Origin of the sequence: Bacillus cereus group sp. N8 (assembly GCF_016483685.1) — a bacterium.
Lineage (GTDB): Bacteria > Bacillota > Bacilli > Bacillales > Bacillaceae_G > Bacillus_A > Bacillus_A proteolyticus.
This window is the reverse complement of record NZ_JAEHBK010000004.1, coordinates 57,672-115,342: the sequence shown is the minus strand read 5'-3', so window position 1 is coordinate 115,342 and position 57,671 is coordinate 57,672. Positions and strand designations below refer to the sequence as shown.

The window sequence follows — 57,671 nt, the reverse complement described above, 5'->3', positions numbered from 1 at the left end:
GTAAACCATTAGCTATCCTAATAACTCTTAAAGGGATAATGACAGGGTTCTTGCTATGAACCGCAAAGTAAACACTTCAAATCATATAAAATAAGTGAATTTGTTACCAAAAACCATCATTTTTGTAACGAACATTAGCTATTTTGATAGTGATTGATTTCAATGGAAGGAAGTATTACCAAATACTTTTACCAAAAGATGCCCCTGTACATTAACAGGCAGTAAGAACCCTACTTCAAAATTGATTATCTAGATCAATTGGTGTTGGTAAACTCATGATAATAGATGGTTCTTAATTCTACTGTGTGTTTTAACCTTACTTTGCGTTCTATGAAAACTAAGCTGTCACTAGCTCATTTAAGAACATTTAATAGAATATTGAATAAAATGTATTACTAGTTATTTATAAATTGGCAGTTAATAAAATTTAAAAGAGGTTATAAATAATGATATATGGTGAATTAATAACCTGGAGAGAATATCGTGAGGGGATAATATTTGAAATTCTTTGTGGAAATAGTATGGTAGAAATTTTTAGTAATAAATATTCAATTGTTAATTTTGAACACATAAATGGGGGGAGATATGTATTATTTGATACATCAACAAAAAAAGTTTTCATTATTTAAATATAAAATAGTTTAGGAGGAAATAAATAATGAAATTAATAGATATTCAACAAAATTATGATGCTATTTTTAGTTTAGGTAATCAATGCTTTGTAGCTGGAAAATTAAATCATTATAATTTAAGACCATATGCAGGTGTAATAGATTGGATGATATCATTTTCTTTAACGGGTGTAATTCATTTATTACAAAATAAATTTGAAGGTTTTATGGAAAAGGAAACAATGAAATTTGATGGTTATCATGCTTATGGAACTAAATTATTATTAACAGATATAAGATATAATATAAAATCTGCACATGATTTCTCAGTAGAAGAAAATACTCCAGAGAACTGGGTTACGTATCCAGAATTCAAAATAAAAATCAATCGAAGAATAGAAAGATTTTTAAATAAATTACAAACATCTAATATAATTTTATTTGTTCGAATTGGCGGTACTTATGAAGAAGCGGAATTATTAGAAAAAACTTTATCTAGTATGATACCAGGTGAATTTCGAATTTTAATTTTAAATCCGATATCTGAACATAAAGTAATTGAATATAATTGGAATTTACAATATACATGTAGCATAGGGATTCCTATGGATGGAAATCAAAATCATGAAATATGGGATCAAATATTGACGGGAGTGACACATAAGGAAGAAGGATAAAATGAGGCGACAAATTCACTACTCACAAACCTTCTGGTGGTTGTCAAACTGCCCACCATCCCTCAAATAATGAGGAAGGGGGCAGTTTCTTTATGAATAAATTTACTTTGGAAGACAAAATGAATGCAGCAATACACTATCAAGATGGAATTGAGAGTATAAAAGATATTGAGAAATCATTGGGAGCGAATTGCGATGGAAAGACGTTTTCCATTGGAGGAAAGACGAAATCAAGTTAAAGAAAAATACTACTACCTGTATCAACAGTAGTAGCAAAGCTAAAGAAACACAGAGCAGTTGTATTGAAGGAGAAGCTGAGCCAAGGTGAGGAATACCACGACAATGACTTGGTGATGTGTACTCCTTCTGGAACACCAATTAATCCTGCTAATGTTAGAAGAGGTTTAAACGTTCTGAGTCAGAAAGCAGCTGTGCCAAAGATTCGATTTCATGATTTACGTCATACACATGCACAATTGTAAAAGAATAATGAATATGCAATGCCTTTAAGCATATACAACAAATGGCATAAAGGTAAAGCGTTTGAAGAAACAGTTCATGAATTATCTGTTCCAATCGTTGAGCAAGATGCTGAATTGAGATTCCTCCAATAGATCACACTGGATGGTTGTGTCTCGTGAGGTAACAATTCCAAAGCTACCTCTTTAGTTTTACCTAAAAAGATAAGGCTAGGGGTAGGGAGTTTTCGGATTTTTAAGAGTATAAAAAATATTATTCTGTAAAATTAATTTTCTATCGTAAAATATCCTATATAAATATTTAAAAGCGGAATGGCTATGGGGGATATAAAAGTTACTCCTGAACAGTTGCGAAAAGTGGCATGGACGATTAGATCAACTATCACGAATGCAACTGCAACACAGGAGCGACTAAAACGAGATATTGATATGATTTCTAGTAATTGGTTGGGCTCAACATATATGAAATTTAATACGGATTTCCGTGATTCATCATTTAAAATGGCACAATTTATAACCATATTAGAGCCGCTTGAGAAGTTTCTACTTGATTCTGCTAACAAGTTTGAACAGGTAGATAATATGGATGTTGCCATTGCGATGGCTTCTGGTATTCTTAATAAAAATAATGATAAAGTCGAATATCTTACAGGTAAGGCAGAAGGCGCTGAAGGAGATCGACTTGGAGGGAAATTAGAAGGTGCAGTAGTAAATGGTGAGTTTGAATTAAGTAAGGATAGTAAAATAAATACAAAGTTCGGTTCTGGTTCTGCAGAGCTAAATATTCCGTATAGTAAAGAAACACTCCGCGAAGATGCTTCTAGTGGTAACTTGATTGGTGGAAAAGTGGAGGCACGCGCTCAAGAAACATCTTATGTAAGAACGGATATTCCTTATATGGAAGATATAACTGTAACTCAAAAAATGCACGATTTTAGTAGTATTGTAGGTTATGATGAGTATACAGCGAAGGTAGGTGCGGAATATAGTTCGCTCAAGTATGAATTGCTTTTAGAGAAAATTGATGTTCCGGATATTATTCCGTATTTCAGTGATCACGATATAACAATCCGCTTAGAATTGGGAGTAGGGACTTATGGGTATAAGCTTCACATGGGTCAAGAGAAAGGTTTTTATGCATCATACGAAGGTTTTGGAGGAGGTTTTTTCTTGAAACCTGAAAAAAAGGAGTAATCACACATGTTTAAACAAGGACGTATTTTGATGTATATTTTTACCGCGGTTTTATTTTTTTCTTCATTCTTTTTTCCGCAGCCAATGGAAAAAAGGTTTTTAACAGCTATTGCAGCATTGATTATTGGTGGAATAGGTATTGGAATTTCCTATCTATTAGAAATTTTGAGTAACAAGTCGAAGAATATATCTAAAAAGAACGGAGAATGACGATGGAGCTTTTCCCGATTGGTTCAGTTGTAAAGCTAAAAGATCTAAACCAACCTGTTATGATCATTGGAAGAATGGTTATATCAGCAGATAAACGTGATTTTGATTATGTGGGCGTCCCTTACCCAGTGGGCTATTTAGGTGATGAAAAAGTACTGTGTTTTAATCATGATAAGATTGTAGAGGAAATGCATAGAGGGTATATGACTGAGAGTGAATTAGTTCTACGTGAGAAATTAGTCGAATTGTAGATTAGTTTAAAAATACATATAGATTTTAAAAACACGATAGGGGAAACAAAATGGGAAAGATAATGAGAACTCTTGTAATCATAGGTATACTTATCCCTCCGGTACTACTGTGGAGTGCGCCTGATATTCCTCTAAATGATAAACTGCTGTTTACAGGTTTACAACTAACTGTAGGATTCACCACAGTAGTAGTGCTAGAGGTTATATTTAGAAATCGAAAAAAGAAGAGGGCAAAATAGATATAAATTGTATAGAATGGCAGATAAGAATATTGGTGATTAATCTTCTCAATAAAAGAAACTAACAGAAGCAGGGAGAAATCCTTGCTTTATTTTTTGTATAGAATTACTAAGTAGAGCATCATTAAATTAGGATATCCGAGGGGAATTACTGTAGGTAAAACTGGGGATCTGTGCTAAATAAACAGTAGTCCCAAGAGTTATCTCACTGGTTTCAACGAGTGTACAAACTATAATTTCAATTACTGTAAGGGTAAACCAGAGGAGGGAATCTCTTTACAGTTAGACCACTCACAGAGTGTTAGGGACTCTATGGGATTCATCTATTTGTGGATTAATTAGTTATATCTCAAAAACACAATACCGAAAGACGCATTCTGAGGCGATTAACTTTGATTAGGTGGGTCCCCCTTTTTATCGAGTAATTACTCAGGAGATGTGCTCTTGGTATTTTTTTGTTATTACTTATTGAGTTTTATGACCCCGGAGAGGCTCGAACTCACGACCTCCACCCTGTCAAGGTGGCGCTCTCCCTGCTGAGCTACGGGATCTTTAAAAATACTTATATAGTAGCATCTTTAATCATTATGCTAAAGCAATTATATATAATTAACTGAAATTTTACAATATTTTTATAGTAAGTTTTTAAAGAGGGAACATGTGCAAGTATATTAGTAGTGAATAAAGGGAGAATTAATAAGGAAAGAACTGAATAGAAAGTAGGTTTTGAATGTAGCGGTTATATTATTTTCGATATTTATCTAAAGGATTTTCGTCACTTAGATCAACAAGTAAAGGACATAAGAATAGCAAAGGTAAAGCGGCGTTAGCGTGATGAAAGGTATCATTAGACATATATTGCCGTCCGAAACAATACGGACAATCTTTTTCAAATGTTATGAGAAGTGACCATACATCTTTTACTTTCCACTTCGTTTTACAATACGTGCAACGCGCCATGGAGTTCCTCCTCATTTTAAGTTTTTTCTAGTATATTCTATTTTATTGTACTAAAGTCATTTGTATTTGAAGTGATAAAATGTAAGTTGTTTTGTTTTTTATATGGATGTATTATGCAATTTATGACCAAATGAATGTAGTTTGAGAATTATATAATAATAGATTTTCATTTTCAGTATGCAATTTGGCCAATATATCCTTTTTACAATTTTCAAGAAATCATGTATAAATGAAGTACAAGATATTTATAAATATTCAGGAGTAGAGGGAGAATTATTGTAATGGTAAGAAAAACGTTCAAGATGCGTGTGTCTAGAAATAGAACGATTTCGATTAATGGATCGATCCTTGATGTGGATGTGACGCATGATGAGTTTTTGCAAGAGTTCGTTGAGTGGGTCGATTCTAAAGGTTGGTCGTTTATGGGTATGACGGATGAGATTACAGCCGAGGAAGCTGGTCAAAAGTTAATAGATTCGTTGATTGATGAGAAGGATAAGAAAGAGTAATTCCTTCTTATTTTTTGTTGTATATTTATGGTCCTCATCGTAAAAATGTGATATAGTAAAAAACAGTGAATATTCTTCCAATTTAATACAAATTACATATAGATTGGTAGAGCTATGTTATAAAATGTGAAAGTAAAGGAAAAAGGGAGAGTCATATGGTAAATTTTAAGAAAATTTCGGTTTTTGTTACGGTTATTTGTTTATTTTTTTTGACACCTATGACGTTATATGCTGAGACGAATATTGGAGTAAATCCGGAGCAAGTGGCACCGCCGCCTGCGGAAGGACCGAATGTTTTTAGTCAGTTTGCGACTACAATTGATGCAAAAACAGGAGATGTGTTGTACGACAAAAATGCACATCATCGTGCGTTCCCTGCTAGTATGACGAAAGTGTTAACGGCGATTTTACTGATGGAGCATACGAAGCCAGAGGATCAATTTACGTTTTCACAATTAGCATTAGATCAAGAGAAGAGTAATTATCAGATTGAGTTTCAACCTGGTGAGACTATTAATAGAAATACTGCACTTATGATTTTAATGGTGCTGAGTGCGAATGATGTGTCGTATGTGATTGCGGAGCGTATTGGAGGAAGTGTTGAAAATTTCGCGAATATGATGAATGAAAAGGCGAAACAATTAGGGGCGAAAGATAGCCATTTTGTAACGCCGAATGGGTTGCATGATCCAAATCATTATACGACGCCATATGATATGGCCATGATTACAAGAGGGGTGCAGAAATATCCTGAGATTTTACAAGCGATGAATACGAAAAGGACGACGGTTACGACGTCTAGCCAGACGGTGTCTATTTTTAATAAGTCTACTTATTTTGAAAATCCATATAGCATGGGTGGTAAAACAGGATTTACAAATGAAGCGCGCAATACGCTCGTTTTATTAAATGAGAAGGATGGTAATCGTATTATAAATGTAGTAATGGCTTCTCAAAGACCTGAAATTTATGAAGATTTGAAGCAGATGGCGGAATATTCTTTTGGGCAATTTACGAAGCAAACTGTACTAGATAAGCATAGTTGGCATCAAAAGACAACGTATTTAAATAAAGATATTGATAGTGAACTTGAAAAAAGTGTAGAACTTATGCTTAAGAAAGATGAAGGGAAAAATGTGAGAACGACTTTCCGGGCCGCTTCATTAGATAAAGATTCGTTGTATCAGAAAGGAATCCACCGTGGTGAGGTAGTTGGTGCAGTTGATATTACGAAAAATAATCAAACAATTGCGACGATAAATGTTCTTTCAAAAGAAGATGTTACTTTTGCGATACCTAAAAAAGATACAGTTGAACCTGAAGTAAAGGGATCAAATGTGAAAGTGATAAGTGTTGGTGTAGGAGCGATTGTATTATTTGGAGCGATTTTATATGTAGTGCTGCGCCGAAATAACCAAGGGGTGAAATCAGAAGAGAAGTAAATAGCTAATATGGAGACTGTGATGAGATTTTGTCACGGTCTTTTTGCGTTAATATACCTCTTATAAATAACTAATAATTGTAAATTTTCTTATTGCATTCCTCTATCGTTCGTTATATTATTTAGTTGTGTTCTTGTTAAAGAACTAATATGGATATTGCATACTTCAAATAATATAAAACAACGGAGAGGGAGAGAGATGATGAAATTAATTTGGAAGGTAATTAGCAACGTTATCTCATTTGTTTTATTTGCGGTAATGGTTTGTTTAGCTTTTGTAGTTATTTCTTCAAAAGCGAGTGGTGGTGATCCAACAGTGATGGGATATCAATTTAAGAGCGTTCTGTCAGGATCGATGGAGCCAACATTTTTGACAGGGTCAATCATTGCGATAGAGCCAACGAAAGATGGTTCTAAATATCAAAAAGGTGATGTTATTACGTTTAAAGAGAAAGATAACAAAATTGTCACCCACCGTATTATCGGTGTGAAAGATATAAATGGAAAAGTAATGTATGAAACAAAAGGGGATAACAACAACGGACCAGATTTAGCACCAGTACTTGCAGAGAATGTAATCGGAAAATATGCAGATATTACAGTTCCATACCTTGGTTATGGATTGAATTATGCGAGTTCAAAAGCGGGAGCAGCATTACTTCTTATTATTCCAGGAGTCCTTTTGCTTTGCTATTCCGCGATTTCTATTTTTGGCGCTATTCGTAGCATCGACGGAGAAAAGAAAGATAAAAAAGTAGAACAATCCGTCTAGTTATCCTAGTTATAATTTCCTACTAGGAAATTAACAAATATATATATATTATGGGGGATTTGGACATGACTTTAAAGAAAAAATTAGGGATGGGCATCGCATCAGCAGTACTAGGAGCAGCATTAGTTGGTGGAGGAACATTTGCATTCTTTAGCGATAAAGAAGTGTCAAATAATACATTTGCGTCTGGGACATTGGATTTAGCGCTGAACCCATCAACAATTGTGAAAGTGGATAATTTAAAACCAGGTGATACAATTGAAAAAGAGTTTACATTAGAGAATAAAGGTACATTAGATATTAAAAAAGTATTATTAAATACAGAGTATGATGTAGAAGATGTGAAGAAGGATAATAAGAGAGACTTTGGTGAAGACATTGAAGTAGTTTTCTTAAAAAATATTGATAAACAAGAGGACGTAATTAAGAGAATGACATTAAAAGAGTTGAAGAGTAAAACATTGACTGCTGCAGAAAATGATTTAGTAAGTTGGCTGTCGCCTGAGAAAGGTATTGAAGCAGGAACTAGTGATTCATTTAAAGTGAAATTCCACTTCATAAATAAAAATGAAGCTCAAAATGAATTCCAAGGTGATAAACTTCAATTAAAATGGACATTTGAGGCACAACAAGGCGATGGTGTGGAGAAGAAATAATCATACTGAAAAGAGACTATCAAAAGTAGTCTCTTTTTGTGCTGAACGGGAAATGTAAAAAGAAACATAATTTATATTTCATTTTGTAATTCACTTTATTATAATAAAGATATAGTTCTTGATAAAGAACAAGTTGTTCGATAGGAGAGATTAAAATGCTGAAGACACCTCGCAAATTCAAAAAGATGCTTATATTGCCATGTTTGTGCTCTTTTACTTTTTATTTAGGTTCTCAAATGATAACTTATACCGAAGCAGCTTTCACTCATGAGACGAAAGTGCAGGCTACTATTTCTACAGCAAGTATTTTTCCAAAAACAGTTGATCAGTTAACAAATCAAGCTAATCAGCATAAGGAAGTTATTTTGCATGAGTATGAAGAGATGAAATCAAAATTAACTTTCACTTCCACTCAAGAGCTAGAACAGACACTTGCTACGTGGAAACAAGGACGTGAGAAAATTGTTGCGGAGAGAGAACTGTTACAAAAAGTATATGTATCAATAGAAAATCCGTATAACCAAGTGAAAGAAGAGTTAAAGGAAAATAAAAATGAATCCACTAAGCAAGTATTCTCTTATGTGAATGCTGGTTTTCATATAGTGAAAGAAAACTGTGAGTATGTTGATAAAGAGGTTAATTTACAGGTAATTGATAAACAAATTCAAGCCTTTGAGAAATTATTAGTAAATGAAACAGAAAAGCAAAAGAACCTAGAAGAGAGTAAGAAGCAGGAAGAAGCGAAAAAGCTAGAAGAGAGTAAGAAGCAAGAAGAAGCGAAAAAGCTAGAAGAAAGTAAGAAACAAGGAGAAGCGAAAAAGCTAGAAGAAAGTAAGAAGCAAGAAGAAGCGAAAAAGCTAGAGGAAAGTAAGGGGCAAGAAGAAGCGAAAAAGCTAGAAGAGAGTAAGAAGCAAGAAGAAGCGAAAAAGCTAGAGGAAAGTAAGAAGCAAGAAGAAGCGAAAAAGCTAGAGGAAAGTAAGAAACAAGAAGAACAGAAGAAGTAGGAATAGCAAGTAAAATACAGCAGCATTTCGGAAGGTATAAATACAATCATAAGACAAATAGATGAGAGAGCCCTACTACTCATCTATTTGCTTTGTTTTTTTCGAAGGTATAAGGGTCAAAAAATTCAACGAATGCGAGGAAGTTAGTTGGCCGCACGCTATTTGGTGGAGGTTAATAATTAGTGGGGATGGACAAAAAACACTGATGAAAGTTTTATTTTATTTCTCAATAATTTTCTGGGAAAAATAAAAAATGTTGAGAAATAAAAATAATCAAAAAATATGTTGTGTTTATATAGTTTCGTTCGTTATAATGAACTTGAGGTTTTCAAAAAAGAACAAATATTAGCTAAGCTAATATAGTTTTAGTTACACCTCTTATTAGAAATAAGAAATAAGCATGTAAAAATACAAAAAATAGCTAGGGGGAATTTATTGTGAGTCTAAAGAAAAAATTAGGTATGGGAGTTGCATCAGCAGCACTGGGGTTATCTTTAATTGGTGGAGGAACATTCGCATTCTTTAGCGACAAAGAAGTGTCGAACAATACATTTGCAGCTGGGACGTTAGATCTTGCTTTAAACCCTAAAACAATCGTTGATATTAAAGACCTAAAGCCAGGGGATTCAGTTAAGAAAGAGTTCTTATTACAGAACAAAGGAACATTAGCTATTAAAGATGTTAAACTAGCGACAAAGTACAGCATTACAGATGCAAAAAACGATAATGCTGGTGAAGATTTTGGTAAGCACATTAAAGTGAAATTCATTTGGAACTGGGATAAGCAAAGTGAGCCTGTATATGAAACAACTTTAGCGGATTTACAAAATGCTGATCCTGATCTTGTAGCTAAAGATATATTTGCTCCAGAGTGGGGTGAAAAAGGTGGCTTAGACGCTGGATCAGAAGACTATCTATGGGTACAATTTGTATTCGAAGATGATGGTAAAGATCAAAATAAATTCCAAGGCGATTCATTGAACTTAGAATGGACATTCAACGCAAGCCAAACAGATGGCGAAGAAAAATAATAAATCAAAAGCGGGTATCCCCCGCTTTTTTTTATAAAGAAAAAGAAGTGCCGTTTTAAGCACTCCTTACTATGTATTATTTTTGGTTTTTCTTCCATTGTGTAAACTCGAGAAATTCACGAAACTGTTCTTTTGAGACACCAGAGCTCATCGCATCTTTAACGAGCTGTGTCCATTCGGAGTCTAGATGACTTTCCGTAGTTGTTTCATCGTGAAGTAAAGTATCAACTGGAATTTGTAGAACTGTTGCGATTTTTTCAAGAAACTGAATGGAAGGGTTTTGTTGTAAATTTCGTTCTATAGAACTAATGTAAGATTTAGCAACACCAGCTTTTTCGGCAAGTTCTGTTAGTGAAATACCTTTTTGTAAACGAAGGCGTTTTATACGTTCTCCTATCATATTTGCGCACCTTTCTATCAATATGTAGTCGTCTTATGATGTCATTATTATAACATAAAATTCGTTAAAAAGAACGAGGCTATTGAGCCTGGCTCGTATGCTTCATACGTTGAAAAAAGTGTTCAATATCTTGCAGGGCAATGCCAGCATCTAGAGCTTCAAGTATTAAATCAATCCATTCTTGATCTAGTGAGTCAGCCTTATCTTTGTACAAGTGTAATTCCTCCCTAATTATTGGTCATAATTGCTGCTACATAGTAGACGATAATTAACCGGCTTTTATATTTTATGTGTCAAATTATCGAATATTGTGTAGATGAAACAAAGATAAAATCCCCATTAAATTCCCTCTATGGAAAGTATAAGGTTTTCGTCAAAACTTTTCAATATTTTCAGAAAACATTGTTGAATCATGATATATTCGTATATTAACTATGAAATTTTTACAAATATATTAAAAAAATTACATAATATAACTAAATATTGAAAAAATATTGAATTTTTAATAAAATTTAATTTGTAATACATATTTTATATTAGGGGAGGAAATAAGGGATGAAAAAGAAACCATTTAAAGTGTTATCATCAATTGCTTTGACAGCTGTTCTAGGCTTGTCACTTGGTGCTGGAAGTCAGCCTACATATGCTGAAACGCCGGAGAACAAGACAGCTACAAGTCCAGTTGATGATCATTTAATCCCAGAAGAGAGATTAGCAGATGCACTGAAAAAACGTGGGGTAATTGGTTCATCTGCTTCAGAGACAGAAACAAAGAAAGCTGTTGAGAAGTATGTAGAGAAGAAAAAGGGAGAAAATCCTGGAAAAGAAGCGACAAATGGGGACCCACTTACGAAAGAAGCATCTGACTTTTTAAAGAAAGTGAAAGATGCAAAAACAGATACGAAAGAAAAATCAGAGCAACCAGCAAACGGGACTGCAACAGGAACAAGTCCAGTTAGAGGCGGCTTAAATGGGAAAGTGCCAACTTCACCTGCTAAACAAAAAGAATATAACGGTGAAGTTCGTAAAGATAAAGTACTTGTTTTGCTTGTAGAGTACGCTGATTTCAAACATAACAATATTGATAAAGAGCCTGGTTACATGTATTCCAACGACTTTAATAAAGAACACTATGAAAAAATGTTATTCGGTAACGAGCCGTTTACACTAGATGATGGAAGTAAAATTGAAACGTTTAAACAATATTATGAAGAGCAATCAGGTGGTAGTTACACAGTGGATGGAACAGTTACAAAATGGTTAACGGTTCCTGGTAAAGCAGCTGATTACGGTGCTGATGCTGGTACAGGTCATGATAATAAAGGACCAAAAGGACCACGTGATCTAGTAAAAGATGCATTAAAAGCAGCTGTAGATAGCGGACTTGACTTATCACAGTTTGATCAGTTTGATCAATACGATGTAAATGGTGATGGAAATAAAAATCAACCGGACGGTTTAATTGATCACTTAATGATTATTCATGCGGGCGTTGGACAAGAAGCTGGCGGGGGGAAATTAGGTGATGATGCAATTTGGTCACATCGCTGGACAGTTGGACCAAATCCATTCCCAATCGCAGGTACACAAGCGAAAGTTCCATATTGGGGCGGAAAGATGGCAGCATTCGACTACACAATTGAACCAGAAGATGGCGCAGTTGGTGTATTCGCACATGAATACGGCCATGATTTAGGTCTTCCAGATGAGTATGATACACAATATAGCGGTCAGGGTGAGCCGGTTGAAGCTTGGTCTATTATGAGTGGCGGTAGCTGGGCTGGTAAAATTGCAGGAACAACACCTACAAGTCTTTCACCACAAAATAAAGAGTTTTTCCAAAAAACAATCGGTGGTAACTGGGCGAATATCGTAGAAGTAGATTACGAGAAATTAAATAAAGGTATCGGTCTAGCAACATACTTAGACCAAAGTGTTACGAAGTCAGATCGTCCAGGTTTGATTCGTGTTAACTTACCAGATAAAGAGGTAAAAGGAATTCAGCCTGCATTTGGTAAACAGTATTACTACAGCACAAAAGGTGATGACCTTCATACAACGATGGAAACGCCACTATTCGATTTAACGAAAGCAACGACTGCAAAATTCGATTATAAGTCATTGTATGAAATCGAAGCAGAGTACGATTTCCTTGAAGTACACGCTGTAACAGAAGATGGACAAAAAACGTTGATTGAAAGAATTGGTGAGAAAGCAAATAGTGGAAATGCAGCTACGACAAATGGAAAATGGGTTGATAAATCATATGATTTAAGTCAATTCAAAGGTAAGAAAGTGAAACTAGTATTTGAATATATTACAGACGGTGGATTGGCGTTAAATGGATTTGCACTTGATAATGCGTCACTAACTGTAGATGGAAATGTTGCATTCTCTGATGATGCAGAAGGTACACCACAATTCAAATTGGACGGTTTCGTTGCATCTAACGGAATGGATAAGAAAAAGCATAACTACTATGTAGAGTGGAGAAACTATGCGGGTTCAGATAACGCATTGAAATTTGCTCGCGGTCCAGTATATAACACTGGTATGGTTGTATGGTATGCGGATTCAGCTTACACAGATAACTGGGTTGGCGTACATCCAGGACATGGTTTCCTTGGTGTAGTTGACTCTCATCCAGAAGCAATTGCAGGAACTTTAAATGGCAAACCAACATTTAAGAGCAGTACGCGATTCCAAATTGCTGATTCGGCGTTCTCATTCGACAAAACGCCAGCTTGGAAAGTTGTATCTCCAACGCGTGGAACATTCGTATACGATGGATTACCAGGAGTACCGAAGTTTGATGACTCTAAAAAGTATATTAATGAGCAAATTCCAGATGCAGGACGTATTTTACCGAAGCTTGGTCTGAAGTTTGAAGTAGTAGGACAAGCTGATGATAACTCTGCAGGTGCTGTTCGTTTATATCGTTAATACAGTAAAACTACCGAGAGAATTTCTTTCGGTAGTTTTTTTGTGAGCAATGAATTTTATATAGCTGGAAAAGTCATATATAATGTAACTTTACGAATAGAAATTTGTTACATATGAAGTCTATATAAATAATGAAAGAATTGGATAAAAATAGTGGGAGAAGGTGAGTGAATGAGTATTTCCTCTATTGTAAATAAACAAAAGGAATATTTTCACAAAGGGCATACAAGAAGTGTAGAAACGAGAAAGAATAGTTTGAAGAAGCTTTATGAAGGAATTCAGCGTTTTGAGGATGAGATTTTTCAAGCATTGAAATTGGATTTGAATAAATCAGTTCACGAATCATTTACAACAGAAATTGGATATGTACTAAAAGAGATTTCGTTTCAAATGAAGCACATTTCCTCTTGGAGTAAGCCAAAGCGAGTTCGAACAGCACGGACTCATTTTGGATCAAAGGGGAAAGTAGTGCCAGAACCGTATGGTGTGACGCTTATTATCGCACCGTGGAACTATCCGTTTCAGTTAGCAATTGCACCACTTGTAGGAGCATTGGCAGCCGGAAATACAGTCGTTTTAAAGCCGTCAGAGTTAACACCAAACGTTTCGAATGTGCTTACGAGAATGGTAGAAGAATTATTCCCAGAAGAGCTTGTATCGGTAGTAGAAGGCGGTGTTGAGGAAAGCACTGCACTTTTAAAGGAGCCGTTTGATTATATTTTCTTTACAGGTAGTGTTGGTGTTGGAAAAGTTGTGATGGAAGCAGCGTCGAAAAATTTAACGCCTCTTACGTTAGAGCTTGGCGGGAAAAGTCCATGTATTGTGCATAAAGATGCGAAGCTAGATGTAACTGCAAGACGTATCGTTTGGGGCAAGTTTTTAAATGCTGGGCAGACGTGTGTGGCACCTGATTATATGTACGTTCATTCTTCAGTGAAAGAACAGCTAATCGAGGCATTACGGCATGAAATCACGGAGCAATATGGAAAAGAGCCTTTACAAAATGACAATTACGTAAGAATTGTGAGTGAGCGTCATTTTGAACGTTTATGTACATTTTTGCAAGACGGTAAACCTGTGATTGGCGGGGATTATAAGAAAGCAACATTGCAAATTGAGCCGACAGTGTTAACGAATGTTACATGGGAAAGTGCTGTTATGGAAGATGAAATTTTCGGACCGATTTTACCAATTATAGAATATGAAAAAATAGAAGAGGTAATTGAAACGATTCAACAGCATCCAAAGCCATTAGCGCTATATGTATTTTCTGAAGATAAAGAAGTGCAAAAGAAAGTGACGAGTAATATTTCATATGGCGGAGGCTGTATTAATGATGTTGTCTATCATCTTGCAACGCCATATTTACCTTTTGGGGGCGTTGGGAGTAGTGGGTTAGGCAGCTATCATGGTGAACAAAGTTTTCGGACTTTTTCCCATTATAAAAGCATTTTGTCCCAATCTACAGCATTCGATATGAAAATTCGTTACTCTTCTACAAAAAGTGCTTTAAAATTCATACGAAAGTTGTTAAAATGATGATGGTGTTTATCAGTAGGCGTAGCCGTATGATAAAAACCCCTTCGCAACTGAAGGGGTTTTTCTGTTCGACATATGTATCATGCGAAAATGAATCAAACATACTACATAAAGAATAGAAGAGAACGCTGCTAAACAACCATTTTTGTTTGGATCGAAACAAAAAATAGTCTATAGAACATAAATATTTATTCATGAATATAAAAATTAAAATTCAAGGTAGATAGGACGGGAAAATGAAAAAGATTATTAAAGTTGAAGCAGTAGAAAAACATTTTGGAAATCAAGTGATTATCCCCCCTCTTTCTTTAGATATTAAAGAAGGAGAATTTTTAACAATTTTAGGACCGAGTGGTTGCGGGAAAACGACTTTACTTCGTATGATCGCAGGATTTGAAACGCCAACTAAAGGGAATCTTTTATTAGATGATGAAAAGATTAACGATTTGCCGCCATACAAGCGTCATATGAATTTAGTGTTCCAACATTACGCACTATTCCCACATATGAATGTTGAAAAAAATATTTGTTTCGGTATGAAAATGCAAAAAGTATCAGTAGCAGAGCAGAAAGAACGTGCGGAAGAGGCAATGCGTTTAACGCAGTTACTTGAGTTCCGTAATCGTAAACCTTCGAAGCTTTCTGGTGGACAGCAGCAACGTGTAGCAATTGCAAGAGCAATTGTAAACAACCCACGTGTCTTACTATTAGATGAGCCACTTGGAGCGCTTGACTTTAAGTTAAGAAAAGATTTGCAACGTGAATTGAAAAACTTACAACGTAATTTAGGAATTACGTTCATATATGTAACGCACGATCAAGAAGAAGCGATGAGTATGAGTGATCGTATTGTCGTTATGAATAAAGGGCATATCGAACAAGTCGGCACGCCTAAAGAAATTTACAATCAACCGAAAACATTGTTTGTTGCGACGTTCATCGGTGAAAATAATATCGTGAAAAATGGGGAAAACTACGTAGCAGTTCGCCCTGAAAATGTAAAAGTTCGCTCGGTTGAAGAGCCAATTTTAAAAGAATACCACCTTGGACATATTGAAGATATTGAATTTGTTGGAAATATGGAAAAGCTATATGTACGTGAGGAGAAAACAGCAGAATTACTAATGGCATACCAAACTGCTGAAGAAGCAACGCAGTGGAGCATTGGGGATAATGTATATGTAGGCTGGGAGCAAGAGGACGAGGTGACCTTAAATTGAAGAAAGGGAAATTACTCGCATTACCTACAGTCGTATGGCTGTTACTCTTCTTCCTAATTCCACTGCTGTTCGTATTAGCATTTGCCTTCATGCAGCGCGGAGCATACGGGACAGTGGAGATGAAATTTACATTAGATAACATAGCGCGTGTGTTTGATCCATTATATATGGGGACGTTATGGGAAACAGTGAAGATAGCTGTTATTACTACAGTAATATGTTTATTAATCGGTTATCCATTTGCCTATACAATTACAATTGTTGATCGTAAATATCGTTCTATCCTTCTATTATTGGCAACGATTCCGTTCTGGATTAACTTTCTTGTTCGTTCATACGCATGGATTGTTATTTTACGTTCACAAGGACTTGTAAACACATTGCTATTGAAACTAGGTATCATTAGTGAACCTTTAAATCTGCTATATAATACACCTTCTGTAATACTCGGAATGGTATATTCTTTATTACCATTTATGATTTTACCAGTGTATGCAGCAATTGAGCAGCTTGATAAGCGTAAGCTAGAGGCAGCTTATGATTTAGGAGCAACACCAGTAAAGGCATTTTGGAATGTAACAGTACCGATGACGATGTCAGGGATTACAACTGGTTCTATTTTAGTATTCGTTTCTTCTATCGGAATGTTTGTTGTATCAGACGTTATGGGTGGGTCGAAAGTAGCATTAATCGGAAACGTAATTCAAAACCAATTCTTAGGCTCACGTGACTGGCCGTTTGGTTCCGCGTTATCTATGATTGTTGTTCTATTCTCTGTTCTGTTAATTTACTTATATTATCGTGCAACGAAAGTATATAAATATGATGGAAACGGAGGGGAATAGGCAAAAATGAAGAAGTTTTTAGTTTCTTATTCTTGGTTAATCTTATTGTTTTTGTATTTTCCAATGATGGTTTTAATGGTATATTCCTTCAACGATTCTCGCATTAATGCGGAATGGGAGGGCTTTACACTCCATTGGTATACAGATTTATTTCAAAAACAAGATGTTATTGATGCGTTTGTAAATAGTATTACGATTGCTCTTATAACGACAATTGTGACGACAGTTCTTGGTGTGATTTTTGCTATTGCATTACACCGTTACAAATATCGTTATGAAGGTGCCATTAACGGTCTTGTATATTTACCAATTTTAATTCCTGATATTTTAATGGGATTATCTTTACTTATCCTATTTAGTCAATTAGGTATGGAACTTGGAAAAACAACAATTATTATTGCACACATTACATTCAGTATTTCATTTGTTGTTGTTATTTTAGCGGCACGTCTTTCTGGTATGGGACGTGATTTAGAAGAGGCTGCAAACGATTTAGGAGCAACGCCGTGGCAAACGTTTCGTTATGTAACGTTTCCAGCAATTGCACCAGGAGTTATTTCAGCCGCATTATTAACATTCACATTATCGATTGATGATTTTGTAATTAGTTTCTTCGTATCAGGACCAGGATCAACAACATTGCCATTATACATTTATAGTATGGTTAAGCGCGGAGTATCACCTGAAATTAATGCTCTTTCTACAATATTAATTGTTGTAATTGTAGGATTAATGGTGCTATCGGAAATTTTCCGTAATAAAGGTGCAGACGGTGAAGAAAACTCTGGAGGACACCTTCCTTTATAATACGAATGATATAGAAAGAACGAGGAGGTAAAAAATCAATGAAATTGATGAAGACATTAGCTGGCGCAGCTATTAGCTTCGGCCTTGTTGCAGGTGTACTTGCGGGCTGTGGTGAGAAGAAAGAAGAATTGAATATTTATAGTTGGGCTGACAACTTTGATGAGCAAGTTTTAAAAGATTTTGAAAAGAAATATAACGTGAAAATTAACTATGATAAATATGCAAGTAATGAAGAAATGCTTGCGAAATTACAAGCTGGTGGCGCGACATATGATTTAATTCAGCCATCTGATTACATGGTGAAAACGATGGCGAAGATGGACTTATTAGCGCCCTTAGATAAGAAGAACATCCCGAACATCGAGAATCTTGTTTCTAACTTTAAAACACCTGCGTTTGATCCAGAGAATAAGTATTCTCTAGTATATACTTGGGGTGTAACAGGAATTGCATACAATAAAAAGTATGTGAAAGAAGTACCTACAAGCTGGAATGATTTATGGAACGAGAAATATAAAGGGCATGTTACTTTATTAAACGATTCTCGTGAAGTGCTAGGAATGGGACTTAAAAAGAATGGATTTTCAAATAGCACGAAAGTTGATGCAGAGTTAAAGACAGCGTCAAATGATTTACAGAAGCTACTTCCAAACTTATTAGCATTCGATACAGATAATATTAAACAAAAATTTATTACAGAAGATGCTTGGATTGGGACAGTATGGTCTGGAGACGCAGCCTTTATCGCAAAAGATAATAAAGATGTAGGATACGTTGTACCAAAAGAAGGCGGTACAATTTGGGCTGACACGTTAGCAATTCCAAAAGGTGCGAAACATAAAGAACTTGCAGAGAAGTTTATGAACTACTTATTAGATGAAAAAGTAAGTGTGAAAAACTACGAGTCAATTGGTTACAGTAATCCAAATGAAAAAGCTCATCCTCTACATAGTAAAGAATACCGTGATAACCACATGATCTTCTTAACGAAAGAGGAATTAGATCGTACAGAATGGCTTGTTGATGTAGACGATAAGTTAAAAGACTATGATCGTTACTGGACAGAGTTAAAAACAAAAGGTAAATAAGTAAGGAAATGCGGTTTCTAAAATAGAAATCGCATTTTTTCATAGTAGGAGGAAACCGCTTGAAGAAGAAGTTACATCAGTATGAGGGAATGTGTATCGTTTTATTATTTGTTTTATTTAGTATCATCGCTTGGAGGGTACATGTAGGTGGTGTTACAATGATGGATACATATGTCCGCGGATTAGTAAAAGGGTTACAAACGGAAAGCTCTCTTACATTTTTCTCATACTTTACAAAGATGGGATCTGAGATTGGGATCATAACTACGCTTGTTATAAGTTTGCTTGTTTTTTGGAAGAAACGTTATTATGCTGCAATGATTGTGTATCCAATGGCTATATTAACGACGCATCTTGTTAATAAGGGAATAAAAGAAATTGTGAAAAGAGACCGTCCATCATTAAATGAGGCACTTGACGCACTTGGGTATAGCTTCCCAAGTGGACATGCAATGCTATCTATCATAACATTCGGTTTTCTTGCCTATATCATTGCTGCAAATTTGAAAAGTATAGCTGGAAAATGTGGTATTACGATTTTGATGGGCATATTAATTGTATGGATTGGATTAAGTAGAGTTATTTTAAATGTTCATTACCCGACTGATATTTTAGCTGGTTACTGCGCAGGTGGCATTTTGTTAATCATTGCAATTTATTGTCATCGTTTACTTACCGAAAGATTGGGACTTAATAACGAGAGATAGAAAAACGTCTAAAAAAACTATAATTATAGTTTTTTTAGACGTTTTTTGTTTATATGGACATGTGATACAGTATAAGTGATAATTGAATTATTTAAAGTAGGTGAAAATGTGTGAAGACAAATGTACATAAAATTGATAAGTGGGGGAAGTTAGGCGCTTTTTTGTTTCAATTTCGTTATACAGTAATCGTCGTATTATTACTACTCGCAATAGCACTCGGTATCTTTGCTCCGAAGCTTCCAGGAGTATTAGGTGGTGATGGTTTCCAAACAGAAGGAGATTATCAAAAGACGAAAGAAATTTTAGATAAAGATTTTAAGCAGTCCCAGGATACACTTTTACTCGTTTTTGAGAAGAACAAGGATGCTTCACATGAGGAGTTTCAAAAAGGTATAGAGGGAATTATCAAACATATTCAAGAGAAAGAAACGTATGAGTCTTTCCATCATCCGATAGAAAATAAAGTGATGCTACAAGATGATATCGGTTATGCGACGATTTTATTTTCCGGGAAAACAAATAAAGATCGAATGGAAAAGACATTGCAATTCGCTGATGAAATCAAGAAAGAAAGTAGTGCAGTATTAAAAGTAACACCGACAGGGTATCCGAAAATTAATCAAGAGATTAATGAAAGAACACAAAATGATTTAAAAGTAGCAGAGATGATCGGTTTACCTATTGCTTTTCTCGTACTATTATTCTCATTTGGTAGTCTGCTTGCGTCTATTTTACCGATTTTAAATGGCGTACTTAGTGTAATTAGTACGATGGGGATTTTATATTTTATAGGTAGCGATAAAGAGTTATCTATTTTCGTGTTAAATGTTGCACCGATGATTGGGCTTGCATTATCAATTGATTTTGCACTGTTATTTGTAAATCGCTTTCGAGAGGAAGTTGCGAAGAGAACAGTGAAAGAGGCAATCGCGATTACGTATCAAACGGCAGGGCGTGCTATCGTATTTTCAGGGTTATGTGTATTCGTCGGTTTATCCGGTTTATTTTTCTTTAAGATAGACTATATTCAATCTGTTGCCATTAGCGGGATGATTGTTGTCATTATGAGTATTTTATTTTCACTCACACTCCTTCCTGCACTGTTATCTTTAATCGGAAAAAGAATATTAAAAAAGAATCAGGTAGCACCTACTCCATCGAATGTATGGCGTAAATTTGCACAGTTTGTAATGAAACATCCAATCGTAATGATTGTTGCTGTTACAACATTTATTGTTATTTGCTTATTACCGCTACGTACAGCTAATTTGCAGTTTCCTGGTGTTGAAGCATTACCAGAAAAGAGTGATACGAGAGTTGCATTTGAGAAGTATGAAGAAGCCTTTAATAAGACGGTCAAAACACACGCCGATGTTACTTTAGTAGTAGAGACGAAGGGTGATATAACAGAAAAAGAAAGCTTACAAAAGGTAGAAGATGTCGTTCAAAAGTTAAAAGATGACAAGCAAGTATATAAGGTGACAAGTGTATATGACAGGCTAAATGGAATGAAAGCAGATCAAGTTGCGGGAATGTTACAATCACCAGAAGCGGCGAAAATAGCTCCTGTATTTGAAGCGTATACGAAAGGAAATAAAACAACAATGGAAGTCTTTTTGGATACGAAGCCAAGTACAGAAACTGCAAAACAATGGGTTCGTGATTTCAAAAAAAATTATAAAGAAAACGATGTTACTTATTATTTAGGCGGGATGACAACGTTCCAACAAGAGTTGGAAGATGAAATTAAAGATAAAGTTGCAATTGGTATGTCTGTTATATTTGGGTCAACCTTTGTTATTTTATTATTCGCATTCCGCTCGATACTCATTCCAATAAAGGCGATTATTATGAATGTACTTAGTTTAAGTGCAACAATTGGAATTGTTATTTGGTTATTTGAAGGTGGTCATTTCGGATTAGATGAGAGTTCAGTTTTATTTGTATTACCAATCTTTATTTTCGGCCTCGTATTTGGACTTAGTATGGATTATGAAGTATTTCTTATTTCACGTATTCATGAGTTGTATGAGGAAACAGGAGATAACGATCAAGCAACGCTAGAAGGGCTTGTCTCGACAAGCCGCATCATTACATCCGCTGCTTTAATTATGATTGTTGTTACCGGTGCGTTCGCCTTTACTGATATTTTGCCAGTAAAGCAGATGGGTATTGGAGTCGCATTAGCGATATTTCTTGATGCAACAATTATTCGCCTTATGCTCGTACCAAGTTTAATGAAATTGTTTGGAGATTGGAACTGGTGGTTACCATTCCGAAAGAAAAAAGAAAAATCGTCCTAAAAAATACTCATCTATAAGGTGAGTATTTTTTTTATGAATAGCAAGGCCTATATTTTGCAAATAGTATGTGATAAGAACATTACATACAAGTAGGTGAAGGCAATGTTTCGTTATTTTAAGTTTAAGCTAAATGATACAGTACAGTTTGCTGAAAAAGATGGACATATGTATCGCATTGTCGGTTATCGGTTAGAAAAAGGATTTTATCCAAAAGATGAATGGACTCATATCATTTATGAACTGCTTAGAGACTTTGATGGGTATACGATGGATGCGGAAGAAGAGGAACTTGTAAAGGTCATTCAAGTAGAGGATGAGTATTACAAAATACAAGAAGTATCGGGGTATCGTTATCCAGTAAAAATGAAGCAAAAGCAGCAAGTTATGAAAGGAGAGAAGATAGACGACTTATTAGATACGTACAACGACTATAAACGATTGGCAGATTTCTTTAAAGATTTATCGTATGAACAAAAGGCTGAATCAGTATTGCAAGAAATGAAAAGGATTAGAGCATGAGGGGCAGTCTATTATAAGACTGTCTTCTCTTTTTGGCGGTGCATCAAAGTGTATTTTCCGTTACAATGAGAGAATCAATAGAAATAAGGTGATACAATATGGAGACAAAGAAAAAGGGCGAATGGTGTGAAATTACGGTTCCAGCGATATGGAATAGTATAAGCATTGAATCGCTGTTAAAAGTAGAATGGGAAGTGCCAAAAAAATTATTACATCAGCTTCGTATGGAAAAAGGTATTACAGTTAACGGAGAACAGAGGAGATGGGATGAACTTTTAAAAGAAGGAGATAAGTTACAAGTTCATATGTTTATGGAGGAGGAGTACGGCGTAAATCCAGAATATGGTGAATTAGATGTAGTGTATGAAGACGATCACGTACTCATTGTAAATAAGCAGGGGCAAATGGATACACATCCATCTGAAAAAGATGGGACGGGAACACTTGCCAATCTTGTTGCTTTTCATTTTCAAATGCAAGGTTTAGAGACGAAGGTTCGCCATATTCATAGGTTAGACAAAGATACGACAGGTGGTGTTGTATTCGCAAAACATAGAATTGCGGGTGCAATTATGGATCGTTTATTAATGGAACGGAAAATTAAAAGAACGTATGCGGCACTTGTTGAAGGAAAAGTAAAAAAGAAGCAAGGGACAATTGATGCAGCTATCGGAAGAGATCGACATCACGCTACAAGGCGCCGCGTTTCTCCAAAGGGAGACCAAGCTATAACATATTATAAAGTAGAGAAATATTTTAACAAACAAAATGCTACGCTCGTAACGTTACAGTTAGAAACCGGTAGAACACATCAAATTCGTGTTCATATGAGCTATAATGGAAATCCGTTAGTAGGGGATGTATTATATGGTGGACAAACAAAATACATGTCTCATCAAGCGCTACATGCGATGAAGATTAATTTTTTACATCCAATTACGAAAGAAGAGATCATGGTTGACGTACCTTTCCCTGCAAATTTAAACAATACAATGAAAAAATTTGAAAGAGAAAACGGGTAAAGTGTAAGTTTAAACTTGAAAAAGGTAGATTTTTGCAGGGATTTCTCTAAAAGAGGCGAAGCCGTTAAGAGAAAAGAGAGGTGAGAATCACTTGGTCAAATATAAATACGTGTTAGGAATATTTTTCGCTTGTCTTTTACTTACTCTATGCATCTATCCATATTTACCAACTCGTATGGCAGTGCATTGGAACGAGAATGGTGTAGCGAATGAGTTTATAAGTAAACAAGTTGTCGTGTTATCTCTGCCTGTCCTTATTATTTTTTTACATGGATTTGTGTATATTATTTCACATAATATATATAAGTTTAACGAAGGAGAGCATTTTAGTGTAAGCGGATTTATAAAGAGTATTACTTTATTTATGTTGTTTATCCATATGCTTATTCTTTTTATTAATTTGAGAAGTATTATATTCTTTCAGACAGGACTAACGATTGGAATTAGTATGTTTCTTTTTATGCTTAGTAAAGTGTTTAAAAAGGTGAAGGATACAGAGAAAGAACCAATCAAATTACAAAAAATCCGTTTAGTTAGTAGGCGAATCTTTCAAGTGATGGCATGTAGCATATTATTTTCATTGCTTTTGAGCCTAAAATGGGGATTTTACGTATTAATTAGTGTGATAAGCTTCGGGTCTATTTTATTTATGTTCTACATTTTATATTCGTACATAATAGAAAGTTATGAAATTTAAAAAAGAGTCTTCTCCTAATGAGAAGACTCTTTTAATCTATTTACTTCGTAATAAATTGTTGTGTCCAGTAGTTACCGCTTTCTACATAACCAACACCGATGTGAGTGAAGCCATTATTTAAGATGTTTGCACGGTGTCCAGCACTGTTCATCCAAGCTTGTACTACCTCTTCAGGTGTACGTTGGCCTTGAGCGATGTTTTCACCTGCAGATGTATAAGAAATACCAAATTTCTTCATCATGTCAAACGGAGACCCGTATGTAGGGCTGTTATGATCAAAGTAGTTATTTTTTTGCATATCTTCAGATTTAATGCGCGCTACTTTGCTTAATTCAGTATCGATTTTTAGTGCTGGTAGGCCTTGTTTTGTACGCTCAGCGTTTGTTAATTCAACAACACGTTGTTCGAACTCACTTAAAGATTTTGCTTCTTCAGCAGGCTTTTGCTCAGCAGGTTTTTGTTCTGTAGGTTTTTGAGTATTGTTGTTTTCAGCAGGCTTTTGAGCTTCTGGCTTTTGCTCAGCAGGCTTTTGCTCAGCTGGTTTTTGTTCAGCAGGCTTTTGAGTTTCTGGCTTAGCTGTTGGTTGCTCAGTTACAACATTTTCAGTAGGCTGTTGACCAGGAATGAAGCAATCTTGTTGGAATTGTCCTTGATTCCATTGTGCTAATGATTCAACTCCCATAGATTGTAAGAATGCTTGTAATTCTTGCTGGCTCATTTGCTTCATCATCATTTTTGAATGCTGAATATTTTGAACCTTTATGTTAGATGGTTGTACTGTTGCAGCTTGTGCATCTAAAGAAGATACTCCTAAAGTAAGAGCTGTTGCAGCAGCTACAGATAATAAAACACGCTTTTTCATGATGTGTGTCCCCCTATATAAAGTTTTAATTTGTTTTCACACGATTTGTTTTTGACAGCCTGTCTGACTGACAAATTCATCGTAGCATACAATTTACAAGAAAAAAGATGGAAAAAAATTCATAGACTTCAAAATTACCTAATTTATCCTAGAGGAAGAAAAGGGCGGAAATAAGAGAAACATAGAGTATAAAAGGAATTTTCAGCATTTTTATACTTCGTTTTAAGAGGGGGTTTTTGGATAAAGTTACCTAAATAGAAAATGAAGAATCCTATTGTATCAATGGTTTGAGCGATTTTCAGAGGAATATAATGGATTGATTTTTACAAAACTGTAATGTTTCTGTTGTTCTTTTTTATAATAAAGTAACATATTCTTAATTTTGTAGCGGACAAAAAAGCGGCTATCTCTTTACATAGACGAAGGAGATAGCCGTTTTCCTATTATTACGTATGTTACGAGTTATTACGAGTTGGTTTCAATTGCTTCTAATAATAGATCAACAATGTGAATTCCTCTCATTTTATGAGAAAGGCCTTCACGTTCAATACCTAGTTTCATTTGTAATAGACATCCAGGATTTGCAGTAACAATAGTCGCTGCATCTGTTTCATGCACACGTTCCATTTTGTAATCCAGAAATTCCATTGATAACTCCGAATGGACAATATTATAAATACCAGCAGAACCACAGCAACGGTCCGCATCTTTCATTTCATGATATGTTGCACCTTGAATGGCCTCTAGTAACATACGAGGCTCAGAAGATGTTCGCATAACATTACGTAAATGACAAGAATCTTGATACGTAATAATTTGTGGCGTGAGTCGTAAGTCAGTACGTTTATGGAAATCTAATTCTACTAGTATAGCAGTAATATCTTTAATTTTAGAAACAAACTGCGTTGCTCGCTTTGCCCACTTAGGATCATCCTTTAACAAATAATCATAATCTACGAGATAAGCTCCGCAACCACCTGCATTCGTAATAATATAGTCGATGTTTAAATCTTCGAATGCTTTTATATTTCGTTTTGCTAATTCTTTTGCTCCACTTTTTTCACCAGCATGCCCATGTAACGCCCCGCAGCAACTTTGTGTTTTCGGAATAACGATATCACAACCAGCTAACTGAAGAAGTTTCATCGTTGCATTATTTGTTTCTAAAAACATCGTATCCATTAAACAACCTGTGAAGAATGCAACTTGTTTCTTCTTTGTCACCTCAGCAGGTAAAAATTCAGGACGATCTTTCATTGCTTTCATTTTAGGGACTTTTGGTAAAACGAGATCCATCGTTGCAAGTGTTTCGGGGAATAACTTCATAATACCTGTTTTATGTGTTAGCGTTTGTAAACCAGAACGCTGATAAAAACCGATTAGTCCAGTTAATGTTCTCATACGATTTTGATGAGGGAATAGTCCTTCAAATACAACTTTACGAACAGCTCTCACGGGCATTGAGAACTTTTTATTTTGATTTATAATATCACGAGCTTCTTCTAATAAATGTCCATAATTCACACCAGATGGACAAACAGGCTCACAAGCTCGGCAGCCAAGGCAAACATTTAATGTATTTTCAATATCTTCATCTGGCTCAATTAAGCCATCGACGACGGCTTTCATTAATGCAATACGCCCGCGTGGTGAATGTGATTCTTTATATCCAGATTGAATGTAAGTAGGGCAAGTCGGTAAACAAAAGCCGCATCGCATACAGTTTAGTAGTTCATCTTCACTTAATCGTTCTTTAAATTCCTTTTGAATGTTTTCTGTATTTAATGTGGTCATCGCTCAACCACCACTCTTTTACGAGAGTCTTTCGCGAACATTTTACCTGGATTCATAATGTTATTTGGATCGAAGGCTTGTTTAATTCCTTACATAGCAGCAATACCTTCTTTACCTAATTTCATTTCTAAATAAGGAGCTTTCATCGCGCCAACACCATGTTCACCAGTAATCGTGCCACCAAGTTCAATTGCTTTCGCAAATATTTCAGCAAAAGCTTGTTCAGCTCGGTGCATTTCTTCTGCATTACGAGCATCTGTCATACAAGTTGGATGTAGGTTGCCGTCACCAGCATGACCAAAAGTACAAATAGGAATAATATATTTCTTTGCAATTGCATTAATTGCTTCAACCATTGGAGCAATTTGTGAACGTGGTACCGTTGCATCTTCTAATATTGTAGTAGGTTTTAGTCTCGCAAGTGCTGATAGCGCACTACGACGTGCTGTACGAAGGGCATCTGCTTCCGCTTCATCTTTTGCGATGCGAACATCGACTGCATTCATAGAACGACAAACGTTAGCCATTTTTTCAATATCTCGATTGACAACTTCGGGCGGTCCATCTTGTTCAATTAATAAAATTGCCTTCACGTCAGTTGGTAAACCGATTTGTGCAAACTCTTCTACAACTTCAATTGTCGGTTGATCTAAAAACTCAAGTGTCGCAGGAATGATTTTATTTGCAATAATAGAAGAAACAGCACGTGCAGCTTCGTTAATATCTTCATATAGTGCGAGCATTGTTTTCTTCGTTTCAGGCATAGGAACAAGTTTTAATATCGCTTCCGTAACAACACCAAGTGTTCCTTCAGAACCGATAAATAGACGAGTTAAATCGTAACCAGCTACATCTTTTGCTAATTTACCGCCAGTGCGAATGATATCGCCATTTGGTAAGATAAGCTCAAGTCCCATTACATAATCACGTGTTACGCCATATTTTAACCCACGTAATCCACCTGAGTTTTCATTAATGTTACCGCCGATTGTAGAAATTTTCATAGAGCTTGGATCTGGTGGATAAAATAAATCTTTTTCTTCTACTGCTTTAATAATATCAAGTGTAATAACACCAGCTTGTACAGTAATTGTTAAATTTTCTTCGTCAATTTCTAAAATATTGTTCATATGGCGGAAAATAAGGACAATGCCGCCTTCAAGTGGACACGTTCCAGCGCAAAGATTTGTTCCAGACCCGCGAACATATACAGGAATTTTATGAGTGTTACACACTTTTAACACGTCTGCTACTTCATTTGTATTACGAGGAGCAATGACTGCATCAGGCATCGCTTGGAAGTTTGGAGTGGCATCATAACTATAAGTTAAACGCCCCATATTGGATGTATCTACATTATCTTCGCCAACAATGGATACGAATGAATCAATAATTTGCTTTTCTAACATTGGAAATCCCCCTCAAACTGTTAACGTATTTAATAATAATAAAAAACGTTGTAACAGTGCTTTCATTATAATGATAAAAAAGTCAGGGGATTCTTTCTATGTGTAATCGTCTAAAGGTTAATCTATTTTATCGTTCTTTTTTGTGTGATTATCTAATAATAGAAGTGCAAAGTATAAAACATTTAAATCTTTGAATTGTTTTGGGTCAAGTTCTGTATGTTCCTCAATCTTTTTTAACCTGTAATGCAATGTGTTAATGTGTATATGTAATTGCTGAGCTGTTTGCTTATAGGATTGGTTATAATCAATAAATAAACGTAAAGTGTGCATAAGTTCAGGAGATGATACTAAGTTTTTGATGGTACGCTCTAGAAACTGTTCCCGTGTTTCAGTAGAAATATCTTGTAAGCACATTTCTAAACGTAAATCTTCATTAAATACTATTTTTTTCGTTTCAAGTGATACTGAAAGAGCTTGTAATGCTTGTTCGTACGATAAGTTCATATTGCTTGGCGTAACTGTTTGTCCAATCCCGATATATAAAGTAATAGAAAATAAAGTTTCACAGTCTTGTTTTAATCGTTTTAAAAATTGATAAGTTTGCTCTTTGGAGCTTATCGCCGTAAATAAGATGAATCGATCATTTCCCCAGCGAACAAATAGATGCTCCTTTGTTAATATATTGCGTACGTGTTGCCAAATTTTACGCTGAAGCATCGTGTCATTTTGATCGATAGAGAACAAAATAAGTTGTTTCTTCTTATATAAATCAATACCAAGTGTTTTTGCACGATCGAAAAAACTTGGAGACCAGTCTGTATTTTGAAGCCAATCAAAAACAAATGCTTCATAAGAACGGTGCTCAAGTTCTAGCTGTTCTAAAAAGTAATTTTCATGAATTAATAGTTCGGTCATTTTACGTAATATTTCTCCATATTGGGAAATGTTTTCAGGTTCTCCTGTGATTCCAATAACACCGATTACTTCATCATGGAATAGCAAAGGAAGATTCATCCCCGCCTTTACGCCTTGCAGTCGCCTTTCATCTTCTTTTGTAATAATGACAGTCTTTTTTTGTTTCGCACAGCGGAGTGCGCCTTCATGAAATTGACCGATTCTTTCCGCATCTGTACTTGCGATAATAACACCTTGTATATTAATGATAATAATATTTTCTGTAATTAGTCTGCGTACTTCCCGTACAATTTTATTCGCTAAATCAGGAAAAAGCATAATTTGCACACCTCAAATTCTATTTGTTGTACATTATATATGTAAGTTTATTAATAAAGGAAGATTTCACATTTTCCACACATTTATTTGTTATTTTACAATTATAACGAAATCATCCGAAGATGGAGGGAATCTTTTGAGAAAGTTTATTTTTCTTCTCTGTTTTTTATTTCTATTAGTAGGGTGTCAAGGAAGTTCATATACACCAATTGCTAAAGATAAAAATGTTATTATAACAACGAATATAAAAGAAGGTAGTATTAGTTTTATTGATAAAAAATCTAAAAAGTTAATCACGACATGGGAATTAAATGAACCGATGGCAGGAATTGCACTACTTCCAAATAATGAGGAAATACTTGTATACGGCAAGCAGTTAGAATATATGTATGTATACTCACTAACAGAAGGAAGACAGGTGGACAAATATAAGCCAGGAAAAGGAATTGTGAATGTAGTCGTATCAGAAGACAAAAAACAATTATTTGCTGCCGATCAAAATGCTCAAAAGGTAAGGTTCTTTACGATAGAAGGGAAAGAGACAGGGAGTGTTTCAACAGGAAAAGGACCGATAACGATGGTAGAGCATGATAAGCGATTAACTGTGCTAAACTTTTATGACACGAAACTAACGACAATTGATACAAAGAAAAAAGAGGTTATACAATCCTTTATGATTCCCCCAGCATCAACAGGAGCAACGGTTAGTGCTGATGGGAAAGAAATATGGATTGGTGGACATGGTGATGGAAGTCAAGTGAATGAGAAAGTATTAGTGTATTCTTTACAGAGCGGAGAAATGGTACGTTCTTTACACGCTCCGTTTATGCCTGTGAACATAACGAAAGATAATAAATACGTATATGCATTAAGCCACGGTTCGAATACGCTTAGAAAATTTGATATTAGTACGTATAAAGAGGTAGCTTCCGTTGAAGTAGGCTCAAATCCATTTGCATTTTTGAAAAGCGGAGCAGAAGGGTATGTAGCTAGTTATGATAGCGATGAAGTATGCGTTATGGATATGAAGAATATGAAAATAAAACAAACAATTAAAGTCGGCAAAGGACCGTTTCAACTCATAGAGAGAGAAGGGGAAGGGCAATGAGTAAATATAAAGTGCTAGTTGTAGATGACGAAAGTGATATGAGGCAACTTGTCGGAATGTACTTAGATAACTTCGGATACGAGTGGGGAGAAGCTGAAAATGGAAAAGAGGCACTTCGAAAATTAGAAACGGATCATTACGATTTCGTTGTACTAGATATTATGATGCCAGAGATGGATGGGCTTTCAGTTTGTAAAGAGATTCGAAAAACGTCGGATGTACCTATTATATTTTTAACAGCAAAAGGTGAAGAGTGGAATAGGGTGAACGGCTTACGTATGGGAGCAGATGATTATATTGTAAAGCCGTTTAGTCCTGGGGAACTAATTGCTCGTATGGAAGCTGTTTTAAGACGATATACAAAGCAAGAACAGCAAGAAGAGATTCAATTTGGACCGATTCTTATTAATGAAAAAAGTAGACGAATTGAGACGGATGGACAAGCAGTGTCACTTACAGTTAAAGAGTTTGATTTACTATATTTTCTTTGCCAACATAATGGACAAGTATTTAGTCGGGAGCAATTGCTTGAAAAGGTATGGGGATATGATTATGCAGGAAGTACAAGAACAGTAGATACGCATGTGAAAACGATGCGTCTAAAGCTCGGAGAAAGTGGAAACTACATTCAAACCGTTTGGGGTGTAGGTTATAAATTTGAGGTGTAACGTATGTTTACGATGGTACAAAAGCTATGGCTTACAGTAGTATGTGCAGTATGTGTAACAGTTTCCTTTCTTTATTTTGTATCTTTATACTCATATGAAAAGTTATACGTGGACAATTTAAAAGATTCATTAGTAATGGAAGGGAAGCGTCTTGCTACGCAATATGATAAACGTGAAGGAGTATCCACTTTTGAAGAGAAAGTAAGGGCATACGATCAAATATCTAGCTCAGATGTTCTTTTCGTGTACAATCCACGTGATTTAAGTGCATGTTTGCCTTTCGATGTGCACCATCATTCTCTTATAAGTGAAGGGGATAGACAGTCACTATTAGATGGGAAAACTGTGACTAAGATAGGGTATGAAGAACATTTTAATCGCAATATTATGGGTGTTGTCATTCCTGTTTTAGATAATAAAAAATTAGTTGGTATTGTATACTCTTATATTCCTTTAAAAAGTATAAAAGATTTAATATTTGATATGGGTCTTATTTTAGCGCCGTTAGCACTTGCTATGATTTTAATTACAATATGGATTGGTAGAAAAATTATTATTGCTATTACAAGACCGCTTTCGCAAATGGAACGAGTTGCAAATCATCTAGCTACAGGAGATTTCTCAGAGCGAATTACAATTTCTTCAGAAGATGAAATTGGACGATTGGGAAAAGCGTTTAATAAAATGGCAAATTCTTTAGAAACAGAAGATGTAAAGCGTAAGGAATTTTTAGCAAATGTTTCACATGAACTTAGAACACCACTTAGTTATATTAAAGGATATAGTGAAGCTATTTTAGACGGTGTCGCAAAGGGGCCGCAGCAGGAAAAAGTAACGCAACTCATCCATAAAGAAGCAGATCGTATGCAACGTCTCGTTCATGATTTATTAGATTTAGCGCAGCTAGAAGGTGAACACTTTCCTCTAAAGAAACAACCTATCGTTTTTTCACAGCTTATTGAAGACGTACTTGATACGTACGAGTTACAGTTTATAGAAAAAAAACTTCGTATTTCAACGAATTTAAATCCTGAAATTATCGTAATGATTGATGATGATCGCATGCAACAAGTACTTCATAATGTGTTAGATAATGCGATACGTTATACAAATCAAAACGGGGATATCATAATAACATTAAAGCAAATTGATGATTCCTGTGAATTACACATAAAAGATACAGGAATAGGTATTGATACAGAGCATTTAGAAAATCTCGGGGAACGCTTTTACCGAGTAGATAAAGCGAGAAGTCGTCAACACGGTGGAACAGGTTTAGGCCTTGCAATTGTAAGGCAAATTGTTCATATACATGATGGTGAGTGGAGAATAGAAAGTGAAAAAGGTAAGGGAACGACAGTTATTATTAAATTAAAAGTACAAGATGAGGAGAGCATGTTCTAATTTCGGAGATATGCTCTTTATAGTTACACGGAAATATATTAATTAATATCGAACAAATATCAAAAATTTGACTATTTTATGAACAAAACATTTGTACTTCTTACTAATTCGTTCTAAAATAGTTATGGATGTTAATTTCTTATAAAACGTTACAATTGTTGTTTGGAAGATACTGAGGTGATTTAACTGGAGTACAAATCTATTAAACCAAAAAAAATTTACGAAGAAGTATCTGAAGCTATTTTAACAATGATTAAAAATGGTACGTTAAAACCTGGTGACAAGCTACTCCCTGTTCATCAATTAGCAGAGCAGTTTCAAGTTGGCAGATCTGCAGTTCGTGAAGCGCTAAGTGCGCTCAGAGCAATGGGCTTAATTGAAATGAAACAAGGAGAAGGTACATATGTAAAGAATTTCGATTCTTCTTCATTAACAAAATCATTAAATAATAAGTTATTAATGAAGAAAGAGGATATTTTGAATTTATTAGAAGTACGGAAGGTGCTTGAAGTGGGGGCAGTTCGAGCAGCTGCGGCAAAACGTACGGATGATAATTTGCAAAATATGAAACATTGGTTAGATGAAATGGCAAAAAGCATTGGAGATGAAAAAGCTGGTGAAAAAGCAGACTTTCAGTTCCATATGGGAATCGCACAATCTTCGCATAATAGCATCTTACTTGAGCTCATGAATCATGTTTCAGAGATGATTGCTGAAACAATTGGTGAATCAAGACGCATTATTTTATATGGTGAACAAACAACATCAGAACGACTTTTAGAGGAGCATCAATCTATATATGATGCGGTGTTAAAGCAAGATGTGGAATTAGCGCAGCAAGCGATGCTAGATCATTTAACAAATGTAGAACATATTGTCACAGGTAAAAGCGATATAAATTCGTAATTTAATCTTTTAAAAATCTAATTTTCTGATAAAATAGAGAGAGATTAAGTAAGCGTTTTCTTTGGAAGAGGGAGAGGATAGGCCATGGTTGAGCCTACTTCTTCTAATCTTAGTCATCAGATGACCATACGATTGTTGGCGAAGTTGTAATGAGGGGGAATTATAGTTATGAAAGTTACTTTATTTGTTACTTGTTTAGTCGATATGTTTGAAACAAACGTCGGTAAAGCAACAGTTGAAGTATTGGAGCGTTTAGGTTGTGAAATTGAATTTCCAGAAGCACAAGTTTGTTGTGGTCAGCCTGCTTATAATAGCGGCCATGTAGAAGCGGCAAAAGAAGCGATGAAACATATGATTGAAACTTTCGAAGATGCAGAATATATCGTCACACCATCTGGCTCTTGTGCGACAATGTTTCATGAGTATCCGCATGTTTTTAAAGATGATCCAAAATGGGCTAAACGTGCACAAAAGGTTGCTGATAAAACATATGAATTTACACAATTTATTGTAGATGTTTTAAAAGTTACAGACGTTGGTGCAAGTTTACCAGGGATTGCTACTATTCATAAATCGTGTCATATGACACGCCTGCTCGGAGTAAAAGAGGCACCAGGGATTTTATTATCAAACGTAAAAGGATTAACTGTAAGAGAACTGCCAAACGAGCAAAATTGTTGTGGGTTTGGGGGAACGTTTTCAGTTAAGATGACACCTATTTCTGAGCAAATGGTGGATGAAAAAGTAGATAGTGTAATGGAAACAGGTGCAGATTATTTAATCGGTGCAGATTGTGGGTGTTTGTTAAACATTGGCGGACGTATTGAGCGTTTAGGTAAAGAAGTAAAAGTAATGCATATTGCTGAGGTACTGAATAGTCGCTCATGAAGGGGGAACATAAGCTATGTCTATGAAAATCAGTGAGAAAAAATTTAATGATCGCGTAGGCGATGGAATTCAAGATTCGTTTATGCGCGGAGCGGTATCTTCTGCACAAACGAGATTATATACAAATCGATTAAAAGCAGCGGACGAATTAGGAAACTGGGAAGAGTGGCGTGAACTAGGTGAACAAATTCGTCAACATACGTTAGAGAATCTTGATTATTATTTAATGCAGTTAAGTGAAAATGTATCAAAAAGAGGCGGTCACGTTTACTTTGCAAAAACGAAAGAGGATGCGGCAAAGTACATTCAAGACGTTGCGAAAAAGAAACAAGCGAAAAAAGTTGTAAAATCAAAATCGATGGTAACTGAAGAAATTAGTATGAATCATGCCCTTGAAGAGATTGGTTGTGAAGTGTTAGAGAGTGACTTAGGAGAGTATATCTTGCAAGTAGATAACGATCCACCATCACATATTATTGCGCCTGCACTTCATAAAAACAGAACGCAAATTCGCGATGTATTCAAAGAAAAACTTGGATATGAAAATTCAGATGATCCATACGAAATGACAAAGTTTGTTCGTAAACAGCTTCGTGAGAAATTTATGGATGCAGAAATTGGTGTGACAGGTTGTAACTTCGCTGTTGCAAATACTGGTTCTCTTTGTTTAGTAACGAACGAAGGTAATGCCGATCTTGTTATGTCGATTCCGAAAACTCAAATTGCAGTAATGGGTATGGAACGTATGGTTCCGACAATGGAAGAATTAGATGTTTTAGTTGGTTTACTATGTCGTAGTGCAGTAGGTCAAAAATTAACAAGTTATGTAACAGTAGCAGGACCAATTCAAGAGGAAGAGGTAGATGGACCAGAAGAGTTTCATTTAGTCGTTGTTGATAATGGCCGCTCTCAAATTCTTGGATCAGAATTCCGTTCAGTATTGCAATGTATTCGTTGTGCTGCTTGTGTTAACGTATGTCCTGTATATCGTCACGTTGGTGGACATTCATATGGTTCTATTTATTCAGGACCAATTGGTGCCGTATTAACACCACTTTTAGGTGGGTATGACGATTACAAAGAGCTTCCTTATGCATCTAGTTTATGCGGAGCATGTACAGAAGCTTGTCCAGTAAAAATTCCATTGCATGATTTATTATTAAAACATCGTCAAGTTATCGTTGAGCAAGAAGGACGTGCTCCACTTGCAGAAAAATTAGCAATGAAAATGTTTAGTATGGGTGCTTCTTCAGCGGCTTTATATAAAATGGGATCAAAAATGGCACCGGCAGCAATGAGTCCATTTACATCTGGCAACCGTGTATCAAAAGGCGTTGGGCCACTTAAAAACTGGACAGATATTCGTGAATTCCCGGCTCCAAGTAAAGAAAGATTCCGTGATTGGTATAAAGATCATAAGAAAGGCGGGGACAAATAATGACAGGATTAATTCAAAACCGTGAGTCCTTTCTAGATAATATCGCAAAAGAACTTGGACGCGCGCGTAAAACAGAAGGCGTAGAACGTCCAGCATGGAAAAGTAATGTAAATGTAGAAACGTTAAAAGATTATTCCCAAGAAGAATTGTTAGAAGTATTTAAAAATCAATGTACAAACATTCATACAACTGTTGTGGAAACGACAAACGACCGTTTACGTGAAGATATTCAAAAAGTAATCGTTGAAAACGGCGGAGGACCTATTATATTATCAGCAGATGAACGTTTTGATTCCTATGGATTGACTTCTTTATTTAAAGAAGAGCTTCCAAAGCAAGATGTTGAAGTAAATGTATGGGATCCTGAGAAAAAAGAAGAGAATATGCGTATAGCGGAAAAAGCGAATATTGGAATCGCATTTAGTGATTATACTTTAGCTGAATCTGGTACGATTGTTGTACAGAGTCATAAAGGCCAAGGGCGTTCTTTACACTTTTTACCGACTGTATACTTTGCTATTATTCCACGTGAAACACTTGTACCTCGTATTACACAAGCAGTTCAACATATGAACTCTCGTGTGGAAAAAGGTGAAGCGGTCGCATCTTGTATTAACTTTATTACAGGGCCAAGTAACTCTGCGGATATTGAAATGAATCTTGTTGTCGGAGTACATGGACCATTAAAAGCAGTATATTTCATCGTATAAAATAGGGGAAAGCAGGCCGGAAAACGGCCTGCTTTTTTAATAGAATAAAGATAATATGAAGTAGAAGTTCTCTCCTTTTTTTGCTATGTTCTTTTGGAAAGGAGAGGAAGGGATGTTCACTTATTTATATGCATTGTTAGTGGGTATGGTGTTTGGTTCTTTTTTTATGGTAATCGCAATGAGGGTTCCAATAGGTGAATCTATTATTACACCGCGTTCGTATTGTCACTACTGCAAGTATACGTTACAGCCGAAAGAACTTATTCCAATCATTTCATTTTGTATGCAGAAAGGGCGTTGTACGAATTGTAAAAGAAAAATCTCAAGTTTGTACATAGTATTTGAATTTGTTACAGGGAGTTTGTTTTTTCTTACTGTATATGTAATTGGAATAGAACGAGAGCTCATCATCATTTTATCGCTCTTTTCTTTACTTCTTATTATTTCAGTTACAGATTTAGTATATATGCTAATACCTAATCGTATTTTAATTTGGTTTGCACTTTTGCTTATTTTAGAATGTATTTTTGTACCGTTAGTTACTTGGATAGATAGTTTAGCTGGTAGTGGAACTATATTCATTTTGTTATATTGCATGCAAAGGATTCATCCAGATGGTCTTGGCGGAGGTGATGTAAAATTACTTTCGTTACTCGGATTTATAGTGGGAGTGAAAGGGGTTTTTATAACTTTATTTTTAGCATCTTGCTTTAGTCTTTGTTTTTTCGGAATAGGTATAGCGTTAAAACGTATAAAAATAAGAACCAAAATGCCGTTTGGACCTTTTATTAGCCTTGGAGCAATATGTTATATGTTGGTCACATATGCAAAATAGAGAGGAGATAGAAAATGAATGTATATATGGATGATCAAAGAAGTTGCCCGTATGGATATCTTTTGGCAACTACAGTAGAATCTGCGTTACAATTTGTACGGATTAATAAGGTAAACATCCTCTCTCTTGACTTTAACATGGGATGGAGGCAAAAGAATGGGGCGGAATTTGTAGAAGCCTTTTGTAGAGAAGGTCTATATGTTAATGAAATTCACCTTCATACAAATGATGTCATCGGTATGCATAAGATGAAACAGAGAATTGAGAAGGGGAAAGAGCAAGGAGAAATTGATCCTCATATTGTCATTAAATATGTGGGAAGCTAAAAACTCCAAAGTAAAACTTTGGAGTTTTTAATGTTTCATATGTGCTTGTAAAGGAATAATTTCCTCTGTTTGAGCTGCTACTAATTCAGTTTCTTCTTGTTTAGCAACAGGTGCTTTCTTTGTTAAGTAATGATATACCATACCGACAAATACCGATCCGCCAATAATGTTACCGATTGTAACTGGAATTAAGTTATGAATAGCCCCAGCGAAAGTAATTGTATCAGGATGTGGTGAAACTAAAGATAAGGCAAACAATGATAAGTTTGCAATGCTATGCTCATAGCCAGATAAGAAGAATGTGAAAACGAGCATCATTATCATCAATATTTTTGCTGTATCACCTTTTACTTGAGAAGGTAAGAAGCAGGCAAGACATACGAGCCAGTTACATAAAATTGCTTTAAAGAATAATTGCATTGTAGGTGTGTTCATTTTTCCTTCAACGACTGTATTCATTAAATGACCGTGATCGATTGCTCCGAAAATGCCAGTTGCGTAAAATAGTAAAGCAAAGAATAAAGCGCCAGCTAAGTTACCTGCATAACAAGCAACCCAGTTACGGAGTGTATCAGAAATCGTTGTTTCTTTTCGTAAAGTTGCCACTGTGAAATACATTGTATTTCCAGTAAATAATTCAGCACCGCCATACATAATAAGTACGAGAGCAATTCCGAAAAACATGGAGGAAGCTAAATATGTTGCTGGTGAATCTGCAATGTGAAAAAAGTTACCTAATTTAAAACATAGTACAATAACAAAACCGATATAAATGCCAGCAAGTGCAGCACGAATGAAATATTGCATTGGATTTGTATCTAGTATTTGCTTTTTGTTCTTAGCCAGTTTTACAACATAGTCTAATCCTTGTTCTAGCATGAGTAATACGCTCCTTTAGTACATCATCTATAAATACTCCTTATAAGAATAAAGTACATGGAATTGTTCACAGTTTCAATAAGTTTGTGCAATCTTTCACAAAAAGGACATACATAAATTAAGAAAGCGATTACAAAAGGTAGTATAATGGAATTTTTTCTAAAAATAGAGAGGGAATTGAAACAAAAAAGAAAAAGCGCTGTAATTACAGCGCTTTTTCGTCTAAATTCTTTTCTACTTTTACTTCTACCTCTTTTGAGAAGAACCAACCGCCAACTGCGATTCCGACTAATACAATCCAGAATGTAAGCTTCCACGGAGTAGATTCTGGGAATGAGTGCGGAAGGACACCTAAAGCAGGGTGTGCTAGCGTATAAATCGCTAATTTCACACCAACCCAACCTACAATTAAGAATGCTGCAGTTTCAAGTCCTGGTTTACGTTTTAATATTTGTACGAAAGCAGTTGCTGCAAATCGCATTATAACTAATCCAATAAGTCCACCTGTAAAGATAACGATAAATTGACCTGTATCAAGACTGCCAATCGTACCTAATCCTGTTTTCGGTAAAGTCACTGCTAATGCAACAGCAGCTAAGATTGAATCAACAGCGAAGGCGATATCAGCAACTTCGACTTTAAATACAGTCCACCAAAAGTTCTCTTGTTTTTTCTTTGCTTCTTTTTCTTCTGTTTCTTCATGTGTATTCTTTTTAACATACGTTTTAAATAAGTGATTTCCCGCGATAAACATAAGGTAAATCGCACCAATTGCTTGCACTTGCCATACATCGACTAGGAACGAAATCATAAATAGTGATCCGAAGCGGAAAACGAACGCTCCTGCTAATCCATAAAATAGTGCTTTCTTTCGTTTTTCTTCTGGTAAATGTTTTACCATAATTGCGAGAACGAGAGCGTTATCAGCCGCTAAAATCCCCTCTAGTGCAATTAGGATGAGTAATACCCAACCATACTCCAATAATAATGATACATCCATGTACATTCTCCTCTCATTTCTATAAATGCTAAACAAGTGAAGAAGTTCCCCACTGTTTAGCTTCCCCATACTCCTGCGCATCAACGGTGGAAGGAATTGGTAAAAACAAAAAAGACCTCTGCCGTTGATAGGCAAAGGTCTTGCTAGACATATGTAATGAAAATGCCAACAAAGCCGGAAGAACTGAGTTCTACGTAATGACGACTTTGTTTCCAAGAAATAGTTCTTGGACGCTACTCCCCTTTGGAGATATGCTATTCTACTCTCATTATATGGATAATTTATACGGTTGTCAACCTGTTAAAATATCTTCGTTTGGATATTTTATTTTCCTTTGTTTTTTACGTGCAAATGAAAAGGCTAATGTTAAAGGTCCCATCTTTCCAAAAAACATCATAAAGATAATAATTGTTTTGCCGATGATTGTTAAGTGTGGCGTCAAATTCATGCTAAGGCCGACAGTTCCAAATGCTGAAAATACTTCAAAAGCACTCATTAATAGAGGAACTCGTTCAGTGATGCTTAAAATTAAAATAGAAAGAAAAATAAACGAAATTGAAATAATGGTAATCGTTAAAGATTTGACAATGAGCGTATCTTTAATGGATTTTTTAAACACGACAATATCATCTTGTTCATGCAAAAATTTAAATACGCCTAAAAACATAATTAAAAAAGTTGTTAACTTAATCCCACCACCAGTTGAAGCACTGCCAGCACCAATAAACATAAGAAGCATCATTAATAAAAGGGAAGGTTTTGATAATGCAGAGATATCAACAGTATTAAACCCGGCAGTGCGCGTCGAAACCGCTTGAAAATAAGCAGCCATACCTTCTTCAAAGGGTGTAAAACCTCTCATGGAAATTGAATTATGGAACTCGAATATAAAAATAAAAGCTGTAGCAATAATATTGACGATTAGAGTAGAAGAGAGCATAAGTTTTGAGTGCAATGTAAGGTTTTTAAAGTTTTTCTTTCTTTTTATATCTACAATCACTGTAAAACCAATTCCCCCTAAAATAATGAGAGAAGAAATAACAAGATTGACGAGAACGCTATGAGAGTGGGACATTAAATTATCGCTCCATACAGAAAAGCCAGCATTGTTAAAGGCAGAGATAGAGTGAAAAAAGCTATAATATATACCTTTGGCAATCCCGTATTTTGGCACCCATTCAAAAGAGAGAAGTAAAGTAGCGATACATTCTACAGCAAAAGAAAATAAAAATAATGCTTTTGCAAGACGAATGATTCCACCGACATTTGTTTGGTTTAATGCTTGTTGTAATAAAATTCTGTTTTGAAGACCAATTTTTCTGCCGAGCATAATTGCAATTAAAACAGCAAAGCTCATAATGCCGAGCCCGCCAACCTGTATAAGCGTTAAAATGACGCATTGGCCAAATAAGGTAAATACTTTTCCAGTGTCCACAACACCAAGCCCTGTAACCGTACAAGCAGAAACCGTTGTAAATAAGGCATCGAGCCATGAAATAGATGTTGTTGTAGCAATTGGCAATTTTAATAAGCATGTACCAATAATTGATAGCGTAATAAAAGATAATGTAAGAACACGGGGAGGGCTCATGCTAATGTTAATCCGTTTCATGTCACATATCGTTCCTTTCAATTTGCTCTTACTACTAGTATGTGAAGAAGAACTATTATGTATGTTAAAAAAGAAAGAGGCAGAGAATATCTGCCTCTAAGCCATATGTTATATAATTATCCGCGTAATTGTTGTTGAGCTAAAGCAACAAGACGTTTTGTTACTTCACCGCCAACTGAGCCGTTAGAACGAGATGCTGTGTTAGATCCTAAGCTTACACCAAATTCTTGCGCAATTTCATATTTAAATTGTTCAAGCGCTTGTTCTGCACCTGGAACTAGTAATTTGTTTGTTTTTACCATGTTGATACACATCCTTATAAGTAGTCCAGTTCAGCTAAGTACTATCTGAACTGGTACCGTTATTTTATGTGGAAACGACGTGCTCATACACGGAAGTAATCGGTGAGTTTAGAAGTTCTTGGATAGAAAAAAGAGTAGCAAATTTGCTACTCTTTTTTCAGTATTGTCGCTGTACCTTCCACGACGATATCATCGGATTGATTGTAGATGTTTGTTTGTAATGTAATGATTTTTTTATCATCCCGTTTTTTAATGACTTCTGCCACTACACGAAGTGTATCGCCGATTTTGACAGGAGCACGGAATGAAACGTTTTGGGATAAATAAATCGTATTTTTGCCTGGGAGTTTCGTTCCAAGAACGGTAGAAATAAAACTTGAAACGAGCATACCGTGAGCAATACGTTCTTTAAACATTGTCGTTTTTGCAAAAGAGTCTAAAATATGAATAGGATTTACATCTCCAGTCAATTTTGCAAAATTGATAACGTCCTCATCCGTAATAGTTTTTGTTAGAGATGCTTGATCACCGACTTGAATCTCATCATAACGAAGCTCCGGAACAGTTTGTGCTTCTTGGAATGGATTCATTTTGTCCTCCTTCTTTTCCATATCGAAAAATGTAAGCCATCTTGATGTAGTAGGAGGAAGAAAGAGTTTTGTTTGTGCTGCAGTTAGTTGCCACATTTTTCTTACTTGATGGAAGTAAATAGATTTTTTGAGTTTTCCTCGAACTGCTTTGCGAGTTCTAGTTGCTTGGACTTGAACTCTCCCAAAAAAACTTCTAACTGTTTTTGAACCTCTTCGCGTTGCGATTGTTGTTGTTCAATAAAGTGTTTTGTTGTTTCTTCAAATTGACCGCTAGTTTGAGTAAGAATAGACAAAGATGTTTTCGTAGGAGAAACAGTAAGTTGATGCATTTGAGTAGAAAGCTCATTCCATTTCCCTTGCCACTCGTTAATTTGATCATTTAAGGAGTTACCAGTTAATTGCTTCACGTAATCTGTATATTGGTTATTGAACTGAGCTGTGAATTGTTGTAGTTCTTTTTCTAGTTCATTTACTCCTGATGTTAATTTATGCAAAGCGTCTTGTTGTTGTTTTAACGTTTCTAAAGTAAGTTGCTCTAATTGTTTCCCAGCTGAAGAGAAGAGGGAAAGAGATTGAGACCAGTTTTTCCAAAATGCATCGACTAATTCGTATGGCTTAGTTTCCATTGTTTGACCTCCAAATGTTTTTTTGCATATTGTGAACGCAGATTACTCTGCTGTACCACCAGGTGAAGATGAAGAATCCTTTTCATCCTTTTCTGGAGAAGTAGAAAATGGAAAGAATGCATTGGTGTATAACGTGAAAAACGTCCGCAACATATTTTGATAATGTTCAAAAGAAGTCGCACATGTTGATAAATATTGCTCTCCATATTCAGTTAAAGAATAAATTCGTTTCGCTGGCCCGCCTTCACTTGTATCCCAAGTGGAAGAAATGAGATTTTCTTTTTCTAACTTGCGCAATGTTCTATACACATTACCTTGGTCAACAGAAGAAAAGCCGATGTCCATTAGCATTTGAATGAGTTTGTAACCATGAAGACTCCAGTCTTTTAGACAGAGAAGTAAGAAAGGAACTAAGAAGTTTTTTGGCATGGAGTTTGGTTGTTTCGCTTGGTTTTTTTCCAAACTTTCTGGGTGTTCTGGTTCATTATGTAGCATGATTGTGCATCACCTCATGAATCAGTTAGATGGAATTTTTTGCTTATAAGTGCAATTTACACCTATCTGTTTTTAATGTCAATACATTTGTTAGAAAATAAAGAAAAATAAAATATATACTTGAAGTTTTATTCGGAATATTAGAAAATAGTGAATAGGTTGAATTGTTTCAAAAACGAAAAAGGGAGTGTAGGCGAAGTGATTGATCAAAAATTCGATCCATTGCAAGCATGGAAAAATGCTTATGAACAAACCGAAACATTTTGGGGGAAAGCGCTCAATGAAACAATTAAAACAGAAGAATATTCTGCTTGGATGGGCAGCGTTCTAGACTTGAATTTGTTTTATCAAAAAGCATTAAATGATACGACAAAAAGTTATTTAGAACAAGTGAATGTGCCAACGAAAGAGGATATTGCTAGAGTAGCTACGCTTGTTATTAACTTAGAAAATAAAGTTGATAACATCGAGGAAGTTCTAGAAGAGAAAGTGGATTCATTAGGACAAGCTCCTACATTAAAGCGTGATGTTACGAAAGTAAAACAAGATATTCGCACGTTAGAAACGAAAGTTGATCAAATTCTAGAATTACTAGAAAAGCAAAATGCGGTACTAGCTAAACTACAAGTACCTGTAAAAGAAGAAGTAAAGCCTGCGAATAAGCCAGAAAATAAAAAATGATAAAAGCGTTTGTTTATAACGTGTAAAAGAGAGAGGGAGAATCTCTTTTTCATGAATAAACAACGAAACATAATTAATATATGGACTCTATTAGTATGAGTACCAAAATGATTCATAACAATCGTTCACAAATTCATTTAAGGGGGAAAAGAAATGGTTCAATTAAATGGCAAAGTAGCAATCGTAACAGGTGGGGCAAAAGGAATTGGGAAAGCAATTACAGTAGCATTAGCACAAGAGGGAGCAAAAGTTGTTATTAACTATAACAGCAGTAAAGAAGCAGCTGAAAACTTAGTAAATGAATTAGGAAAAGAAGGACATGACGTTTATGCAGTTCAAGCGGATGTTTCTAAAGTAGAAGATGCAAACAGACTTGTAGAAGAAGCTGTGAATCATTTTGGTAAAGTTGATATTCTTGTTAATAATGCTGGTATTACAAGAGATCGTACATTCAAAAAATTAAATCGTGAAGATTGGGAACGCGTAATTGACGTGAACTTAAGCAGCGTATTCAATACGACAAGCGCAGTACTTCCATACATATCGGAAGCAGAAGAAGGAAGAATCATTAGTATTTCTTCTATTATTGGCCAAGCTGGTGGATTTGGACAAACAAATTACTCAGCAGCAAAAGCAGGTATGCTAGGATTTACAAAATCACTAGCTTTAGAACTTGCAAGAACAAATGTAACTGTAAACGCAATTTGCCCAGGATTTATTGATACTGAAATGGTAGCAGAAGTACCAGAAGAAGTGCGTCAAAAAATCGTTGCGAAAATCCCGAAAAAACGTTTTGGTCAAGCTGATGAAATTGCAAAAGGTGTAGTATACCTATGCCGTGACGGTGCGTATATCACTGGTCAGCAATTAAACATTAACGGCGGATTATACATGTAATGAAGTAAGAAAAAAGTGCATATCCATAGCAGGAATGCACTTCTTTTTTTTAGAAAGAAATCGACCGAAAAGGGGATAAAAAAATGACTACATTCGTAACAGAATGGGAAAAGCAATTAGAGTTGTACCCAGAAGAATATCGCAAAGCATATCGTCGTGTGAAAAGAGCGAGCGAAATTTTATTACGCGAACCAGAACCACAAGTTGGTTTAACACCAAAAGAGGTTATTTGGACGAAGAATAAAACGAAGCTGTATCGTTACATTCCAAAACAAGAAAAAACGCAGAGAGTTCCAATCTTATTAATATATGCTCTTATTAATAAACCATATATTATGGATTTAACTCCAGGAAATAGTTTAGTGGAATATTTAGTAGATCGTGGTTTTGATGTATATATGCTTGATTGGGGCACATTTGGTTTAGAAGATAGTCATTTGAAATTTGATGATTTCGTGTTCGATTATATTGCAAAAGCAGTGAAAAAAGTAATGAGAACTGCAAAATCGGACGAGATTTCTTTACTTGGTTATTGCATGGGTGGAACATTAACATCTATTTATGCAGCACTTCATCCGCACATGCCAATTCGTAACTTGATTTTTATGACAAGTCCTTTTGATTTCTCTGAAACAGGATTATACGGTCCTTTACTAGATGAGAAATATTTCAATTTAGATAAAGCGGTTGATACATTCGGAAATATTCCGCCAGAAATGATTGATTTCGGAAATAAGATGTTAAAACCAATTACAAACTTCGTTGGTCCATATGTTGCTTTAGTCGATCGTTCAGAAAATGAGCGCTTCGTCGAAAGCTGGAAGTTAGTTCAAAAATGGGTTGGTGACGGTATTCCATTCCCAGGCGAATCTTATAGACAATGGATTCGTGATTTTTATCAAAATAATAAATTAGTGAAGGGTGAACTCGTTATTCGCGGACAAAAGGTAGACCTTGCAAATATTAAGGCGAATGTCTTAAATATTTCCGCGAAACGTGATCATATTGCTTTGCCATGTCAAGTAGAGGCTTTACTTGATCATATTTCTAGCACAGATAAACAGTATGTATGTTTACCAACAGGACATATGTCTATTGTGTATGGTGGAACGGCTGTAAAGCAAACATATCCGACGGTTGGAAATTGGCTTGAAGAGCGTTCTAATTAAAAAGAAGAAATCCAACTAGCGTATGTTAGTTGGATTTTTTTATGGAAAATGACGAAACATAGGGAGGAGAAAAATACATTGTAGGAGTATAATTATGAAGCTTATGACTGGTAAGTTGTTTTGGAGTGCTGGAGTTTCTGTACCTTGTTATCCAACGTTAGAAAATGATATGATATGTGATGTGCTAGTAATTGGAAGTGGAGAAGCGGGTGCTCATATAGCGTATTCGTTAGCTAAAATTGGAATGCGTGTTATGCTCATTGAAAAAAGAGCAATTGCATGTGGTAGCACAGCTGCAAATACAGGATTATTACAATTTGTTCATGATAAATCGTTGACCTCTTTTATTCATACATTTGGTGAAGAGAAAGGGGTGCGAGCATATAGACTTTGTTATGAAGCGCTTAGAACAATGGAGAAAGTTGTGCCAACTCTCGATATTGATCCCCATTTTATTCCACGAAATAGTTTGTATTATGCAAGTAGAGATGAAGATATTTCATTTTTACAAGAAGAATATAATACGTTACGCCATTATGGGTTTCCGGTTGAATATTTTACAGAGTCTGATATTAAGAAGCGTTATTCATTTGCAAAACAAGCAGCGTTATATACAAACGGTGATGCAGAAGTGAATCCATATTTATTAGCGCATAGTCTTTTGCATAAAGCGAAACAAATGGGTGCTACTATATATGAGCATACAGAGGCATTACATATTAAACGAATCCAAAATGATTTAATTTGTTACACGAACACAGGAAATAAAATCGTAGCAAAGAATATTATTATGGCGACAGGTTATGAAGCAATCTTTGGAAAGAAAGAAAAAAACACAACAGTAGAAACATCTTATGCTGTTGTAACAAATAAAATAGATCATTTTGAAGGCTGGCATGAGCAATCATTAATTTGGGAAACAGCACGGCCTTACTTATATTTTCGAACGTATCAAAACCGCATTATTGTAGGTGGATTAGATGAAGCGATGCAAATTCAACCAATCGGTGATACGAAATTATTGCATAAGCGTGATATCCTTATTAACATTGTAAAAGAAATGTTCCCGCAGTATAAAAATATACAGGCAGAGTACTATTGGGCAGCAGCATTTGGTGGCAGTCATGATGGTCTCCCTATTTTAAAAGAAGATAAAGAAATACATAATTTATATTACGCACTGCCGTATGGGGGAAATGGAACTGTATACGGAATGGTATTTGCGAAATTATTCGAGAAGTTATTTACAAATGAAGAAAGTGATGATTTTTCTTTATTTAATCGATAGAAAAAAGGTAGCGAAGTGATGGAATGAGAGATATAAAAAAGTTTTTACAAAAATTACGTCCCGTGCAACTTATCGTTTTATTTTATTTACTAGCGGTAGTTGTATCGGTGATTTTACTTAGTTTTCCATTTGTTACGAAGCCTGGTGTGAAATGGACATTTATAGATGCGCTGTTTACATCTGTTAGCGCTGTAAGTGTTACGGGACTTTCTGTTGTTACTATTTCAGATACGTTTACAACAGCAGGAATTATTGTTTTAGCCTTGATTTTACAATTAGGCGGATTAGGAATTATGGCACTTGGTACATTCGTTTGGATTATAACGGGTAAAAAGATTGGTTTGCAAAGAAGAAGGTTAATTATGGCAGACCATAACCAAGGAAATTTATCGGGCCTTGTAGAATTAATGCGTTCTATTTTAATTGTAATTATTTCGATAGAACTCATTGGAGCAATACTGTTAGGTACAAGATTTTTATTATATTTCCCGACTTGGCAAGAAGCTTATTTTCATGGTTTCTTTGCCGCTGTGAGTGCAACAACGAACGGAGGATTTGATTTAACAGGACAATCACTTATTCCGTACAAAAAAGATTACATTGTTCAAATGATTCATATGTTGCTTATTATTTTAGGAGCTATTGGTTTCCCGGTATTAATGGAAGTAAAGCAATTCCTTAGTAAAAGGCAAAGGCAACAGCAACTATTTCGCTTTTCATTATTTACAAAATTGACGACAACGACATTTTTTGCACTCGTTATTGTTGGAACAATTATGATTTTTCTATTAGAACGAAATCATTTTTTAGTAGGAAAGTCATGGCATGAAACTGTATTTTATACGCTATTCCAATCTGTGACGACGCGAAGTGGTGGACTGGCTACAATGGACATCCGTGAATTATCACAACCAACGCTTTTATTTATGAGTATATTAATGTTCATTGGAGCATCTCCAAGCTCAGTTGGGGGTGGAATACGTACAACAACATTTGCTGTTAGTATATTATCGTTATATACATTTGCAAGGGGCGGGAGAACAGTCCGAGTTTTCAAACGTCAGCTACATGAAGAGGATGTGTTGAAAGCATCTGTCGTTATGACGATGGGGATTTTATTATGTGCCTCAGCGCTATTTATTTTATCCATTACAGAAAATGTACCACTTATGAGCTTAATAGTTGAAGTTTGTTCTGCTTTCGGGACAACAGGCCTATCAACAGGCATTACGCCAGATTTAACAACGGTTGGTAAACTTGTACTCATTGTACTTATGTTTATCGGACGTGTCGGTATTTTAACATTTATATTAGCTAGTGGGGGAAGAGAGCAACCACCTCGCTATAAATATCCGAAAGAGCGGATTATTATTGGATAGTATGGAACCATTCTACCTATGTTAGGTAGAATGGTTTTTTAGTCGTTAATGCCAAATTGCGGATGCATAAAAGCTTCATTTTTATTATCAACTTCGTTTTTTAGCAACTCTTGATTTTCTTCTGAAATCCACCCAATATCATTTGTAGGATGTATCCATTCTTCCCCAGCCATAATGGAGGGGTCTACCTCATCACTCCAATTATTAAGAGGACTGTTAGTGGAATCATATTTACTGTCTCCAATTACAACATCATATTGATTTATAAAAGGTTGTTGCATCTTTTTTCCTGTGCCTTTAAAAGATGGAAAGTTTATTTGATGAGGGAGCGTCTCGTCTAAAATTGACGATTGGATCGTTTCTTTCTCCTTCAAAGTCATCGCTCCTTTTGTAATGGTTTGTTCGTATGTAGTATTTCCATATATAAGCTCTTATGTACTTGTTAACACTTCCCAGTAATAATTACTTTAAGTTGTTTCAAACTAGAATAGAAAGTTATTTAGTGAGAGCAGGTGAGTATATTGGTAAAAAGAAAAGTAAAACAAAATGCAGCAATTAATAATAATAAAACTCCGAAAGAAAGCTTACCCGATGCAGAATTTGCAGTAGAGTATGAAGGAGAAAATAGTGCGAAGTACGCAAATCGTAATTCAAAAAAAGGTAAACAAAAATGAGGCGTTTTTTACAAACGCCTCATTTTTTTGTGGGATTATAAAGGTTTTTTTAATTATTTGTAAATTTCACGCTTGATATTGGCAGAAAAATGCGAAAAAACATAGAAGTAGCAACGTATTGCACAAAAACAAACAACAAACAAAAGATTAATGTTGGTTTAATACTGCTTTTACACTAGTTGTTTATATTTGAGTTGTACATAAGATTTGTAAAAGGAGAGAGAGACAGTGAAAAAAACAATCTTTAAAGCTGTAGCAACTGGAATGGTATTTTCGTTATTAATGGGGTGTGGTGCAAAGAAAGAAGAAAGTGCTGGGGCGAAAGTAAAAGATGATAAATTATCTGGATCATTAACTGTTTACACAGCGATCGAAGAAGAACTTGTACCAATTTATCTTGATTCTTTTAAAAAGAAATATCCAGATGTGAAGTTGAACATTGTACGTGATTCAACAGGAGTAATTACTGCGAAATTGCTAGCTGAAGGAAAAAATACACAAGCAGATGTTGTATGGGGAACTGCAGCGTCTAGTCTATTAGCTTTAGATAAAAAAGATATGTTAAAAGGATACTCTCCAAAAGGAGCAGATCGCGTTCTTCCGCAATTTAAAGATGATAAGCAACCAGAAAAATGGGTAGGAAATACTGCATTTATGACGGGGATTGCTGTGAATAAAGAAGAATTGAAGAAGAAAAATTTACCGATGCCAGAATCATATGAAGATTTAACGAAACCAGAATATAAAGGAACACTAGTTATGCCACATCCAGCTTCTTCTGGAACAGGATTTTTAACAGTTTCTGCATGGCTACAAATTATGGGAGAAGATAAGGGCTGGGATTACATGAAGAAACTTCATGATAATATGGCAACTTATACTCATTCAGGTTCAAAACCAGCGAAATTAGCAGGTGCAGGTGAATATCCAGTGGGTGTATCAATGGTTTATAGTGCTTTGAAAGAGAAACAAAAAGGTGCACCAGTTGAAGTTGTATTGCCGAAAGAAGGATTAGGTTGGGAAGTAGAAGCGAACGCACTTATTAAAAAAGATAATGCAAAAAATGATAAATTAGCGCAAGCATTTTTAGATTGGGCAATTACTGATGATGTAATGAAGTTATACTTCGAGAAAAATGGATTTGCGACAATTAAAAATGATTATAAACTTCCAGATGGATTCCCTAAAGATGTGACAGAAAAGTTATATAAAAAGAATGACTTTAAGTGGGCAGCAGAAAATCGCGACAAAATTTTAGAAAAATGGGAAAAAGAGTTTGGCCAAAAAGCAGAACCGAAAAAGTAAGTGAGTGGGAGAGAGAAAAAATGAGCGAATATTTATCAATTCAACACATTCAAAAACAGTTTGATGCATTTACAGCGTTAAAAGATATTTCTTTTACTGTGAAAAAAAATGAGTTTGTATGTTTATTAGGCCCAAGTGGTTGTGGGAAAACAACATTGCTTCGAATTTTAGCAGGGCTAGAAGAGGCAACAACAGGTAGTATAGCTGTGGATGGAAAAGATATTACAGCATTACCTCCCGGAAAGAGGAACTTCGGAATGGTGTTTCAATCATATGCATTATTTCCGAATTTAACAGCACTTGAAAATATTGAATATGGCTTAAAGACAAAAAAATATGGAAAAGCAGAAGTAAAAGAGAAGGCGCTATCGGCGTTAGAACTTGTTGATTTGCTGAATGTAAAAGATAAATATCCTGCTCAAATGTCTGGTGGACAACAGCAGCGAGTGGCACTTGCACGTGCGCTCGCTCTGTCTCCCGATATTTTGTTACTCGATGAGCCGTTATCAGCTTTAGATGCAAAAGTGCGTGAAAAGTTGCGTAGAGAAATGCGCGATTTGCAAGAAAAAGTGGGAGTAACAACTATTATGGTAACGCATGATCAAGAAGAGGCATTAACGATGGCTGATAAAATTGTTGTAATGAATCATGCGGAAATTATGCAGATTGGAACACCAAAGGAGATTTATCAAAGACCAGCCAATCCGTTTGTGGCAGATTTTATTGGTTCTATTAATTTCTTTTCGAAAAATAACGAAGAACATGCAATTCGTCCGGAACATGTAACAGTTGTACAAAATAATGGTATTAAAACAGTTGTAGAAAGCATGGAATTTCGCGGCTCTGTATACCGGACGGAAGTGCGGGTTATAGAAGAGAAAACACACCTTTATAACGAGAAAATTGTAGTGGATATATTGGCATCAGAAGTAGAGGAAACTGCTATTAGAAAAGGAAAGCCAATTCAAATCTCTTTCTCAGAAAATCATATGTTGTCATATGGAAAGAAGGTCATTGTATAGATGGAGATGTTAGAAAATTTAAAGGTGGAAAGTGCGAAAAAAAAGATTAAAAGACGTATCGGTAAAGAAGAGTGGATACAAAGACTATTAATTATTGGTATGCTTCTTTCATTTTTTATCATGCTTGTATTGCCTCTATTACAACTATTTACACAAGCCTTTTACGATAAAGACGGAGCTTTCGTTGGTGTTGCGAATTTCAGTAAATATTTCACAACACCAACGCTAGTACAATCATTACAAAATACGATATGGATTTCGGGCGCTACAACAATTATTTCAGTTACACTCGCGTTCGCTTATGCATATGCGATTGCTCGTACCAATGTTTTTGGAAAGCGCGTATTTCAATACGTAGCATTATTACCATTATTCGCACCGACGATGATGCACGGTATTGCGCTTACATATTTATTTGGTAATCAAGGATTAATAACAAAAGGGATGTTTGGTTTATTTGAAGGAATACAAATACCGTTATACGGACCAGTAGGAATTGTAATGGCTGAAGTTATGTATACATTTCCACAAGCATTCCTTATTTTATTAATTGCTTTCCAAGGTTCTGATTATCGTTTATATGAAGCTTCTAATATGTTAGGTGCAAGTAAAGCGAAGCAGTTTCTTACGGTTACTTTACCTAGTGTGAAATACGGATTAATTAGTGCGATGTTCGTTGTATTTACACTTAGTTTCACTGATTTTGGGGCACCAAAAATTGTTGGTGGACAATATAATGTGCTTGCTACTGACGTATATAAGCAAGTAATTGGACAGCAAAATATGTCCATGGGCGCAACTGTCGGAATGATTTTATTAATCCCAGCTATTTTCGCATTTGCAGTTGATCGTATTACGCAAAGGAAACAGGCGAATCTCTTATCTTCAAAGGCAGTACCTTACAGAATAATAAATAATAAGAAAAGAGATGTTATTTCATTCGTATATTGTAGCGTAGTAACGCTTATGATCATTCTTTTATTTGTGGCAGTTGGTATTGCTGCAAGTGTGAAAGTATGGCCATATAATATGAGTTTTACATTTGAGCATTTTAATTTTTCAAGTTTGACAGGAGACGGACTTGAAGCATTTAAAAATAGTGTAATTGTCTCAGCCGTTACGGCAGTTATCGGGGCGATTTTAACATTTGTGTTCGCTTATGCGATTGAAAAAATAGAACAGCTACAATTTTTAAGAAAAGTAGGTTATTTCTTCTCAATTGTACCGTTAGCGATTCCTGGATTAGTACTTGGATTAGGATATGTCTTTTTCTTCAGTCAACCAACAATTCAAATTCTAGGACTTTCAATAACAAATCCGTTTCATTCTTTATATGGCACAATTGCCGTTTTAGTATTAGTAAATATCATTCATTTCTACTCTGTAACATTCGTTACGGCAACGACGGCTTTAAAGAAACTAGACCGAGAGTTTGAGCTTGTTTCGCAGTCGATGAGCATACCGTTTTATAAAACTTTCTTTCGAGTAACGGTACCGATGTGTTTACCAGCCATTTTAGAAATGGTTATGTACTACTTCGTAAATTCAATGGTGACTGTATCGGCAGTCGTGTTCTTGTATGCGGCTGATTTTAAACTAGCTGCTGTATCAATTGTAAATATGGATGATGCAGGAAATGTAGCACCAGCAGCTGCAATGAGTGTACTTATTGTTGTTACAAATATTGTAGTAAGAGTTGTATATGAATGGGGAACGAAAGCACTTCGTAACCGAACGTCACAATGGCAAAAAAGATAAGTGAGAAGGGTGATGAATAGAATGAAAATTGAAGCAGTTATTTTGGATTGGGCTGGTACGACGGTTGATTACGGATGTTTTGCACCACTGGAAGTATTTATGGAGATCTTCCATAAACGCGGTGTTGAAATTACAGCAGAAGAAGCCCGTAAGCCAATGGGGTTATTAAAAATAGATCATGTAAGGGCACTTACAGAGATGCCTCGTATTGCAAGTGAGTGGAATCGTATTTTCGGACAATTACCAACAGAAGCAGATATTCAGGAGATGTATGAAGAATTTGAAGAGATTCTCTTCGCTATTTTACCGCGTTATGCGTCGCCGATTAATGGAGTAAAAGAAGTGATTGCTTCTTTACGTGAAAGAGGAATTAAAATTGGTTCAACGACTGGTTATACGAGAGAAATGATGGACATTGTAGAAAAAGAAGCAGCACTACAAGGATATAAACCTGATTTTCTTGTAACGCCAGATGATGTTCCAGCGGGGCGTCCTTATCCGTGGATGTGCTATAAAAATGCGATGGAGCTTGGTGTATATCCAATGAATCATATGATAAAAGTTGGAGACACCGTGTCAGATATGAAAGAGGGTAGAAATGCTGGAATGTGGACAGTTGGTGTAATTCTTGGCAGTAGTGAGCTCGGTTTAACGGAAGAGGAAGTTGAGAATATGGATCTGTTAGAGCTTCGTGAAAAAATGGAGATAGTTCGTAATCGTTTCATTGAAAATGGGGCACATTTTACGATTGAAACGATGCAGGAACTCGAAAACGTAATGGAACATATCGAGAAACAAGAACTTATTATTTCATAAAAGGGGCATAGGATCATGAATGAAAATCACTACTTATTATTAACGCCAGGACCATTAACGACAACAAAAACTGTAAAAGAAGTTATGTTATATGATTGGTGTACGTGGGATGTTGAATATAACACGATGGTGCAAGATGTAAGAAATAGGCTTGTATCGTTAGCAACAAAGGAAGAAGAAAAGTACACAACAGTTTTAATGCAGGGAAGCGGTACGTTTTCGGTTGAAGCAGTAATCGGTTCTGTTATTCCTACAAACGGAAAGCTGCTAGTTTGTACAAATGGTGCGTATGGTAAGCGGATTGTACAAATGGCAGAGATGTTACATATAGATGTGGTGGCCAGTCAAACAGAAGAGTGGGAGCCTACTAATATTGCAGAAGTAGAACAGTTATTGCAACAAGATAAAGAGATTACACATATTGTAGTTGTTCATTGTGAAACAACTACAGGTATTATTAATCCAATTGTAGACGTATGTAAATTGGGAAAACAATACGGAAAAGTTACACTGGTTGACGCGATGAGTAGTTTCGGCGGTATTGAAATAGATATCGCTGAGATGCAAATTGACTTTCTAATTAGTAGTGCGAATAAGTGTATTCAAGGTGTACCTGGATTCGGCTTTGTTATCGCAAAGCGTGATGAATTGTTGAAGTGTCAAGGACAGGCACGTTCATTATCTTTAGATTTATACGATCAGTGGGAAACGATGGAAAATCAAAATGGAAAATGGCGTTTTACGTCACCTACACATGTTGTACACGCTTTTTATCAAGCGCTCCTGGAACTAGAAAAAGAGGGCGGAGTAAGAGCACGTTACAATCGATATTATAACAATCAAAAACTATTAGTGAATAGAATGAAAGAAATCGGATTTAAGCCACTAGTAGATGAAAAATATCAATCTCCTATTATTACATCTTTCATTTATCCAGAAGCAGGATTTGAATTTCAGCAATTATATAACGAATTAAAGCAGTACGGATTTGTTATTTACCCAGGGAAAATTTCGAAAGTAGATACGTTCCGTATTGGAAATATCGGTGATGTACATGAAGAAGACATTAATCGTTTAGTTGATAGTATTGCTAAAGGGGTTGTTATAGGGTGAAAGTATTTTGCTTAGGTGGAGCAGGTAAAATTTGTCGTGAAGCAATTTTAGATTTAGTTCAATTTTCATCTTTTGAGACGATTACGGTCGCCGATTTTAATGAAGAGGAAGGCCGAAAAATAGTAGAGTGGTTAAATGATCCTCGCGTTGATTTTGTAAAAGTCGATGTGACAAATCATGAGGATACTGTTGCAAAAATGAAAGGCTATGACATTGTAATGGACGGCACGACGATAAAGTTAAATGGATTGTCCACTCGTTGTATTGCAGATGCCGGCTGTCACGGTGTGAACTTGAATGGATTTGGTGAAGAGAATGAATCCCATTCTATATTTGTTCAAAACGGAAAAACATGTTTACCTGGTTTTGGTATGACGCCAGGTGTAACGCAAATGATGGCTATGCATGCAGCAAATCAGCTAGATACTGTAGAGTCAGTTCGAGTAAGCCATGGCTCATATCGCCCAATTGCTTTTTCAGCATCAATTACAGAAACAACGACATATGAATATGATCCACATTTACCATCGCGTACAGTGTATGAAGGCGGTGAATTTCAGCAAGTACCTCCGTTTGCGCGCCCAAGAGAAATTGAATTACCAGCGCCTTACGGAAAAACAACGCAGTATATAATCCCGCATTCAGAAACGATTACGTTGGCGAAGGCGCTGGAGGACAAAGGTGTTGGGCTGATAGAAACGAGAGGTACTTGGCCTGAGCAAAATATGCAGCTCATTCGTGCTTTATATGATTATGGTATATTGCGTAATGATCAAATTGAAATAAATGGTGAAGAAATAGGTATTATGGATTGTATTTCGAAGTATCTACTAAAATCGAAAGAAGGACAAGAAACAGAACTTTATGGTTATGCACTTCATGTAGAAGTAGTAGGTATGAAAAATAATCAAAAACAAAGGCATGTGTTATATCATACACATCCGCTATCTGACGGTTCTGTAGTAGGTTGGGAGAAATTAAGAGCTTATACAAGAAATGTTGGAATCCCATTCGGAGTCGCCACAGAGTTAATTGCAAAAGGAGTAGTTAATAAAGTCGGCGTTATTACTCCTGAAGAAGCTTTTGAAAATCCACAAATCATTTTTGACGAATTAGAAAAGCGTGGTATTCATATTCATGAAGAGGTTTCTACTTACAAAGAAAATTATAACTTTGTATAAGTAAGGCAGTTTATGAGGTAGATATAAATGGGGTGAGGCTATGTCTGTAGTAGGTGAAGAAAGAAAGCGAACAATTCTTGAGAAGGTAGAGTTTAAAGGGAAAGTAAAAGTTTCAGAATTAGCGAGAGAGTTTGCTGTATCAACAGAGACGATTCGCCGGTATTTAGAAGAATTAGATCGTGAAAAAAAGTTGAAGAAAGTGTATGGTGGAGCCGTTCAACTTCCGGGAGCTGGAATAGAGGCACCAATGTTAGAACGAGAGATGCTGCATATAGAAGAAAAGAAAAGAATTGGGTATAAGGCAGCAACGTTTGTAGAAGATGGAGATGTTATTGCAATTGATGATGGAAGTACACCACTTCAAATGGTACCGTATCTTGTTCATCGTAAAAATTTGACGATTGTTACGAGCTCTTTCCCAGTAGCGACACAATTAATATCTTCTATTAATAAAAAGATGTTTCACGGTGAGGTTTTATTTATTGGTGGAAAAGTATCTCCAAAACATTCACGGGTGTCAGGGTCTATTTCACAGCAAGTAATCCATCAATTTCATTTTCATAAAGCATTCGTTTCGATTGATGGGTTGTTGCCAGACTTTGGGGTTTCTAGCTTTGAATTAGAAAAGGCGAAACTTTCAGAAGCGATGATTAAGCTAGCTGAGAAAACATTTATTTTATGTGATCATACAAAGGTAGGCGTAAAAGGGAATTATAGAATAGCAGCATTTTCTCATATTCAACATGTCATTTGTGATAAGAAAATGCCTTATAGTTTTGAAGAAGAAGTCAAAAAGCATAATATTCAATGGACAATGTGCTAAATGAATTGAATACATCTAGACTCCCGCCTAATTTTTAGGTGGGAGTTTTACTATCAGCAAGTAACAAAATAAAAGATTTGTATTTATGCAAAAAGTGGACACATTTTCTCATCTCGTTCATATAATTTACCAATACAAAAAAAGTTGGTCGAAGGAAAGAAGGGGAAGTATGTCAGAACGGATATATAATAAACTTGTATTGTATGCAAACATTTTGCAAAAAATTGGTGTTATTAATGAAAAGGAAAAAAGTGAAATTCTTCATACGATAGGTAAAAAAGCCCTTTGAGTAAAGGGTTTTTAATTTTTTATCTATAGAAATATAAACTCAATGTAATATTCTCATTGACAATGAT

58 protein-coding genes, 1 tRNA gene, 2 pseudogenes and 1 riboswitch are annotated in these 57,671 nt (G+C 35.5%); of the genes and pseudogenes, 45 read left to right on the top strand and 16 right to left on the bottom strand.

The genetic code is table 11. The annotated features are described in order from the left end of the window. The first annotated feature begins 658 nt into the window (after positions 1-658). The 6 genes and pseudogenes from JDS80_RS09005 (at position 659) to JDS80_RS08980 (ending at position 3,661) form a co-directional block, all read left to right on the top strand. The gene (locus JDS80_RS09005) at positions 659-1,288 is read left to right on the top strand and encodes a DUF1796 family putative cysteine peptidase (RefSeq protein WP_199638083.1); all 630 of its coding nucleotides are present in this window, start codon (positions 659-661) and stop codon (positions 1,286-1,288) included. Positions 1,289-1,482: 194 nt separating this feature from the next. Next, positions 1,483-1,902, top strand: a pseudogene (locus tag JDS80_RS09000) (hypothetical protein); the annotation flags it as partial. Positions 1,903-2,085: 183 nt separating this feature from the next. Next, positions 2,086-2,961, top strand: a complete 876-nt coding sequence (locus JDS80_RS08995) for a WXG100 family type VII secretion target (protein ID WP_199638081.1) — start codon at positions 2,086-2,088, stop codon at positions 2,959-2,961. 6 nt (positions 2,962-2,967) lie between these two features. After that, a complete protein-coding gene (locus JDS80_RS08990; protein ID WP_000476182.1) occupies positions 2,968-3,171 on the top strand; it encodes a hypothetical protein in 204 nt (67 codons plus the stop codon). 2 nt (positions 3,172-3,173) lie between these two features. Continuing rightward, complete coding sequence (locus JDS80_RS08985) at positions 3,174-3,422, top strand: DUF4176 domain-containing protein (protein ID WP_199638079.1); 249 nt, start codon at positions 3,174-3,176, stop codon at positions 3,420-3,422. A 50-nt stretch (positions 3,423-3,472) separates the two neighbouring features. Next, positions 3,473-3,661: a hypothetical protein gene (locus JDS80_RS08980; protein ID WP_000516419.1), complete on the top strand. Its 189-nt coding sequence runs from the start codon at positions 3,473-3,475 to the stop codon at positions 3,659-3,661. A 478-nt stretch (positions 3,662-4,139) separates the two neighbouring features. Here JDS80_RS08980 and JDS80_RS08975 read toward each other — a convergent pair. Together JDS80_RS08975 and JDS80_RS08970 are read right to left on the bottom strand one after the other, a co-directional pair. Further along, positions 4,140-4,212: transfer RNA gene (locus JDS80_RS08975), tRNA-Val, on the bottom strand. Between the two features lie 193 nt (positions 4,213-4,405). After that, positions 4,406-4,621, bottom strand: coding sequence for a hypothetical protein (locus JDS80_RS08970; protein ID WP_044741019.1), 216 nt, complete (start codon positions 4,619-4,621; stop codon positions 4,406-4,408). 281 nt (positions 4,622-4,902) lie between these two features. Between JDS80_RS08970 and JDS80_RS08965 the strand changes: the two genes are divergently transcribed. From JDS80_RS08965 to calY, 6 genes are all read left to right on the top strand, one after another. Next, positions 4,903-5,130 (top strand): hypothetical protein, encoded by a 228-nt coding sequence (locus tag JDS80_RS08965; protein ID WP_000251863.1) that lies wholly within the window; start codon positions 4,903-4,905, stop codon positions 5,128-5,130. 155 nt (positions 5,131-5,285) lie between these two features. Further along, a complete protein-coding gene (locus tag JDS80_RS08960) occupies positions 5,286-6,572 on the top strand; it encodes a D-alanyl-D-alanine carboxypeptidase family protein (protein ID WP_199638077.1) in 1,287 nt (428 codons plus the stop codon). Positions 6,573-6,773: 201 nt separating this feature from the next. Beyond that, the gene (sipW, locus tag JDS80_RS08955; protein ID WP_071744719.1) at positions 6,774-7,343 is read left to right on the top strand and encodes a signal peptidase I SipW; all 570 of its coding nucleotides are present in this window, start codon (positions 6,774-6,776) and stop codon (positions 7,341-7,343) included. A gap of 65 nt (positions 7,344-7,408) precedes the next feature. Then, entirely contained in the window at positions 7,409-7,999 is a 591-nt protein-coding gene (locus JDS80_RS08950; RefSeq protein ID WP_071744720.1) for a TasA family protein, read from the top strand. A gap of 155 nt (positions 8,000-8,154) precedes the next feature. Then, the gene (locus JDS80_RS08945; protein WP_199638075.1) at positions 8,155-9,003 is read left to right on the top strand and encodes a DUF4047 domain-containing protein; all 849 of its coding nucleotides are present in this window, start codon (positions 8,155-8,157) and stop codon (positions 9,001-9,003) included. 437 nt (positions 9,004-9,440) lie between these two features. After that, positions 9,441-10,034: a biofilm matrix protein CalY gene (gene calY / locus JDS80_RS08940; protein WP_071744722.1), complete on the top strand. Its 594-nt coding sequence runs from the start codon at positions 9,441-9,443 to the stop codon at positions 10,032-10,034. A gap of 76 nt (positions 10,035-10,110) precedes the next feature. Here the strand turns inward: calY and JDS80_RS08935 are convergent, their stop codons facing one another. Together JDS80_RS08935 and JDS80_RS08930 are read right to left on the bottom strand one after the other, a co-directional pair. After that, entirely contained in the window at positions 10,111-10,434 is a 324-nt protein-coding gene (locus tag JDS80_RS08935; protein WP_071744723.1) for a helix-turn-helix domain-containing protein, read from the bottom strand. Between the two features lie 79 nt (positions 10,435-10,513). Beyond that, positions 10,514-10,648, bottom strand: a complete 135-nt coding sequence (locus JDS80_RS08930) for an anti-repressor SinI family protein (protein WP_002011474.1) — start codon at positions 10,646-10,648, stop codon at positions 10,514-10,516. A gap of 341 nt (positions 10,649-10,989) precedes the next feature. Between JDS80_RS08930 and inhA1 the strand changes: the two genes are divergently transcribed. The 11 genes from inhA1 (at position 10,990) to JDS80_RS08875 (ending at position 24,124) form a co-directional block, all read left to right on the top strand. Beyond that, positions 10,990-13,377, top strand: coding sequence for a M6 family metalloprotease immune inhibitor InhA1 (gene inhA1, locus JDS80_RS08925; RefSeq protein ID WP_071744724.1), 2,388 nt, complete (start codon positions 10,990-10,992; stop codon positions 13,375-13,377). A gap of 171 nt (positions 13,378-13,548) precedes the next feature. Then, complete coding sequence (locus JDS80_RS08920; protein ID WP_199638073.1) at positions 13,549-14,916, top strand: aldehyde dehydrogenase; 1,368 nt, start codon at positions 13,549-13,551, stop codon at positions 14,914-14,916. 236 nt (positions 14,917-15,152) lie between these two features. Then, complete coding sequence (gene potA, locus JDS80_RS08915; protein ID WP_071770251.1) at positions 15,153-16,136, top strand: spermidine/putrescine ABC transporter ATP-binding protein PotA; 984 nt, start codon at positions 15,153-15,155, stop codon at positions 16,134-16,136. Continuing rightward, on the top strand, positions 16,133-16,981 hold the full coding sequence (gene potB, locus JDS80_RS08910; RefSeq protein WP_071744727.1) for a spermidine/putrescine ABC transporter permease PotB: 849 nt from the start codon (positions 16,133-16,135) through the stop codon (positions 16,979-16,981). Before potA ends, potB begins: the two co-directional genes overlap by 4 nt. Before the next feature lie 6 nt (positions 16,982-16,987). Further along, on the top strand, positions 16,988-17,788 hold the full coding sequence (potC, locus tag JDS80_RS08905) for a spermidine/putrescine ABC transporter permease PotC (protein ID WP_071744728.1): 801 nt from the start codon (positions 16,988-16,990) through the stop codon (positions 17,786-17,788). Between the two features lie 38 nt (positions 17,789-17,826). Further along, the gene (gene potD, locus JDS80_RS08900) at positions 17,827-18,876 is read left to right on the top strand and encodes a spermidine/putrescine ABC transporter substrate-binding protein PotD (RefSeq protein WP_199638071.1); all 1,050 of its coding nucleotides are present in this window, start codon (positions 17,827-17,829) and stop codon (positions 18,874-18,876) included. 59 nt (positions 18,877-18,935) lie between these two features. After that, positions 18,936-19,583 carry a phosphatase PAP2 family protein gene (locus JDS80_RS08895; RefSeq protein WP_071770250.1) on the top strand — a complete coding sequence of 216 codons (648 nt, stop codon included), beginning with the start codon at positions 18,936-18,938 and terminating at the stop codon, positions 19,581-19,583. 110 nt (positions 19,584-19,693) lie between these two features. After that, positions 19,694-21,886 carry an MMPL family transporter gene (locus tag JDS80_RS08890; RefSeq protein ID WP_199638069.1) on the top strand — a complete coding sequence of 731 codons (2,193 nt, stop codon included), beginning with the start codon at positions 19,694-19,696 and terminating at the stop codon, positions 21,884-21,886. A 102-nt stretch (positions 21,887-21,988) separates the two neighbouring features. Further along, entirely contained in the window at positions 21,989-22,405 is a 417-nt protein-coding gene (locus JDS80_RS08885) for a histidinol dehydrogenase (protein WP_199638067.1), read from the top strand. 98 nt (positions 22,406-22,503) lie between these two features. Continuing rightward, the gene (locus JDS80_RS08880) at positions 22,504-23,427 is read left to right on the top strand and encodes an RluA family pseudouridine synthase (protein WP_199638065.1); all 924 of its coding nucleotides are present in this window, start codon (positions 22,504-22,506) and stop codon (positions 23,425-23,427) included. 91 nt (positions 23,428-23,518) lie between these two features. Next, a complete protein-coding gene (locus JDS80_RS08875; RefSeq protein ID WP_071744734.1) occupies positions 23,519-24,124 on the top strand; it encodes a DUF1648 domain-containing protein in 606 nt (201 codons plus the stop codon). A 40-nt stretch (positions 24,125-24,164) separates the two neighbouring features. Here JDS80_RS08875 and JDS80_RS08870 read toward each other — a convergent pair whose 3' ends face one another. From JDS80_RS08870 to JDS80_RS08855, 4 genes and pseudogenes are all read right to left on the bottom strand, one after another. Then, positions 24,165-24,986, bottom strand: coding sequence for a CAP domain-containing protein (locus JDS80_RS08870; RefSeq protein ID WP_199638063.1), 822 nt, complete (start codon positions 24,984-24,986; stop codon positions 24,165-24,167). Between the two features lie 465 nt (positions 24,987-25,451). After that, positions 25,452-26,780, bottom strand: a complete 1,329-nt coding sequence (locus JDS80_RS08865) for a (Fe-S)-binding protein (RefSeq protein WP_199638061.1) — start codon at positions 26,778-26,780, stop codon at positions 25,452-25,454. Beyond that, positions 26,777-28,189, bottom strand: a pseudogene (gene glcD / locus JDS80_RS08860) (glycolate oxidase subunit GlcD). Before glcD ends, JDS80_RS08865 begins: the two are co-directional and overlap by 4 nt. 117 nt (positions 28,190-28,306) lie before the next feature. Further along, complete coding sequence (locus tag JDS80_RS08855; protein WP_199638059.1) at positions 28,307-29,422, bottom strand: CdaR family transcriptional regulator; 1,116 nt, start codon at positions 29,420-29,422, stop codon at positions 28,307-28,309. A gap of 136 nt (positions 29,423-29,558) precedes the next feature. Between JDS80_RS08855 and JDS80_RS08850 the strand changes: the two genes are divergently transcribed. The 9 genes from JDS80_RS08850 to JDS80_RS08810 all read left to right on the top strand — a co-directional run bounded on the left by JDS80_RS08850 (position 29,559) and on the right by JDS80_RS08810 (position 37,705). Next, entirely contained in the window at positions 29,559-30,530 is a 972-nt protein-coding gene (locus tag JDS80_RS08850) for a YncE family protein (RefSeq protein WP_199638057.1), read from the top strand. Then, positions 30,527-31,198 (top strand): response regulator transcription factor, encoded by a 672-nt coding sequence (locus JDS80_RS08845; protein ID WP_078202984.1) that lies wholly within the window; start codon positions 30,527-30,529, stop codon positions 31,196-31,198. The genes JDS80_RS08850 and JDS80_RS08845 overlap by 4 nt, the downstream gene beginning before the upstream one ends. Before the next feature lie 3 nt (positions 31,199-31,201). Beyond that, on the top strand, positions 31,202-32,602 hold the full coding sequence (locus tag JDS80_RS08840) for a sensor histidine kinase (RefSeq protein WP_071744741.1): 1,401 nt from the start codon (positions 31,202-31,204) through the stop codon (positions 32,600-32,602). 216 nt (positions 32,603-32,818) lie between these two features. Next, entirely contained in the window at positions 32,819-33,508 is a 690-nt protein-coding gene (locus JDS80_RS08835) for a FadR/GntR family transcriptional regulator (protein WP_255257118.1), read from the top strand. Between the two features lie 168 nt (positions 33,509-33,676). Beyond that, the gene (locus JDS80_RS08830; RefSeq protein ID WP_071770241.1) at positions 33,677-34,396 is read left to right on the top strand and encodes a (Fe-S)-binding protein; all 720 of its coding nucleotides are present in this window, start codon (positions 33,677-33,679) and stop codon (positions 34,394-34,396) included. 16 nt (positions 34,397-34,412) lie between these two features. Continuing rightward, the gene (locus tag JDS80_RS08825) at positions 34,413-35,834 is read left to right on the top strand and encodes a LutB/LldF family L-lactate oxidation iron-sulfur protein (protein WP_000061921.1); all 1,422 of its coding nucleotides are present in this window, start codon (positions 34,413-34,415) and stop codon (positions 35,832-35,834) included. Beyond that, the gene (locus JDS80_RS08820) at positions 35,834-36,544 is read left to right on the top strand and encodes a LutC/YkgG family protein (RefSeq protein WP_071770240.1); all 711 of its coding nucleotides are present in this window, start codon (positions 35,834-35,836) and stop codon (positions 36,542-36,544) included. Before JDS80_RS08825 ends, JDS80_RS08820 begins: the two co-directional genes overlap by 1 nt. Positions 36,545-36,656: 112 nt before the next feature. Then, complete coding sequence (locus JDS80_RS08815; RefSeq protein WP_199638056.1) at positions 36,657-37,379, top strand: prepilin peptidase; 723 nt, start codon at positions 36,657-36,659, stop codon at positions 37,377-37,379. Positions 37,380-37,393: 14 nt separating this feature from the next. Next, on the top strand, positions 37,394-37,705 hold the full coding sequence (locus tag JDS80_RS08810) for a cyclic-phosphate processing receiver domain-containing protein (protein WP_199638055.1): 312 nt from the start codon (positions 37,394-37,396) through the stop codon (positions 37,703-37,705). Positions 37,706-37,732: 27 nt separating this feature from the next. Here JDS80_RS08810 and JDS80_RS08805 read toward each other — a convergent pair whose 3' ends face one another. The 7 genes from JDS80_RS08805 to phaQ all read right to left on the bottom strand — a co-directional run bounded on the left by JDS80_RS08805 (position 37,733) and on the right by phaQ (position 43,209). Further along, on the bottom strand, positions 37,733-38,584 hold the full coding sequence (locus tag JDS80_RS08805; RefSeq protein WP_199638054.1) for a formate/nitrite transporter family protein: 852 nt from the start codon (positions 38,582-38,584) through the stop codon (positions 37,733-37,735). A gap of 205 nt (positions 38,585-38,789) precedes the next feature. Further along, positions 38,790-39,584, bottom strand: coding sequence for a TerC family protein (locus JDS80_RS08800; RefSeq protein ID WP_071744748.1), 795 nt, complete (start codon positions 39,582-39,584; stop codon positions 38,790-38,792). Between the two features lie 79 nt (positions 39,585-39,663). Beyond that, a riboswitch (yybP-ykoY riboswitch) is annotated at positions 39,664-39,838 on the bottom strand. Between the two features lie 38 nt (positions 39,839-39,876). Beyond that, positions 39,877-41,196, bottom strand: a complete 1,320-nt coding sequence (locus tag JDS80_RS08795; RefSeq protein WP_199638053.1) for a TrkH family potassium uptake protein — start codon at positions 41,194-41,196, stop codon at positions 39,877-39,879. A gap of 116 nt (positions 41,197-41,312) precedes the next feature. Further along, positions 41,313-41,498, bottom strand: coding sequence for an alpha/beta-type small acid-soluble spore protein (locus tag JDS80_RS08790; RefSeq protein WP_000241212.1), 186 nt, complete (start codon positions 41,496-41,498; stop codon positions 41,313-41,315). A gap of 146 nt (positions 41,499-41,644) precedes the next feature. After that, entirely contained in the window at positions 41,645-42,088 is a 444-nt protein-coding gene (locus JDS80_RS08785; protein ID WP_001067920.1) for a MaoC family dehydratase, read from the bottom strand. A 101-nt stretch (positions 42,089-42,189) separates the two neighbouring features. After that, on the bottom strand, positions 42,190-42,714 hold the full coding sequence (gene phaP / locus JDS80_RS08780; RefSeq protein ID WP_000448600.1) for a polyhydroxyalkanoic acid inclusion protein PhaP: 525 nt from the start codon (positions 42,712-42,714) through the stop codon (positions 42,190-42,192). A gap of 42 nt (positions 42,715-42,756) precedes the next feature. After that, positions 42,757-43,209, bottom strand: coding sequence for a poly-beta-hydroxybutyrate-responsive repressor (gene phaQ / locus JDS80_RS08775; RefSeq protein ID WP_199638051.1), 453 nt, complete (start codon positions 43,207-43,209; stop codon positions 42,757-42,759). Between the two features lie 198 nt (positions 43,210-43,407). Here phaQ and phaR point away from each other — a divergent pair, with 198 nt between their 5' ends. The 5 genes from phaR (at position 43,408) to JDS80_RS08750 (ending at position 48,623) form a co-directional block, all read left to right on the top strand. After that, on the top strand, positions 43,408-43,890 hold the full coding sequence (phaR, locus tag JDS80_RS08770) for a polyhydroxyalkanoic acid synthase subunit PhaR (protein WP_000566960.1): 483 nt from the start codon (positions 43,408-43,410) through the stop codon (positions 43,888-43,890). 153 nt (positions 43,891-44,043) lie between these two features. Next, positions 44,044-44,787, top strand: a complete 744-nt coding sequence (locus JDS80_RS08765; RefSeq protein WP_002117312.1) for an acetoacetyl-CoA reductase — start codon at positions 44,044-44,046, stop codon at positions 44,785-44,787. 83 nt (positions 44,788-44,870) lie between these two features. Next, positions 44,871-45,956: a class III poly(R)-hydroxyalkanoic acid synthase subunit PhaC gene (phaC, locus tag JDS80_RS08760; RefSeq protein ID WP_071744751.1), complete on the top strand. Its 1,086-nt coding sequence runs from the start codon at positions 44,871-44,873 to the stop codon at positions 45,954-45,956. Positions 45,957-46,050: 94 nt separating this feature from the next. After that, the gene (locus tag JDS80_RS08755; RefSeq protein ID WP_199638050.1) at positions 46,051-47,244 is read left to right on the top strand and encodes an NAD(P)/FAD-dependent oxidoreductase; all 1,194 of its coding nucleotides are present in this window, start codon (positions 46,051-46,053) and stop codon (positions 47,242-47,244) included. A 23-nt stretch (positions 47,245-47,267) separates the two neighbouring features. Further along, complete coding sequence (locus tag JDS80_RS08750; RefSeq protein WP_199638049.1) at positions 47,268-48,623, top strand: TrkH family potassium uptake protein; 1,356 nt, start codon at positions 47,268-47,270, stop codon at positions 48,621-48,623. A gap of 38 nt (positions 48,624-48,661) precedes the next feature. Here JDS80_RS08750 and JDS80_RS08745 read toward each other — a convergent pair whose 3' ends face one another. Continuing rightward, positions 48,662-48,997 (bottom strand): DUF3905 domain-containing protein, encoded by a 336-nt coding sequence (locus JDS80_RS08745; RefSeq protein WP_199638048.1) that lies wholly within the window; start codon positions 48,995-48,997, stop codon positions 48,662-48,664. 147 nt (positions 48,998-49,144) lie between these two features. Between JDS80_RS08745 and JDS80_RS08740 the strand changes: the two genes are divergently transcribed. The 8 genes from JDS80_RS08740 (at position 49,145) to JDS80_RS08705 (ending at position 57,315) form a co-directional block, all read left to right on the top strand. After that, positions 49,145-49,297, top strand: coding sequence for a hypothetical protein (locus JDS80_RS08740; protein ID WP_000240801.1), 153 nt, complete (start codon positions 49,145-49,147; stop codon positions 49,295-49,297). Between the two features lie 228 nt (positions 49,298-49,525). Beyond that, positions 49,526-50,602 (top strand): putative 2-aminoethylphosphonate ABC transporter substrate-binding protein, encoded by a 1,077-nt coding sequence (locus JDS80_RS08735; protein ID WP_000750898.1) that lies wholly within the window; start codon positions 49,526-49,528, stop codon positions 50,600-50,602. A gap of 20 nt (positions 50,603-50,622) precedes the next feature. Next, the gene (locus JDS80_RS08730) at positions 50,623-51,624 is read left to right on the top strand and encodes a putative 2-aminoethylphosphonate ABC transporter ATP-binding protein (RefSeq protein ID WP_199638047.1); all 1,002 of its coding nucleotides are present in this window, start codon (positions 50,623-50,625) and stop codon (positions 51,622-51,624) included. Beyond that, the gene (locus tag JDS80_RS08725; RefSeq protein ID WP_141535312.1) at positions 51,625-53,382 is read left to right on the top strand and encodes a putative 2-aminoethylphosphonate ABC transporter permease subunit; all 1,758 of its coding nucleotides are present in this window, start codon (positions 51,625-51,627) and stop codon (positions 53,380-53,382) included. 21 nt (positions 53,383-53,403) lie between these two features. Continuing rightward, the gene (gene phnX / locus JDS80_RS08720) at positions 53,404-54,198 is read left to right on the top strand and encodes a phosphonoacetaldehyde hydrolase (protein WP_199638046.1); all 795 of its coding nucleotides are present in this window, start codon (positions 53,404-53,406) and stop codon (positions 54,196-54,198) included. A 15-nt stretch (positions 54,199-54,213) separates the two neighbouring features. Next, positions 54,214-55,311 (top strand): 2-aminoethylphosphonate--pyruvate transaminase, encoded by a 1,098-nt coding sequence (phnW, locus tag JDS80_RS08715; RefSeq protein WP_199638044.1) that lies wholly within the window; start codon positions 54,214-54,216, stop codon positions 55,309-55,311. Next, positions 55,308-56,492: a saccharopine dehydrogenase C-terminal domain-containing protein gene (locus JDS80_RS08710; RefSeq protein ID WP_199638042.1), complete on the top strand. Its 1,185-nt coding sequence runs from the start codon at positions 55,308-55,310 to the stop codon at positions 56,490-56,492. The genes phnW and JDS80_RS08710 overlap by 4 nt, the downstream gene beginning before the upstream one ends. Positions 56,493-56,532: 40 nt before the next feature. Next, a complete protein-coding gene (locus tag JDS80_RS08705; RefSeq protein WP_199638040.1) occupies positions 56,533-57,315 on the top strand; it encodes a DeoR/GlpR family DNA-binding transcription regulator in 783 nt (260 codons plus the stop codon). The last annotated feature ends 356 nt before the right edge of the window (positions 57,316-57,671 follow it).

What these genes read in the sequence shown, in the direction of transcription:
- JDS80_RS08810 (WP_199638055.1), top strand. Translation starts at nt 37,394, where the DNA reads ATGAATGTATATATGGATGATCAAAGAAGTTGCCCGTATGGATATCTT.
- JDS80_RS08790 (WP_000241212.1), bottom strand. Translation starts at nt 41,498, where the DNA reads ATGGTAAAAACAAACAAATTACTAGTTCCAGGTGCAGAACAAGCGCTT.
- JDS80_RS08865 (WP_199638061.1), bottom strand. Translation starts at nt 26,780, where the DNA reads ATGACCACATTAAATACAGAAAACATTCAAAAGGAATTTAAAGAACGA.
- JDS80_RS08935 (WP_071744723.1), bottom strand. Translation starts at nt 10,434, where the DNA reads ATGATAGGAGAACGTATAAAACGCCTTCGTTTACAAAAAGGTATTTCA.
- JDS80_RS08705 (WP_199638040.1), top strand. Translation starts at nt 56,533, where the DNA reads ATGTCTGTAGTAGGTGAAGAAAGAAAGCGAACAATTCTTGAGAAGGTA.
- inhA1 (WP_071744724.1), top strand. Translation starts at nt 10,990, where the DNA reads ATGAAAAAGAAACCATTTAAAGTGTTATCATCAATTGCTTTGACAGCT.
- phaP (WP_000448600.1), bottom strand. Translation starts at nt 42,714, where the DNA reads ATGGAAACTAAGCCATACGAATTAGTCGATGCATTTTGGAAAAACTGG.
- phaQ (WP_199638051.1), bottom strand. Translation starts at nt 43,209, where the DNA reads ATGCTACATAATGAACCAGAACACCCAGAAAGTTTGGAAAAAAACCAA.
- JDS80_RS08945 (WP_199638075.1), top strand. Translation starts at nt 8,155, where the DNA reads ATGCTGAAGACACCTCGCAAATTCAAAAAGATGCTTATATTGCCATGT.
- JDS80_RS08840 (WP_071744741.1), top strand. Translation starts at nt 31,202, where the DNA reads ATGTTTACGATGGTACAAAAGCTATGGCTTACAGTAGTATGTGCAGTA.
- JDS80_RS08800 (WP_071744748.1), bottom strand. Translation starts at nt 39,584, where the DNA reads ATGGATGTATCATTATTATTGGAGTATGGTTGGGTATTACTCATCCTA.
- sipW (WP_071744719.1), top strand. Translation starts at nt 6,774, where the DNA reads ATGAAATTAATTTGGAAGGTAATTAGCAACGTTATCTCATTTGTTTTA.
- JDS80_RS08885 (WP_199638067.1), top strand. Translation starts at nt 21,989, where the DNA reads ATGTTTCGTTATTTTAAGTTTAAGCTAAATGATACAGTACAGTTTGCT.
- JDS80_RS08960 (WP_199638077.1), top strand. Translation starts at nt 5,286, where the DNA reads ATGGTAAATTTTAAGAAAATTTCGGTTTTTGTTACGGTTATTTGTTTA.
- JDS80_RS08880 (WP_199638065.1), top strand. Translation starts at nt 22,504, where the DNA reads ATGGAGACAAAGAAAAAGGGCGAATGGTGTGAAATTACGGTTCCAGCG.
- JDS80_RS08820 (WP_071770240.1), top strand. Translation starts at nt 35,834, where the DNA reads ATGACAGGATTAATTCAAAACCGTGAGTCCTTTCTAGATAATATCGCA.
- JDS80_RS08830 (WP_071770241.1), top strand. Translation starts at nt 33,677, where the DNA reads ATGAAAGTTACTTTATTTGTTACTTGTTTAGTCGATATGTTTGAAACA.
- JDS80_RS08750 (WP_199638049.1), top strand. Translation starts at nt 47,268, where the DNA reads ATGAGAGATATAAAAAAGTTTTTACAAAAATTACGTCCCGTGCAACTT.
- phaC (WP_071744751.1), top strand. Translation starts at nt 44,871, where the DNA reads ATGACTACATTCGTAACAGAATGGGAAAAGCAATTAGAGTTGTACCCA.
- JDS80_RS08815 (WP_199638056.1), top strand. Translation starts at nt 36,657, where the DNA reads ATGTTCACTTATTTATATGCATTGTTAGTGGGTATGGTGTTTGGTTCT.
- JDS80_RS08965 (WP_000251863.1), top strand. Translation starts at nt 4,903, where the DNA reads ATGGTAAGAAAAACGTTCAAGATGCGTGTGTCTAGAAATAGAACGATT.
- JDS80_RS08985 (WP_199638079.1), top strand. Translation starts at nt 3,174, where the DNA reads ATGGAGCTTTTCCCGATTGGTTCAGTTGTAAAGCTAAAAGATCTAAAC.
- phnW (WP_199638044.1), top strand. Translation starts at nt 54,214, where the DNA reads ATGAATGAAAATCACTACTTATTATTAACGCCAGGACCATTAACGACA.
- JDS80_RS08725 (WP_141535312.1), top strand. Translation starts at nt 51,625, where the DNA reads ATGGAGATGTTAGAAAATTTAAAGGTGGAAAGTGCGAAAAAAAAGATT.
- JDS80_RS08970 (WP_044741019.1), bottom strand. Translation starts at nt 4,621, where the DNA reads ATGGCGCGTTGCACGTATTGTAAAACGAAGTGGAAAGTAAAAGATGTA.
- JDS80_RS08845 (WP_078202984.1), top strand. Translation starts at nt 30,527, where the DNA reads ATGAGTAAATATAAAGTGCTAGTTGTAGATGACGAAAGTGATATGAGG.
- JDS80_RS08755 (WP_199638050.1), top strand. Translation starts at nt 46,051, where the DNA reads ATGAAGCTTATGACTGGTAAGTTGTTTTGGAGTGCTGGAGTTTCTGTA.
- JDS80_RS08805 (WP_199638054.1), bottom strand. Translation starts at nt 38,584, where the DNA reads ATGCTAGAACAAGGATTAGACTATGTTGTAAAACTGGCTAAGAACAAA.
- JDS80_RS08920 (WP_199638073.1), top strand. Translation starts at nt 13,549, where the DNA reads ATGAGTATTTCCTCTATTGTAAATAAACAAAAGGAATATTTTCACAAA.
- JDS80_RS08785 (WP_001067920.1), bottom strand. Translation starts at nt 42,088, where the DNA reads ATGAATCCATTCCAAGAAGCACAAACTGTTCCGGAGCTTCGTTATGAT.
- JDS80_RS08730 (WP_199638047.1), top strand. Translation starts at nt 50,623, where the DNA reads ATGAGCGAATATTTATCAATTCAACACATTCAAAAACAGTTTGATGCA.
- JDS80_RS08795 (WP_199638053.1), bottom strand. Translation starts at nt 41,196, where the DNA reads ATGAAACGGATTAACATTAGCATGAGCCCTCCCCGTGTTCTTACATTA.
- JDS80_RS08990 (WP_000476182.1), top strand. Translation starts at nt 2,968, where the DNA reads ATGTTTAAACAAGGACGTATTTTGATGTATATTTTTACCGCGGTTTTA.
- JDS80_RS08995 (WP_199638081.1), top strand. Translation starts at nt 2,086, where the DNA reads ATGGGGGATATAAAAGTTACTCCTGAACAGTTGCGAAAAGTGGCATGG.
- phnX (WP_199638046.1), top strand. Translation starts at nt 53,404, where the DNA reads ATGAAAATTGAAGCAGTTATTTTGGATTGGGCTGGTACGACGGTTGAT.
- potD (WP_199638071.1), top strand. Translation starts at nt 17,827, where the DNA reads ATGAAATTGATGAAGACATTAGCTGGCGCAGCTATTAGCTTCGGCCTT.
- JDS80_RS08855 (WP_199638059.1), bottom strand. Translation starts at nt 29,422, where the DNA reads ATGCTTTTTCCTGATTTAGCGAATAAAATTGTACGGGAAGTACGCAGA.
- JDS80_RS08870 (WP_199638063.1), bottom strand. Translation starts at nt 24,986, where the DNA reads ATGAAAAAGCGTGTTTTATTATCTGTAGCTGCTGCAACAGCTCTTACT.
- JDS80_RS08950 (WP_071744720.1), top strand. Translation starts at nt 7,409, where the DNA reads ATGACTTTAAAGAAAAAATTAGGGATGGGCATCGCATCAGCAGTACTA.
- JDS80_RS08980 (WP_000516419.1), top strand. Translation starts at nt 3,473, where the DNA reads ATGGGAAAGATAATGAGAACTCTTGTAATCATAGGTATACTTATCCCT.
- JDS80_RS08825 (WP_000061921.1), top strand. Translation starts at nt 34,413, where the DNA reads ATGTCTATGAAAATCAGTGAGAAAAAATTTAATGATCGCGTAGGCGAT.
- JDS80_RS09005 (WP_199638083.1), top strand. Translation starts at nt 659, where the DNA reads ATGAAATTAATAGATATTCAACAAAATTATGATGCTATTTTTAGTTTA.
- potA (WP_071770251.1), top strand. Translation starts at nt 15,153, where the DNA reads ATGAAAAAGATTATTAAAGTTGAAGCAGTAGAAAAACATTTTGGAAAT.
- JDS80_RS08765 (WP_002117312.1), top strand. Translation starts at nt 44,044, where the DNA reads ATGGTTCAATTAAATGGCAAAGTAGCAATCGTAACAGGTGGGGCAAAA.
- potC (WP_071744728.1), top strand. Translation starts at nt 16,988, where the DNA reads ATGAAGAAGTTTTTAGTTTCTTATTCTTGGTTAATCTTATTGTTTTTG.